The sequence below is a fragment of the Pseudomonas sp. efr-133-TYG-23 genome, from assembly GCF_030209215.1.
Lineage (GTDB): Bacteria > Pseudomonadota > Gammaproteobacteria > Pseudomonadales > Pseudomonadaceae > Aquipseudomonas > Aquipseudomonas rhodesiae.
Window position 1 is genome coordinate 1 of the sequence record NZ_JARVSL010000032.1, and the last position, 56,737, is coordinate 56,737.

The following is a 56,737-nucleotide window of genomic DNA, read 5'->3' on the forward strand; positions in this document are numbered from 1 at the left end:
TGGATAACCTGCAGGTTATCCAATTTGAGTTCAAGTTTGACCTGAGTCAGGAAGCGCGTCTTCTTGCCGTTACTGTCCAGGCAAGTGACTTGAGACTCTGGAAACAGGATGGCCAGAGGGATGCCCGGCATGCCTCCGCCACTGCCCACGTCCAGCCAGCGACCATTTTCGATAAAGGGCATCACGCTCAAGCTGTCGAGCAAATGACGCGACACCATCTCGTCGGGATCGCGCACGGCCGTCAGGTTGTAAGCCTTGTTCCACTTGATCAGCAGGGCCAGATAGCCCAGCAGCAAGTCATGCTGGGCCGGGGTAAGGTCGACGCCCAACTGGCGCGCACCTGTGGATAACTCTTCGGCGTGTTGCGAGGTGACCAACGAACTCAAGCGCTTTGCTCCAACTGACGGCCCGCGCCGCGTTTTTTCAAATGAATCATCAACAGCGAGATCGCTGCCGGGGTAACGCCGGGGATCCGCGAAGCCTGGCCCAGGGTTTCAGGGCGAGTTATCCCCAGCTTGCTTTGGATCTCCTTCGACAGCCCGGAAATGCTGGTGTAGTCGATATCCACAGGTAACTTGGTGTCTTCACTGGCGCGCAAGCGGGCAATTTCATCCTGCTGGCGGTCAATGTAACCGGCGTACTTGGTTTTGATTTCAACCTGTTCGGCGACCTGTGGATCTTCTGCGCCCTGCCCCGTCACTTCGACCAAGCCAGCGTAGTCGATTTCCGGACGGGACAGCAGGTTCAGAAGGTTGTACTCGTGGGTCAGTGGCGTGCCGAACTTTTCGGCAATCGCGTCACCCTGCTCGGTGCCCGGGCGAACCCAAGTACTTTTCAGGCGTTGCTCTTCCAGCGCGATGCTCTCGCGTTTTTTGCAGAAAGCAGCCCAACGCACATCGTCAACCAGGCCCAGTTCGCGGCCTTTTTCGGTCAGGCGCAGATCGGCATTGTCTTCACGCAGGATCAAACGGTATTCCGCCCGCGAGGTAAACATCCGGTACGGTTCCTGGGTGCCCAGGGTAATCAGGTCATCGACCAATACACCGATGTATGCCTCATCGCGACGCGGGCACCAGCTGTCCTTGCCCTGGGCACGCAATGCTGCGTTTGTCCCGGCCAGTAAACCCTGGGCCCCGGCTTCTTCGTAACCGGTGGTGCCGTTGATTTGCCCGGCGAAGAACAAACCGCCGATCACTTTGGTTTCCAGGCTGTATTTCAGATCGCGGGGGTCGAAGTAGTCATATTCGATGGCGTAACCCGGGCGCACGATGTGTGCGTTTTCCATGCCGCGAATCGATTGCACGATCTGGATTTGCACATCGAAGGGCAGCGAAGTGGAAATGCCGTTCGGATACAACTCGTGGGTCGTCAGGCCTTCGGGCTCGATGAAGACCTGATGGCTTTCCTTGTCGGCAAAGCGGTGGATCTTGTCTTCGATCGATGGGCAATAGCGCGGGCCGACGCCTTCGATGACCCCGGAATACATCGGCGAGCGGTCGAGGTTCGCCGCGATGATTTCGTGGGTACGGGCATTGGTGTGGGTGATCCAGCAACTGACCTGTTTAGGGTGTTGCTCTTTGAAGCCCATGAACGACATCACTGGAATCGGCGTATCGCCCGCTTGTTCGGTCATCACCGAAAAGTCCACAGAACGCCCATCGATACGCGGCGGCGTCCCGGTTTTCAAGCGACCGACACGTAGCGGCAATTCACGTAGGCGTTTTGCCAGGGCAATCGACGGCGGGTCGCCGGCGCGACCGCCGGAATAATTCTGCATACCGATGTGGATAAGTCCGCCCAGGAACGTACCTGTGGTCAACACCACGGATTCTGCAAAGAAACGCAGGCCCATTTGGGTGACGACACCGCGCACCTGGTCTTGCTCAACGATCAGGTCATCGGCTGCCTGTTGGAATATCCACAGGTTCGGCTGGTTTTCCAGGGTTTCGCGCACCGCCGCCTTGTACAGGATGCGGTCGGCTTGTGCCCGAGTCGCTCGCACGGCAGGGCCTTTGCGGCTATTGAGTACGCGAAATTGAATACCGCCCTTGTCGGTGGCCATGGCCATCGCGCCGCCGAGGGCGTCGATTTCTTTGACCAGATGGCTTTTACCAATGCCACCGATGGCAGGGTTGCAACTCATCGCACCGAGGGTTTCCACGTTGTGCGTCAGCAGCAGGGTTTTGACGCCCATGCGCGCTGAGGCCAGTGCTGCCTCGGTACCGGCATGACCGCCGCCGATGACGATCACTTCAAAACGGGAAGGGAAATCCACCACGCACCTCGTGCCTGCTTATGTAGGTAATCAGGAATTGTCTGTTGAAAGGGTTTTGGAGCTTTGGCGGCAAGTATAGGGACTTAGCCCTTCCTAAAGAACCCTTTGCACAAAATTTAACCAGCTGTGGATGAATCACAGACAATAGAAATTAAAAGAGAGAAATTTATTAAATCTTTGTTTTTATGTTTATTTCTACTGAGCAAGCTTTCTGTGGATAGATTGCTGTAAGCCTTTATATTCGCTGTGTACAGAGGTTCAAAAGTCTGTGGTCATGTGCCGATAAGCCCGTTGGATAACTGCGTTAAGCCTGTGGATTAAAGTGATGGTTATCCACAGACGGGTTTATCCTTGGTTTTTAAGCCCTGTTATCAACTGGGTACAGTGGCGCTTACCCACAGGGCTTAATCCACAGATTTTCGCCATTCACCCTAGATTCGCCCATGGCGTAGCCACACCTATCTTCCGATTGGAGCCGATGACCTCATTGGGAGACCTATTGTGGGAAAACCACAGCGCAGTTAATAATAGCGATTATCATTAACCTATCTAACGCGCCCTATGCCTCTTCCTTCTCACACGGCAGCCGTCCAGCACATCTACGAGCAACACCACACGTGGCTGCGCGGATGGCTCAAAGGCAAATTAAATAACGCCTGTGATGCGGCCGATGTGGCCCACGATACGTTCGTGCGCATCTTGGGTGGACGACACGCCTCCCAGATTCTGGAACCGCGTGATTATCTGGCAACCATCGCCAGGGGCCTGGTGATTGATCGTTATCGACGAAGTGCCGTTGAACAGGCCTATAAGGAGGCCCTGACTGAACGTCCTGAGATCACCGTCGTTAGTGAGGAGGACAAAGCGCTCATCATCGAAACATTAGTCGCTGTGGATAAAGCCCTGCACGCGCTTGGCGGGCGTGCACGAACAATCTTCATGCTGTCCCAGATCGATGGGCTGACTTATCAACAGATCGCCGATCAACTGCAGGTTTCGCTCACAACTGTGAAAAAACACATGATCCGAGCGTTTACCGAGTGTTCATTGATCATGGCCAACTCCTGATGGCCGCCCCCGACCGCGACACCTTTGAAGCCGCCGCCACTTGGTATGTGCAATTTCAGTCTCAAGCTCCCACACCCGCCGAACACCATGCCTGGCAGCAATGGTTGAGGCGCGACCCTTCCCATCTGGCCGCTTGGAACCAGCTCGAACAGCTGCAACGCAGTCTGGGCGGGTTACCACAGGACGTTACTCGGCGTGCGCTGTCGACGACTCAACAACGCCGGCAAGTACTTAAATGGATGCTGGTGCTTGGCGGTGGGGGCTATCTCGGTTGGAATCTTCAGCAACACAGTGGCGTGGGAACGTTGTTGGCTGACTACCGCACGCCGATTGGCAAACATCAACGTATCCAATTGGCCGACGGCACCCGAATCGAACTCAACACTCGCTCAGCAATCGATGTGATATTCGACGAACGGCAGCGGCTTATTCGTCTGCGCGAGGGTGAGGTACTTATCCACACCGGCAGGTTGGCGGCGCAGCTACCCTTCTATGTTGAAACCCGCCAAGGTCGGGTTCAGGCATTGGGCACCCGCTTTACCGTACGTCAGCTGGCCGATTCCACTCGCGTTGGAGTGTTGGAGGATCGCGTACAGGTGTCACCCGTAGACAATCCTTCCTCTGGCCAACTCCTCAAGGCGGGGCAGAGCGCCGACTTTGATCGGCTTAATGTCGGCGCGATCCTTCCCTTCACCGCAACCCAGACCGCCTGGATCGACGGTCAATTAATCGTGCTGGATGCGCGGCTTGGCGATGTAATCGACGAGTTGTCACGCTATCGTCCCGGAGTCCTGCAATGCGATGCCGTCTCGGCCCGTCTGCGCGTATCCGGTACGTTCCGTCTGGACGCCACCGATGCAGTACTGACCAACCTGCAAGCCACCTTGCCTATCCAAGTGAAATACTTCACCCGCTATTGGGTTTCGATAACGCCAATCGGTTGATCGAAAATAATTCACCAGGAGGGTTACCTTTTTTTCACCTGGCGCGGCCCTACAGGTAATTACGACAATACCTTTAGGGTTTATCCGCCAATGCGCCTCCCCATCCAGCTACGCCAGCGACTTTCCTGCCATGGCATGACCTATGGTCTGCTGATTGCCACTGCCACCGCAGCCAGTACCCTGTCTGCCACCGGCGTCTTGGCCGCCAACATGGTGCAGCATTACGCCGTTGCGGCCGGTTCGCTGGACAGGGCTTTAAGCCAGTTTGCGGCCAGCGCAAATGTGATCTTGTCTTTTTCGCCGGAGCAGACCGCACGGCTGACGACACCTGGGCTCGAGGGCGACTACTCGATTGATCAGGGGTTCGCTTTGCTGCTGCAAAACACTGGGTTGTCGGCGGTCGCCCAAGCTCCTGGCAGCTACGTATTGCAGGTCGCTCCTGCAGACCAACTCACGCTTGCGCCAACGACGGTGAGTACTTATCAACAGGATGGTTTCAACCGGGATATCTCTGGGGATGTGGGCTACAAGGCGCAGAACAGTCGGATCGGTACCAAAACCAGTACGCCCTTGTCGGAAACACCGCGTTCAGTCTCGGTTGTCACCGGTCAGCGCATCAAGGATCAGAAGGCGCAAAGCCTGACGGAAGTGTTGGGGTACGTGCCTGGCATCTTCGCGCCACCCTTTGCCGCCGGCGACAGTCTGGCAGGCGACCTGTTTTTCATCCGCGGTTTCAACGCCACTGACTACGGCTACGGCCTGCTGCGAGATGGCCTACGCGTGCAAGGCAATCGATACGACACCACCAGCGAGCCTTACGGCCTAGAGCGCGTTGAAGTTTTCCGCGGTCCCTCCTCCCTGCTCTATGGCGAAAACGCGCCGGGCGGCCTGGTTAATCTGGTCAGCAAACATCCGACGGCCACGCCCCAAGGTGAGGTGCAACTCGGGTATGGCTCCAATAACCGCCGCCAGTTGGGTGTGGATATCTCAGGCCCGCTCAACGGTGATGACAACGTCCTCGGCAGGCTGGTGATGCTGGGGCGAAAATCCGATACGCAAACCGACCATGTACCGGATGACCGGCTCTATCTTGCGCCGTCCTTGACGCTCAACTTCGACGATTACAACACCCTGACCCTGCTGGCCAATTACCAGAAGGATCACACTAACCTGGAACTCGGCCTCCCGGCTGCGGGAACTCTGCTTACCAACCCTAACGGCAAGTTATCCAAGCACACGATGCTGGGTAATCCGGACTGGAACACCTTCGAACGTGAAGCCTGGAGCACGGGTTACGAATTCAGTCACAGCTTCAACGACGACTGGCAGTTCAGGCAGAACTCCCGTTACATGCAGTCGCGCATCAACCGCCATGAAACCTGGCCCAGCGCCCTGAACAATCGCGGCTTTGGCACGCAACTGAACATGACCGCCTACGATCGCTATAACAAATCAATGGTTTACTCCCTGGATAACCAACTGGAGGGAAAATTCCGACTCGGCGATTTGGAAAATACCGTGCTGTTGGGCGCCAGCTACGACCGTACCTCGTTCAACCAGGATTGGGACGCAGGGTTTGCGGGGACCATTAATGTGTATAACCCCGTGTACCTGCGCGATCCGCTGACCCCCATCGCAGTACAAAACACCCTGCTTGAGCAACAAATGAAAGGGGTTTATGCACAGGTACAGAGCAAATACGAGCACTGGTTGTTCTTACTCGGCGGTCGTCAGGACTGGGTGGACAGCGAATTCCGCGACAAGGTGAACAAGGCCAGCAACACCCAGGCGGAAGACCGCAAATTCACCTATCAGGGCGGAGTCATGTACCAGTTCGACAACGGCCTGACGCCGTATGTCAGCTATTCCACCGCGTTCGTCCCTGTACAGCAGATCTCCAACGCCGGCTCACCGTTAAAACCGATCACCAGCAGCCAATACGAAGTGGGCGTTAAATACGAACCGCTCGGCTGGGACACGGCGATGACGCTGTCGGTGTATGACCTGCGTAAACAGGACGACACCTACCTCGACGCCACCACCAACAGCTATCGGCAGGTAGGTGAAAGTCGCGCCAAGGGTGTGGAAGTGGAGGTCAACAGTAACCTCACGCAGAATCTCAATGTGACGGCAGCCTATACCTACACCGATGCGCGTATTACCAAGGATTCGGCCACGTCGTTGGTCGAAGGGCATCAGATGACGGGCGTCCCGCGCAACCAGGCTTCCGTGTGGAGCAAGTATCGCTTCCTTGACGGTCAGCTTAAGGGGCTCTCCCTAGCTGGGGGTGTTCGCTATTTCGACAGTACTTTTTCCTACACCGCGCCGACGTTGTACGGCAAATTGGACGCAGGAAGCGTCACATTGGTGGATGCCGCGGTTGGTTACCAGATTGATAAGCACTGGTCCGTGGATCTGAATGCGAAAAACCTGTTCGACAAGGAATATGTGTCCGGTTGCAACGACGCGGGGCGTTGCTACTGGGGTGACAGCCGTACCTTGCTCGGTACGGTGTCTTACAACTGGTGACCAGGTTGTGGATAACCGGTTACTTGCCGATGCAGAAGCTGGAAAAGATCCGCCCAAGTAAATCATCGGAGCTGAAGGCGCCGGTGATTTCCCCCAATAGCTGCTGAGCCTGTCTCAAGTCTTCGGCCAGCAGCTCCCCTGCTCCTGCTAAGGTCAATTGTGCGCGTCCGTGCTCCAAGGCCGCGCTGGCCCGACGCAGCGCTTCGAGGTGCCGACGGCGAGCGCTGAAGCTGCTTTCCGAGGTCTGTTCGTAGCCCATGCAGGCTTTGAGGTGATCGCGCAGCAGCTCCAAGCCTTCCCCTGCGGATTTGGCGCTCAGACTGAGGGTGACATGGCCATCTTCGCTGGTTTGCAGAGCGATCGCTTCTCCCGTCAAGTCGGCTTTGTTACGGATCAACGTGACCTTGGCCGGATCCGGCCGCTGCTCCAGAAACTCCGGCCATAGGGCAAAAGGATCCACAGCCTCCGGTGCCGTGGCGTCCACGACCAACAGCACACGATCAGCTTCACCGATGGCCTTGAGTGCTCGCTCAACGCCAATTTTTTCCACCTGGTCATCGGTATCACGCAAACCAGCCGTATCGACGACGTGCAATGGCATGCCATCGATGTGGATATGTTCGCGCAGGATATCTCGGGTCGTGCCGGCGATCTCAGTCACGATGGCCGCTTCCCGACCTGCCAACGCGTTGAGCAGGCTGGATTTACCGGCGTTGGGGCGACCTGCGATCACCACCGTCATGCCGTCACGCAGCAATGCCCCCTGACCGGCCTCACGCAGAACTGTGGATAACTCGTCGCGGACTTTGTCCAGCATCGCCAACACGTGGCCATCGGCAAGAAAGTCGATTTCTTCCTCTGGGAAATCTATCGCCGCCTCAACGTAGATACGCAGACCGATCAACTGTTCCGTAAGGTTATGCACACGCAAAGAAAATGCGCCTTGAAGCGAGCGCAGCGCATTGCGCGCCGCCTGTGCGGAACTGGCCTCAATCAAATCCGCGATAGCTTCGGCCTGGGCCAGGTCCAGCTTGTCATTCAAGAACGCTCGCTCGCTGAATTCCCCTGGCCGAGCCAGACGGCAACCCAATTGCAGACAGCGCTGCAGCAGCATATCCAACACAACCGGGCCGCCGTGTCCCTGCAGTTCCAGAACGTCTTCACCGGTGAACGAATTCGGGCCAGGAAAATACAGCGCCAGTCCTTCATCCAACACCTCGTTCTCGGCATCCAGGAACGGGCCGTAATGCGCGTATCGGGGCTTCAGGTCTCGCCCGCTGATGGCCTTGGCGGCTACGCCAGCAAGCGGCCCGGAAATACGAACGATACCGACGCCGCCACGACCTTGAGCGGTAGCGACAGCAGCGATGGTTTCACGAGGAGCGCTCATCAACAGGTTCCAGAACAAATGTGACGGAAAGCAAAACGCCCCACTAGGGGGCGTCTTGAGTGGTTATCCACAGAGTAATTACGCCGCAGCTTTTTGGGTAGCCGCTTCGATTTTACGTGTGATGTACCACTGTTGAGTAATCGACAACACGTTGTTGACCACCCAGTACAGCACCAGACCCGCCGGGAACCACAGGAAGAAGAAGGTGAAGATGATCGGCATCATTTTCATCACCTTGGCCTGCATCGGATCCGGAGGCGTTGGGTTCAGACGCTGCTGGATAAACATGGTCGCGCCCATGATGATCGGCAGGATAAAGAACGGGTCTTTGATCGACAGGTCAGTTATCCACAGCATGAACGGTGCCTGACGCATTTCCACGCTTTCCAGGAGTACCCAGTACAGCGACAGGAATACCGGCATCTGTACGAGAATCGGCAAGCATCCACCCAGCGGGTTGATCTTCTCTTTCTTGTACAGCTCCATCATGGCCTGCGACATTTTCTGCCGGTCATCACCATGTTGCTCTTTCAATGCAGCCAGTTTCGGCGCCACGGCACGCATGCGCGCCATCGACTTGTAGCTGGCGGCCGACAGAGGGAAGAATATGCCCTTGATCAGCATGGTCAGGAAGATGATCGACCAGCCCCAGTTACCGACGATGCTGTGGATATGTTGCAACAACCAGAAAATCGGTTGAGCAATGAACCACAGAATGCCGTAGTCCACAGTCAATTCCAGACCTGGGGACAACTCTTTGAGCACAGCCTGGCTTTTCGGGCCGGCATACAGAGTCGCGCTGGTTTCGCCGGTGGCACCGGGCGCGACGGTCAACGACGGGCCGGTGTAGCCAATGATGTAGTTACCCTTGGAGTCCTTGCGGGCCAGAACCACGTTATTCTGGCCTGGCTGTGGAATCCACGCGGTCACGAAATAGTGCTGCAACCAGGCAACCCAACCGCCGTTCACGTTGTAGGTGATGGCTGGCTTGGTCTTGTCTTCGCTCACCTTGTCCATGTCTTTCATGGACACTTTTTTGTACGGTTCCGAACTTGTCCACAGGGCGGCGCCCAGGTAAGTCGCGGTGCCCGTAGCTGTACTGGACGAAGGATCGGAGCTGGCGTCGCGCTTGAGTTGCGCGAACATCGCGCCGTTCCAAGGCTGAGCGCTCTGGTTGTCGATCAGGTAGGTGACAACGATGTCATACAGACCACGCTTGAGCGTGAACCGCTTGATGTAGTTGACGCCATCCTTGCTGAACTTCAGGTCTACGACCAATTGGTCCTGACCGTCAGCCAGTTGATAACTTTTCTTCTCCGAAGAGAAAACCGGACGACCGGCTTGGCTTGCATCGGGACCGTTGGTACCGATCAGACCGCTTTGAGCCTGGTAAATACGCTCGCCACCGTTATCGAACAGCTGGAAAGGGATTTCCGGATGGTCTTGGCGGCGTGGGTACAGCGGCAGGGTCAGCTTGGCTACGTCACCACCTTGTGGGTCGACTGCCAGGTCCAACACATCCGTTTTGATCTGGATGAGGTCGGTGCTTGCTGCAACTGGAACTTCGGCGGGCGCCTTGGCTTCGCCTGCTGCGCGTGGAATGTCATCACTGGCGGCAGCGTTAGTGCCACTTGCCGTGTCGGGAAGTCCCGCAGGTGCAGTGTTGACGGCAACATTCTGAGTCGGCAGGGCAGCTTGGCCATAGTCTTGGTTCCACTTAAGAACCATAACGTAGGACACGATTGCCAGGGCGACGATCAGGATCGTGCGTTTAATATCCATGATTACTCGGCCATCGAAGAAGAACGGGAGGTGGGGACAGGTGGAACCGGGTCATAACCACCGGGATTCCACGGATGACAGCGACCTAAACGACGAAAGGTCAGCCAGCCACCGCGCAGAAGACCATGATTTTCTATGGCCTCTAACGCGTAGCAGGAACAACTGGGGTAGAAACGACAGTGGTTGGCCATCAGAGGACTAATGGCGTAGCGGTAAAACTGGATCGGAACGAGGGCCAGTTTACGCATCGTTGCTGTCTACCCCTACAGTTTCGGGGCTGGCTGGAGGTGCTGGCTTGTGGGTACGCGCCAAACGTTTCCAGAGCTTGCCGAAATGCTGAATCAATTCGGGGTTTTCTACATCCCCCAAGCCTTTACGCGCGACGATAACAATATCCCAACCAACCAGTGTGTCCTGGTGGAGGCGAAACGATTCGCGCATCAGACGCTTGAGGCGATTGCGCTCAACGGAGAGCTTTACGCTCTTTTTGCCGATCACCAACCCGAGACGGGGGTGATCCAGATCGTTGTTACGCGCAAGGAGCAGGAGATTTTTCCCCGGAACCTTGCCGGTGGGGGAGTCAAAGACTGCCTTGAAATGCCGGGGAGTTAGCAGACGCTTTTCCCGACTGAAGTCCTGACTCACCACCAGTGCCGGATTATCAAACTGCCAGACGCGCACGACCTTTGGCGCGGCGACGCGACAGGACGGCACGACCGTTCTTGGTAGCCATGCGGGCACGGAAGCCGTGGGTACGGGCGCGTTTGATGGTGCTGGGTTGGAAAGTACGTTTCATGGCGTTGTTACCTGGTTCGTCACAACGGGCCGGAATGGCCCCCGTTTTAAGAGACCGGCGATTCTAGAGAAAGCAAGCCTCTAGGTCAATTTCCAACCAGCTATTCCTTTAATTAGATCTGAATACGGCAGCGTCGCTGTTTTCACCGTTCAGACACTCATCAACACGAACCTAGATATAGAAATAAAGAAGGAAGTTATTTAAAGCTTTTCTGTAAAGCTTATAAAAGCTATGCAGTCCATCCTCTGTGGATAACTGCCTCAAGCCCTTATTCCACTTGATGTACAGAGAATGACAACACAGGGGAGAAACGGTGTTCTGCCTGTGCTGCGCTGTCGGATAAGCTGTGGGTGGAATGGCCTTTTATCCACAGGCCAGTTACCCACAGACTTTCGGACCTACTTGTGCAACGAGCTCAGGTACGCTTATCCACAGAGCTTATGCACAGACCATCGGTCGGCTTTTTCAAGGTTGAGGCATTGATTTTGGCTGGGGTGTCAGCAAGCTACATGTGGATAAGTGGACAGCTGATCGCTACAATGGCGGCTGTTTTTGCCTCACCGGCTTTCAACTTAGGGGATATCCGTGTCAGTGGAACTTTGGCAGCAGTGCGTGGAGCTTTTGCGCGATGAGCTGCCTGCCCAGCAATTCAACACCTGGATCCGTCCGCTACAGGTGGAAGCCGAAGGCGACGAGTTGCGTGTCTACGCGCCCAATCGGTTTGTGCTCGACTGGGTCAACGAGAAGTATCTGAGCCGTGTTCTCGAATTGCTCGACGAACATGGCAATGGTCTCGCCCCAGTGCTCTCCTTATTAATAGGTAGCAAACGCAGCTCCGCGCCTCGCGCTGCACCTAATGCACCGCTGGCGGCTGCGGCGTCTCAAGCCCAGGTGGCGACCGCACCGGCTGCCCCGACGCCTTCCGCTGCGCCGACGCCCTCCAAATCGTCGACGCAAAAAAATGCGCCGGAGCATGAAGAGCCGTCCCGCGATAGCTTCGACCCGATGGCAGGAGCCAGTTCCCAACAGGCCCCTGTTCGTGCCGAGCAGCGCACTGTGCAGGTCGAAGGTGCGCTCAAGCACACCAGTTACCTGAACCGCACATTCACCTTTGAAAACTTCGTCGAGGGTAAATCCAACCAGCTGGCGCGCGCCGCTGCCTGGCAGGTCGCCGACAACCCCAAGCATGGTTACAACCCGCTCTTCCTTTATGGTGGCGTCGGCTTGGGTAAGACCCACTTGATGCACGCTGTGGGTAACCATCTATTAAAGAAGAATCCGAATGCCAAGGTCGTATACCTGCACTCGGAGCGCTTCGTGGCTGATATGGTCAAGGCCTTGCAGCTCAACGCTATCAACGAATTCAAGCGTTTCTATCGCTCTGTTGATGCCTTGCTGATCGATGACATTCAATTCTTCGCCCGCAAGGAACGTTCCCAGGAAGAGTTTTTCCACACGTTCAACGCTCTGCTCGAAGGCGGCCAGCAGGTTATTCTGACCAGCGACCGTTACCCGAAGGAAATCGAAGGTCTGGAAGAACGCTTGAAGTCCCGCTTCGGCTGGGGCTTGACGGTTGCCGTAGAGCCGCCGGAGCTTGAAACCCGCGTCGCGATCCTGATGAAAAAGGCCGACCAGGCCAAGGTTGAGCTTCCCCACGATGCGGCGTTCTTTATCGCCCAACGCATTCGCTCCAACGTGCGGGAGCTGGAAGGTGCGCTCAAGCGGGTAATTGCCCACTCGCATTTTATGGGCCGCGATATCACGATTGAGCTGATTCGCGAATCTCTGAAAGACCTGCTGGCTCTGCAAGACAAGCTGGTGAGTGTGGATAACATCCAGCGCACTGTGGCCGAGTACTACAAGATCAAGATTTCCGACCTGCTGTCCAAGCGTCGTTCGCGCTCGGTAGCACGTCCGCGTCAGGTGGCCATGGCCCTCTCCAAGGAGTTGACCAACCATAGCCTGCCGGAAATCGGTGATGTATTTGGTGGTCGCGACCACACCACGGTCTTGCACGCGTGCCGCAAGATCAACGAACTTAAGGAATCCGACGCGGATATTCGCGAGGACTACAAGAACCTGCTGCGTACACTGACTACGTGATGACACCAGCGCAGCTTATTAAGGCAAGGGACTAGACCATGCATTTCACCATTCAACGCGAAGCCCTGTTGAAACCCCTGCAACTGGTCGCAGGCGTCGTCGAGCGCCGTCAGACCTTGCCGGTACTCTCTAACGTATTGCTGGTGGTCGAAGGCCAGCAATTGTCCTTGACCGGTACCGACCTGGAAGTCGAGTTGGTGGGTCGTGTGCAGTTGGAAGAGCCTGCTGAACCGGGCGAGATCACCGTACCGGCGCGCAAGTTGATGGATATTTGCAAAAGCCTGCCGAACGATGCGCTGATCGACATCAAGGTTGATGAACAGAAGCTGGTGGTAAAAGCTGGCCGTAGCCGTTTCACTCTGTCCACGCTGCCGGCCAATGATTTCCCGACCGTCGAAGAGGGTCCTGGCTCGCTGACGTGCAGCCTGGAACAGAGCAAACTGCGTCGTTTGATTGAGCGCACCAGCTTCGCCATGGCCCAGCAGGATGTGCGGTATTACCTGAACGGCATGTTGCTTGAAGTATCCGAAGGCGTCATCCGCGCGGTCGCTACCGACGGTCACCGCTTGGCGATGTGCTCAATGCGCGCCGATATCGGTCAGCCCGATCGTCATCAAGTCATCGTGCCACGCAAAGGTATTCTTGAACTGGCACGCCTGCTCACTGAGCCGGACGGCAATGTGAGCATCGTGTTGGGGCAGCATCACATCCGCGCCACTACGGGCGAATTCACGTTCACCTCCAAGCTGGTAGATGGCAAGTTCCCGGATTACGAGCGTGTATTGCCTAAAGGTGGCGACAAGCTGGTGATCGGCGATCGCCAGGCGCTGCGCGAAGCGTTCAGTCGTACTGCCATTCTGTCCAACGAAAAGTACCGTGGTATCCGCCTGCAACTGGCCAATGGTCAGCTGAAGATCCAAGCTAACAACCCAGAACAGGAAGAAGCGGAAGAAGAAGTGGGCGTCGACTACAACGGCGGCTCGCTGGAAATCGGCTTCAACGTGAGCTACCTCTTGGACGTGCTGGGTGTGATGACCACCGAACAGGTTCGCCTGATTCTGTCGGACTCCAACAGCAGCGCGCTGGTGCAGGAATCCGATAACGACGACTCGGCTTACGTTGTCATGCCGATGCGCCTGTAACCATGCTCAGCAGAAGCTAGATGTCCCTCAGTCGCGTCTCGGTCACCGCGGTGCGCAATCTGCACCCGGTGACCTTCTCCCCCTCCCCCCGCATTAACATCCTCCACGGCGCCAATGGCAGTGGCAAAACCAGTGTGCTGGAAGCCATTCATTTGTTGGGGCTCGCGCGTTCCTTTCGTAGCGCTCGTCTTTTGCCGGTTATTCAATACGAACAGTTGGCTTGCACCGTGTTTGGCCAGGTCGAACTGGCTGAGGGTGGGCACAGCAGTTTGGGAATATCCCGTGATCGCGGGGGCGAGTTTCAGATCCGCATAGATGGGCAAAATGCACGCAGCGCGGCTCAGTTGGCCGAAATTCTGCCGCTGCAGCTGATCAATCCGGATAGCTTCCGGCTACTGGAAGGTGCGCCAAAAATACGTAGGCAATTCCTCGATTGGGGAGTGTTCCACGTGGAACCGCGATTTATGGCCACATGGCAGCGCCTGCAGAAGGCCCTGCGGCAGCGGAACTCGTGGCTGCGGCATGGTACACTTGACGCCGCTTCGCAAGCGGCCTGGGACCGTGAACTGTGCCTGGCCAGCGACGAAATAGATGAATACCGCCGTGCCTACATCAAAGCCTTGAAACCAGTCTTTGAACAGACCTTGAAAGAGTTACTGGATCTCGAAGGGCTGACGTTGAGCTACTACCGTGGTTGGGACAAAGAGCGTGAACTCAGTGCAGTTCTTGCCACTTCCTTGCAGCGGGATCAGCAGATTGGCCACACCCAGGCCGGCCCTCAACGGGCTGATTTGCGTCTTAGGTTAGGCGCTCATAATGCCGCGGACATCTTGTCCCGCGGTCAGCAAAAGTTGGTGGTGTGCGCTCTGCGTATCGCCCAGGGCCACTTGGTGAGCCAGGCCCGGCGCGGTCAATGTATTTATCTGGTGGATGACTTGCCGTCCGAACTCGACGAGCAACATCGCCGTTCGTTATGCCGCTTGTTGGAAGACTTACGCTGCCAAGTGTTTATCACTTGTGTAGACCACGAATTATTGAGGGAAGGCTGGCAGACGGAAACGCCAGTCGCTTTGTTCCACGTGGAACAAGGCCGTATCACCCAGACCCACGACCATCGGGAGTGAAGGCATGAGCGAAGAAAACACGTACGACTCGACCAGCATTAAAGTGCTGAAAGGTTTGGATGCCGTACGCAAACGTCCCGGTATGTACATTGGCGACACTGATGACGGTAGCGGTCTGCACCACATGGTGTTCGAGGTGGTCGACAACTCCATCGACGAAGCTCTGGCCGGTCACTGCGACGACATCAGCATCATCATCCATCCGGATGAGTCCATCACCGTGCGCGACAACGGTCGTGGTATCCCGGTGGATGTGCATAAAGAAGAAGGCGTATCTGCAGCAGAGGTCATCATGACCGTGCTCCACGCTGGCGGTAAATTCGACGACAACTCCTATAAAGTTTCCGGCGGATTGCACGGTGTAGGTGTTTCGGTGGTGAACGCTTTGTCTGAAGAGCTGATCTTGACCGTACGTCGTAGCGGCAAGATCTGGGAGCAGACCTATGTGCACGGTGTGCCTCAAGCGCCTATGGCCATCGTGGGAGACAGCGAAACCACGGGCACCCAGATTCACTTCAAGGCTTCCAGCGAGACCTTCAAGAATATTCATTTCAGCTGGGACATTCTGGCCAAACGCATCCGTGAACTGTCTTTCCTTAACTCCGGTGTAGGTATCGTCCTCAAAGACGAGCGCAGCGGTAAGGAAGAACTGTTCAAGTACGAAGGCGGTTTGCGTGCGTTCGTTGAGTACCTGAACACCAACAAGACTCCGGTCAACCAGGTGTTCCACTTCAACATCCAGCGTGAAGACGGCATCGGCGTGGAAATCGCCCTGCAATGGAACGACAGCTTCAACGAGAACCTGTTGTGCTTCACCAACAATATTCCGCAGCGCGACGGGGGGACTCACCTTGTGGGTTTCCGTTCGGCGCTGACGCGTAATCTCAATACCTACATCGAAGCCGAAGGCCTGGCCAAGAAGCATAAAGTCGCCACTACGGGTGACGATGCACGCGAAGGCCTGACGGCGATCATCTCGGTGAAAGTGCCGGACCCTAAGTTCAGCTCCCAGACCAAAGACAAGCTGGTGTCTTCCGAAGTGAAGACCGCCGTGGAACAGGAGATGGGTAAATACTTCTCCGACTTCCTGCTGGAGAACCCGAACGAGGCCAAGCTGGTTGTCGGCAAGATGATCGATGCCGCTCGCGCGCGTGAAGCGGCGCGTAAGGCTCGTGAGATGACCCGTCGTAAAGGCGCGCTGGATATCGCTGGCCTGCCGGGCAAATTGGCGGACTGCCAAGAGAAAGACCCTGCCCTCTCCGAACTGTACCTGGTGGAAGGTGACTCTGCTGGCGGTTCCGCCAAGCAGGGTCGTAACCGCCGTACCCAAGCCATCCTGCCGTTGAAAGGTAAGATCCTCAACGTTGAGAAGGCGCGCTTCGACAAGATGATTTCCTCTCAGGAAGTCGGCACCTTGATCACGGCGTTGGGCTGCGGTATTGGCCGCGAAGAGTACAACATCGACAAATTGCGTTATCACAACATCATCATCATGACCGATGCTGACGTCGACGGTTCGCACATTCGTACCCTGCTGCTGACGTTCTTCTTCCGTCAACTGCCAGAGCTGATCGAGCGCGGCTACATCTACATCGCTCAGCCACCGTTGTACAAAGTGAAAAAAGGCAAGCAAGAGCAATACATCAAAGACGACGACGCCATGGAAGAGTACATGACGCAGTCGGCCCTGGAAGATGCCAGCCTGCACTTGAATGACGAAGCGCCAGGCATTTCCGGTGAAGCGTTGGAGCGCCTGGTTAACGACTTCCGAATGGTGATGAAGACCCTCAAGCGCCTGTCGCGCCTGTACCCGCAGGAGTTGACCGAGCACTTCATCTACCTGCCGGCCGTTAGCCTGGAACAGCTGAGCGACCACGCAGCAATGCAAGATTGGCTGGCTCAGTATGAAGTGCGTCTGCGCACCGTTGAGAAATCCGGTCTGGTCTACAAGGCCAGCCTGCGTGAAGACCGTGAGCGTAATGTCTGGCTGCCTGAGGTCGAGCTGATTTCCCACGGCCTGTCGAACTACATTACCTTCAACCGCGACTTCTTCGGCAGCAACGATTACAAGACCGTGGTGACACTGGGCGCACAACTAAGCACCCTGCTCGACGACGGTGCTTACATCCAGCGTGGCGAGCGTAAGAAGCAGGTTAAGGAATTCAAAGAAGCTCTTGACTGGCTGATGGCAGAAAGCACCAAGCGTCACACCATCCAGCGGTACAAAGGTCTGGGCGAAATGAACCCCGATCAATTGTGGGAAACCACCATGGACCCAAGCCAGCGTCGTATGCTGCGCGTGACCATCGAAGATGCGATTGGCGCGGACCAGATCTTCAACACCCTCATGGGTGATGCGGTCGAACCTCGTCGTGACTTCATCGAAAGCAACGCCTTGGCAGTTTCTAACTTGGATTTCTAAGTTCGATTAACGCGCCATAAACAAGAAAGGCCAACGCTCTGCGTTGGCCTTTTTTATTATTTGGATGACCGCATTTTTGCAAATGCTCCACGTGGAACATCGGTCTACTCAACCCGCCGAGCTGGTAGGAACACTTTCCAAGCGATAGCCATATCCATAAATGGTTAACAGCTGCCATCCCCTATCGGCAGTCAGTCCCAGCTTATTACGCAGTCGATAGATATGGGTATCTAACGGCCGAGACGAGACCATTTCTTCGTGCGTCCAGAATCGCTCATAGAGGTATTCACGAGACAGCGGACGCGCCAGATTGGCGAACAGGCAGCTGGCCAATCGGTACTCGCGCTCGGTGAGGTTGATCGGTTTTCCTGCGCGAGTGACTGTCAGTTCAGCATCGTCAAAAGTCAGGTCGTTGAAACTTTGCACTTCATGGGTCGTGGATTTTTGCAGGCCATGGCGGCGAAGAACCGCGCTGACACGCGCCTTCAATTCATTCGGGCGAAAAGGTTTGCTGACATAGTCATCGGCACCGCTGTTCAACGCCGTGACAATATCGCTTTCAGCGTCACGGCTGGTCAGCATGATGACCGCAGGGGGCGCATCCATGTGTTCGCGTGTCCAGCGCAGCAGTGCGATACCCGTGATGTCTGGCAATTGCCAGTCGAGTATCAGCAGATCAAAGGTTTCTCGACGTAACTGGCGTAGCAGGTCTTCACCCCGCTCGAAACAATGCAGGGTCCAAGGCTGTTCAGTGGTACCAGGAATTTGTCGCAGTGTCTGTTCCACCCGGCGCAATTCCGCGGGTTCGTCATCCAGTATTGCGACACGCATGGGTGGGTCCTTTCATTGAAGAGTACGGCAGCCGTCAGCCTGTTCAAGGCACGTACTGCGCAGATGCCGGCCGTTGAATCTGAAGAATTGTGCTCAGAAACGGCGCTCCCTGGATCTCTCGGTAGGCTGAAGTCCATGAGCGGTTAACCCATTGGAAATTCTCGCTACCTAGGAAGGGAAGATACCGACTCCCGATAGTAAGGAAAAGGCTCAGCCGACGCATGTGCTGTCGTAGACTCCTGTCCTCAAAAACGAGTTACCGCCCCATAATCCCATCGTGCTCAATTCGCCATGGCCAATGCCTTCATGAACATCAAGCAGCAAACATCGTCCCGCGGGTCGAAAATGAGCTTCACTGGGTTCAAGGCGTGTGTGCCTATCCAGCCACTGCTTAGATACGGTGACCTATGATGCTTTGGGGCAAGGCCGAAAAACGCCAACCCACCCACGCCCAGCGCTTGTTTCACGGCTTGGTGCGCGAATGGGTGTGGATCGGCTTGCTGCTGCTGCCTATGACGGCCTACCTGTCGGTGAGTTCGGGGTTGGCGCTGAATAACTCCTTCTATGACACTTTTCGCCGCCTCACTCCTCTACCGGTGGACCCGCGCGTGTTGCTGGTGACCATCGACGAACCGAGCCTCAAGAAACTGGGGCCGTGGCCATGGCCGCGCAGCTTGCACGCCGATTTGATTGACCGCCTCAATGCCGCACAACCGGCAGGGATCCTTTTCGATGTCATCTTCAGCGAACCAGAGGAACCTGCGAGCGACAAGCGCCTGTCTGACGCCGTATGTAACGCCGGCAATGTAGTGCTGCCGTTGGTTCGCGAAGGCTCTTCTCGCTATAGCCAGGCCGACGCGCAAATGTTGCCCCTGCTTAAATGTGCCAGAGGGCTGGGTCATATCAACGTAGAAGCCGACAACGACGGTGTGGTGCGACGCCTGTACCTGCGTGAGGGACCTGTCGGTGCCACGGTCCCGCAGTTGGCCTGGTTGGCTTATGAAATGAGCGATGAAACGAAGCCGATGCCAGGCAACCCGCAGGCGTCGATATTGCAACATTGGCAGCGCGAACATGGGGTTCGCGTCCCTGTTATTGCGCCTGGTGCCCGATTTCCCAGTGTGTCCTATGTCAGCGTATTGCATGGCGAAGTACCACCTGAAATGCTGCATGGTCGCTTGATTCTAGTGGGGGGGATGGACTCAGGCTTGGGCGATTATTTTTTCAGCCCGCTCTCTTCCACTGTCGGCGCCACGGCCGGGTTGGACATCCAGGCCAACGTTCTCAATGCCTTGCTCCAGGGACGCAGCGTCGTGGATCTGCCTGGATGGCTGGCGGCACTGATAGCGACGAGTCTTGTGGCGGTGCTGCTGGGCCTGCTGCTTCATCGTCCCCGCTATGCCTTGTGGATGACCGTGGGCTGCATGCTTGCGGCGTTGCTTATCGCTTTGGGGTTACTGCGGTTGGGCCACTGGTGGTCACCCGCCGCGTGTTTGATCGGTTTGCTGCTCAGCTACCTGGTCTGGAATTGGCGTCGCCTGAGTGTGATCCTGGCCTATTTCGGTTGGGAGCTGGCGCGTCTGGATAACGAACCCAAGGTGCTTCCCGAACGGCGCCGCGCACCCGCCAGCCGCGGTGATGTGTTGCAAGCGCGCATTTTTGCCTTGGAACAGGCTGTCAGCCGCACGCGGGATACTCGCCGTTTTATGGCCGATGGGTTGGAATGCCTGCCGGTGGCCACGCTGATTACCGACCCCCGCGGCAATATTCTTTTGGCTAACCGCATTGCCCGTGAGGTGTTCGGTAATGACCTGGTCGCCGAAAACCTGCTGGAGCAACTTGCCGATCTGGGCTACCCACCGCTGCACAACGGCGTGCGCCCTGCCCTGTCGGCGTTGGAATTGGTGGAGTTTCGCGATATCCATCAACGTAGTCTGCGCATGGAGCTTGCCCCGTTGCTACCGGCCGAAGGGGACGTCGCCCTCGGCTGGCTGCTGAGCCTCACCGACCTGAGCAAAGAGCGCGAGGCCCAGCAGCATCGAGAAACCATGCTGCGGTTCCTGTCCCATGACCTGCGCGCGCCCCACTCGGCCATCCTCGCGTTACTGGATGTGCACAGCGGTGAGTCGCCGGTGTTTGCCCAGGTCGAACAACAAGTTCGACGTGCGCTGAGCCTAACGGAGTCATTTGTGCAGTTGGCGAAAGCTGAGGCTGACGGTTATCAATTCCAGCCGACCTTATTCGCCATGTTGGTGATGGATGCCTTCGACCAAGTGGCAGTGATCGCCCAGCTCAAAGGCATACATCTGGTTCATGACCTGGATGAGACTGACGAAGGCATGGTGTCAGCCGACCAATCGCTGCTGACGCGTGCGTTGTTTAACGTGCTTGAGAATGCCGTCAAATACTCACCTTCCGGGACTACCGTCAGGTTGAGTCACGCCAGTGAGCAGGGCTGGTTGGAATGCCGGATCAGCGACCAGGGCCCAGGTATAGCACCAGAGGATTTGCCGGAGCTGTTCAGCCAGTACCGGCGCTTTGATTCTGCACAGGGCAGCGAAGGGCTTGGGTTGGGGCTAACAATGGTTAAAGCCGTTGTTGAGCGCCATAGAGGCCGGATCGACTGCGAAAGTACACTGGGCAAAGGCACCGCTTTCAGCCTACGTTTGCCTCTTTTAGATGAATGAGTAAGGCTTTTTCACAAGGCACAAAAAAACCGGTCATCAGGACCGGTTTTTTTATAGCTGGAAAAACTTATGCACGGTTTTTGTGATTTTATTCTTTTTTTGAATATTCAATAAAATCAGCAAGTTATGTTTAAAAAAGAGCCATTTGCCAACAATCCGTGCACAGGTTATCCACAGAACTTCAAACGACGGGCGTGTCCACCACCACGGGCTCCGGAGGCAGCGAACCCATGGCACGTTGCTGCGCTTCATTCCACGCCTGAGCACGGTCGTTCAGCGCTGCAATAGCCCTTGGGCCCTCTCCTTCGGCGTACATCGGCTCGCCAATCACCACGGTGATCGTGCCTTCGCGTTTGGCCCAGCCAGTTTTTGGCCAAAATTTGCCGGCGTTATGGGCAATCGGCAATACCGGCAGATTGGCGTTGACCGCCAAAGCAGTCCCGCCACGGGAGAACTTGCCCACAGTGCCGTAGGGTACTCGTGTGCCTTCGGGGAAGATCAGTACCCACACACCATCTTTGAGTAGCTCATCGCCCTTCTTGGCAACGTGCTTGAGCGCGGCCTTGGGGTTGTCTCGATCAATCGCGATCGGCCGCAACATCGCCATGGCCCAACCGAAGAACGGGACATACAGCAGTTCGCGCTTGAGCACCTGGCTCAAGGGCGAAAAGTATGCCGAGAGAAAGAACGTTTCCCAGGTGCTCTGATGGTTCGACAGAATCACGCAAGGCTGCTGCGGGACGTTTTCCGCGCCCTTGACCTCGAAACGGATATTCAGGAATACCTTGGCCAACCACAAAGCGCAGCGGCACCAGTAGACGTTGATAAAGCGATAGCGCGCCTTGAACGGCAGGAACGGCGCAATAAAAAAGCTCAGGGTGCACCAAAGAAACGAACTGGTGCCCAGCAGCAGGTAAAAGAAAAAGGTTCTGATGGCCTGCAAGATCGACATGGCGGCATTTACCGTTGCGGGACACGGCCCGCCTGTTGAACAGCGCACTCCCGAACAATCCTTGGTCAGGAAGTCGAGGGCGGCTAGTTGTTGATAAGTTCTGCGGCAACTGCCGCCAGATCGTCAAAAATCAAAGTGCCTACCGGCAGGTTTTTCGCCTGGGTCTTTTCGCCTTTCCCGGTCTTTACCAAAACTGGCTGAGAGTCGACGGCCTTGGCCGCCTCCAGGTCACCGAGGCTGTCCCCGACGAACCATATCCCAGCCAATGGCACGTTGTAATGTTTTGCAATGGTTTTCAACATGCCCGGCTTAGGTTTGCGGCAATCGCAGCCTTCGTCCGGTCCATGGGGGCAGTACACCACCAACCCCACCTCACCGCCCTGCTCGGCCACCAACGTGCGCAAGCGCGCGTGCATGGCGTCCAGGGTGGCGAGGTCATAGTAGCCACGGGCAATGCCGGACTGGTTGGTGGCGACGGCCACCGTCCAGCCGGCTTTGCTCAACTGCGCAATGGCCTCGATCGAGCCGGGCAGTGGAATCCACTCCTCCACCGACTTGATGTAAGCGTCGGAGTCGTAATTGATCACCCCGTCCCGATCGAGAATCAGCAGTTTCAGCATGGTCAGCTCAGGGTCGAAATATCGGCGATATTGACGAACAAGCCGCGCAGACGCGCGAGCATGGCGTAGCGATTTTTCCGCACACCAGCATCTTCGGCATTGATCATCACCGCTTCGAAGAACGCATCCACCGGCTCACGCAAGGTAGCCAGGCGCGCCAGTGCTTCGGCGTAATTGCGTTCTGCAATCAGCGGTTTCACCGCATTCTCGGCCTTGGCGATGGCCGAGTTCAGCGAGAACTCCTTGGCATCGGCAAACAGGCCAGGGTCGACGTCGGCATTGCCCAGGCCTTCGGCCTTGCTCAGCAGGTTCGACACACGCTTGTTCACGGCCGCCAGCGCATCGGCTTCCGGCAACTTACGGAACGCCTGCACGGCTTGTACGCGCTGGTCGAAGTCCAGTGCCGAACCCGGTTGCAGAGCGCGAACCGACAGGTATACCGACACGTCCACGCCCTCGTCTTCATAACGCGCACGCAGACGGTCGAACACGAATTCCAGCACTTGCTCAGCCAGGCCGGCCTGCTTGACCTTGCCGCCGAACTGACCGACCGCGAACACCACGGCCTGGGTCAGGTCGAGGTCGAGCTTTTTGTCGATCAGAATGCGCAGCACGCCCAAGGCCGCGCGGCGCAGGGCATAGGGGTCTTTGCTCCCGGTCGGCAGCATGCCGATACCGAAGATGCCGACCAGGGTGTCCAGCTTATCGGCGATGGCCACGGCCGCGCCGGTCAGGGTGGACGGCAACTCGGCGCCGGCACCGCGCGGCATGTACTGCTCGTTCAGCGCCAGAGCCACGTCGTTCGGCTCGCCGTCGTTGAGGGCGTAGTAGTAACCGGCGACGCCTTGCATCTCGGGGAACTCACCGACCATCTCGGTGGCCAGGTCGCACTTGGACAGCAAGCCCGCACGCGCGGCCCAGGCGGCATCACCGCCAATGCGCGGTGCAATGTAAGCGGCCAGTTTCGAAACCCGTACGGCCTTGTCATAGACACTGCCGAGTTTTTCCTGGAACACCACGTTCTGCAGGCGCAGGTTGAAGTCTTCCAGCTTCTGCTTCTTGTCTTGCTTGAAGAAGAACTCGGCGTCGGTCAGGCGCGGGCGAACGACTTTCTCGTTACCGGCGATGATCTGCTGCGGGTCCTTGCTTTCGATGTTGGCCACGGTGATAAAGCGCGGCAGCAACTTGCCGTCCATGTCCAGCAGGCAGAAATACTTCTGGTTGTCCTGCATGGTGGTGATCAGGGCTTCCTGCGGCACGTCGAGGAAGCGCTCTTCGAACGAGCACACCAAAGGCACCGGCCATTCAACCAGCGCGGTCACTTCGTCGAGCAGGTTCGGCGGTACGATGGCGGTGCCTTCCTGCAGGCGGGCCAACTCTTCGGTGCGCTTGCTGATCAGTTCACGACGTTCATTGGCATCGGCCAATACGTAAGCGCCGCGCAGGTCATTGAGGTAATTGGCCGGCGAGGTGATGCGCACGCTTTGCGGATGATGGAAACGGTGACCGCGGGAGTCGCGGCCGGCTTTCTGGGCGAGGATGGTGCAGTCGATGACCTGATCACCGAGCAGCATCACCAACCACTGGGTCGGACGCACGAACTCTTCCTTGCGCGCGCCCCAGCGCATGCGCTTGGGAATCGGCAGGTCGTTCAGAGAGTCTTCGACAATGGTCGGCAACAGGCTGGCGGTCGGCTTGCCGGTAATCACCTGGCTAAAGCGCAGTTTCGGACCGCTTTGATCGATGTCGCTCAGCTCGACACCACATTTTTTGGCAAAGCCAAGGGCGGCTTGGGTCGGGTTACCTTCGGCGTCGAACGCGGCCTGGCGCGGCGGGCCGTCGAGGTTGATGCTGCGGTCCGGCTGTTGGGTTTCCAGCGCGGTCAGCAACACGGCCAGGCGGCGCGGCGCGGCGTAGACTTTTTTCGCCTCAAACTTCAAACCTGCGGTCTGCAGGCCTTTTTCGATCCCGGCCAGGAACGCATCGGCCAGGGTATTGAGTGCCTTGGGTGGCAGCTCTTCGGTGCCCAGTTCAACCAGGAAATCTTGAGCACTCATTGTGCAGCCTCCAGCTTAGCCAACACTTCATCACGCAGGTCTGGGGTTGCCATCGGGAAGCCCAGCTTGGCGCGTGCCAGCAGGTAGGCTTGGGCGACGGAACGCGCCAGGGTGCGTACACGCAGGATGTATTGCTGACGCGCGGTCACCGAGATGGCGCGGCGGGCGTCCAGCAGGTTGAAGGTATGGGAAGCCTTCAACACCATTTCATAGCTCGGCAACGGCAGCGGCTGATCCAACTCGATCAGGCGCTTGGCTTCGCTTTCATAGAAATCGAACAGTTCGAACAGCTTGTCGACATTGGCGTGTTCGAAGTTATAGGTCGACTGCTCCACTTCGTTCTGGTGGAACACGTCGCCATAGGTGACTTTGCCGAACGGGCCGTCAGCCCATACCAGGTCGTAGACCGAGTCCACACCTTGCAGGTACATCGCCAGGCGTTCCAGGCCGTAGGTGATTTCGCCGGTCACCGGGTAGCACTCGATGCCGCCGGCCTGCTGGAAGTACGTGAATTGCGTCACTTCCATACCGTTGAGCCAGACTTCCCACCCCAGACCCCAGGCGCCCAGGGTCGGCGATTCCCAGTTGTCTTCGACGAAACGGATGTCGTGTACCAGAGGGTCCAGGCCCACATGCTTGAGCGAGCCCAGGTACAGTTCCTGGAAATTGTCCGGGTTGGGCTTCAATACCACCTGGAACTGGTAGTAGTGCTGCAGACGGTTCGGGTTTTCGCCGTAGCGGCCGTCAGTCGGGCGGCGACTGGGCTGCACATAAGCGGCGTTCCAGGTTTCCGGGCCGATGGCCCGCAGGAATGTTGCGGTGTGGAAAGTGCCGGCGCCTACTTCCATATCGTAGGGCTGAAGTACCACACAACCTTGCTCGGCCCAGTATTGCTGGAGGGCGAGGATCAAGTCTTGGAAGGTACGCACGGCTGGCGTAGGCTGGCTCACGAAATTCACCTGTTACTTGGGCTGCGATTTAAAGAGCGGGAGTATACCCGATTCGGCCGCGCCACCATCCCCTGGAGCCTTATGCCACGCTGCTTTTGGTGTTCTGAAGATCCGCTGTACATGGCTTATCACGATCAAGAGTGGGGAACGCCGCTGCGCGATGCGCAGGGTTTGTTCGAGTTGTTATTGCTCGAAGGGTTCCAGGCGGGCCTGTCCTGGATCACCGTTTTACGCAAACGCGAGCATTATCGAAAGGTGTTGTTCGGCTTCGACGCCCAGCGCCTGGCGCGCTTGAGCGATGATGAAATCGAAGCGTTGATGCAGGACCCAGGCATCGTGCGCAATCGCTTGAAGCTCAACGCCACCCGCCGCAATGCGGCCGCCTGGCTGACGCTGGAAGACCCGGTGGGCTTGCTATGGTCTTTCGTCGGTGGCGTGCCCAAGATCAATCACTTCAAGGATCGCAGTGAAGTTCCGGCGATCACGCCAGAGGCCGAGGCGATGAGCAAAGCCTTGAAAAAAGCCGGTTTCACCTTTGTCGGTCCGACCATTTGCTACGCCTTTATGCAGGCCTCGGGCATGGTCATGGATCACACTCAGGATTGCGACCGTTACGCGCAGTTGGTCAACGCCGGTTAGAATGCGCGCTTTGCGCACCGCACACGATCAGGAGTGACCTGTGGAAAAGTTTAAAGGCGCCTTGCTGGTAGGCGCTCTCCGGTTGTTCGCCCTACTGCCCTGGCGCGCTGTCCAGGCCGTCGGTACCGCGATTGGCTGGGTCATGTGGAAAACCCCCAACCGCTCTCGCGACACGGTGCGGATCAACCTCTCCAAATGCTTTCCGGACATGGACCCCGCCGAGCGCGAGCGCCTGGTCGGCCGCAGCCTGATGGACATCGGCAAGTCCCTGACCGAAAGCGCCTGCGCCTGGATCTGGCCGGCCCAGCGCTCCATCGACCTGGTGCGTGAAGTCGAAGGACTGGAAGTCCTGCACGAGGCTCTGGCGTCGGGTAAAGGCGTGGTGGGCATCACCAGTCATCTGGGCAACTGGGAAGTGTTGAACCACTTCTATTGCAGCCAGTGCAAACCGATCATTTTCTACCGCCCGCCCAAGCTCAAGGCGGTGGACGAATTGCTGCGCAAGCAGCGGGTGCAACTGGGCAACCGCGTAGCTGCCTCCACCAAGGAAGGCATCCTGAGTGTGATCAAGGAAGTGCGCAAAGGTGGCCAGGTGGGTATTCCCGCCGACCCGGAACCGGCGGAGTCCGCGGGAATCTTCGTACCGTTCTTCGCCACCCAAGCCCTCACCAGCAAATTCGTGCCCAACATGCTCGCCGGCCACAAGGCTGTGGGCGTGTTCCTGCATGCCCTGCGCCTGCCGGACGGTTCGGGCTACAAAGTGATCCTGGAAGCGGCGCCGGAAGACATGTACAGCACCGACACCGCCACGTCCTGCGCGGCGATGAGCAAGGTGGTGGAACGTTATGTCGGCGCCTACCCGAGCCAGTACATGTGGAGCATGAAGCGCTTCAAGAAACGTCCGCCGGGTGAAGCACGGTGGTACTGACCCACTGCTGACCGAAAAACAACGGCAAACCAAATGTGGGAGGGGGCAAGTCGAATCGTCGCACCGCCCCTCCTACATTTTCGATCTGCTCGGGTTTAGCGGTCGAGTTTCTTCAGGAACACCATCATCTCTTTCTCGGCCTGCTTGTCGCCGTGGGCCTGGGCCGCTTCGATGCCCTTCTCCCACGCCTGCCGCGCTGCGGCATTATCGCCCAAGCCCAACTGTGCCTTGCCTAACAACTTCCACGCCGCCGAATATTTCGGATCAAAGCCGACGCACCGCTGCAAATGCTCGGCTGCCTTGGCGTTGTCCTTCAAATCCAAATAACCCTTGCCCAGACCAAAGCGCAACAGCGAGTTATCCACACCCTTGGCGAGCATTTTCTCCAGGGATTCAAGCATGCCGGCGTACTCCTAAATCAGAAAAAGCTCAGCCCCACGTGGAACAGTTTCTCCACGTCACGGATATGTTTCTTATCCACAAGGAAAAGGATGACGTGGTCACCAGTGGCGATCACCGTGTCGTCGTGGGCAATGAGCACCTCTTCATCGCGAATGATCGCGCCAATGGTGGTGCCCGGCGGCAGGCCGATGTCGCGAATGGCCTTGCCGATGACCTTGCTCGACTTCGAATCGCCGTGGGCAATCGCCTCAATCGCTTCCGCCGCGCCCCGACGCAGGGAGTGCACGCTGACGATATCGCCACGGCGCACATGGGCGAGCAAAGTGCCGATGGTCGCCAGTTGCGGGCTGATGGCGATGTCGATATCGCCACCCTGGATCAGGTCCACATAGGCCGGATTGTTGATGATGGTCATCACCTTTTTTGCCCCCAGGCGCTTGGCCAGCAGGGAGGACATGATGTTGGCCTCGTCATCGTTGGTCAGCGCCAGGAAAATATCGGCGTCGGCGATGTTCTCTTCCACCAGCAGGTCGCGGTCTGAAGCGCTGCCTTGGAGTACGACCGTACTGTCCAAGGTGTCGGATAAATGCCGGCAGCGTGCAGGGCTCATCTCGATGATCTTGACCTGGTAGCGGCTTTCGATGGCCTCTGCCAAACGCTCACCGATTTGCCCGCCGCCGGCGATGACGATGCGCTTGTAGGTTTCGTCCAGTCGGCGCATTTCGCTCATGACTGCGCGAATATTCGCTTTGGCGGCGATGAAAAACACTTCGTCGTCGGCTTCGATCACCGTGTCGCCCTGGGGCAGGATCGGTCGATCACGACGGAAAATCGCCGCCACGCGGGTTTCGACGTTCGGCATATGTTCGCGCAATTGGCGCAACTGCTGGCCCACCAAAGGCCCGCCGTAATAGGCCTTCACCGCTACCAGCTGCGCTTTGCCTTCGGCGAAGTCGATCACCTGCAAGGCGCCGGGGATCTCGATCAGGCGCTTGATATAGTGGGTAACCACCTGCTCCGGGCTGATCAAGACATCCACCGGGATCGCATCGTTATCGAACAGCCCGGCGCGGGTCAGGTAGGCCGCCTCACGCACCCGGGCGATCTTGGTCGGCGTGTGAAACAGTGTGTGAGCGACCTGGCAGGCGACCATGTTGGTTTCGTCGCTATTGGTCACGGCGACCAGCATGTCGGCGTCGTCGGCACCGGCTTGGCGCAGTACGGTAGGAAACGAGGCGCGGCCTTGTACGGTTCGGATATCCAGGCGGTCACCCAAATCCCGCAGACGCTCGGCGTCGGTGTCCACCACGGTGATGTCATTGGCTTCGCTGGCCAAATGTTCAGCCAACGTGCCACCGACCTGCCCTGCGCCTAGGATGATGATTTTCATCCGGTCACTCCCTCAAAGCCTTTAGCCGCGCGCGGCGGCGATCTTGATCAGTTTGGCGTAGTAGAAGCCATCGTGCCCGCCTTCCTGCGCGAGTAGTTGCCGACCGTGGCGCTGCTTGATACCGGCCGCGGTGGCGAGGTCCAGCTCCCGCGCGCCGCTGGTGCGCGCGAGAAAGGCTTCAATAACCTCGGTGTTCTCGGTGGGTAAAGTGGAGCAGGTGGCGTAGAGCAGAATGCCGCCGACTTCCAGGGTTGGCCACAGGGCATCGAGCAACTCGCCTTGCAGCGCGGCGAGTGCGGCGATGTCATCGGCTTGGCGGGTGAGTTTGATGTCCGGGTGGCGGCGGATCACGCCGGTGGCGGAGCATGGCGCATCGAGCAGAATGCGCTGGAAAGCTTTGCCGTCCCACCAAGTGGCGGTGTCGCGTCCGTCGGCGGCAATCAGTTCGGCGCTCAGGCCCAGGCGCGCAAGGTTTTCCCGTACACGCACCAGGCGCTTGGCTTCCAAATCGACGGCTACCACCTGCGCCAGGTCTTTTTCCACTTCCAGAATGTGACACGTCTTACCGCCCGGCGCGCAGCAGGCATCCAGCACACGTTGGCCTGGCGCCAGATCGAGCAGGTCGGCGGCCAGCTGTGCGGCTTCGTCCTGCACGCTGATCCAACCCTCGGCAAACCCCGGCAGGCCGCGCACATCGGTGGCGGTTTCGAGCACGATGCCGTCGACGCTGTAGGCGCATGGCGTGGCGCTGAGGCCGGCATCGCTGAGCAGTTTCAGGTAGGCGTCGCGCTGATGATGGCGGCGATTGACTCGCAGGATCATCGGCGGGTGCGCATTGTTGGCTGCGCAGATGGCTTCCCACTGCTGCGGCCAAAAAGCTTTCAGGGATTTCTGTAGCCAACGTGGGTGCGCGGTACGCACCACCGGGTCATGTTCAAGCTCGGCCAGCAGCGCTTCGCTTTCACGCTGGGCGCGGCGCAGCACGGCGTTGAGCAGGGCCTTGGCCCAGGGCTTTTTCAGTTTGTCGGCACAGCCGACGGTTTCTCCGATGGCGGCGTGGGCCGGCACCCGGGTGTAGAGCAGTTGATAGAGGCCCACCAACAGCAGCGCTTCGACATCCGCATCCGCCGCCTTGAACGGCTTTTGCAACAGCTTGGCTGCCAACGCCGACAAACGTGGTTGCCAGCGGGCTGTGCCGAAGGCCAGGTCCTGAGTGAAACCGCGATCGCGATCTTCAACCTTATCCAACTGTGTGGGCAGCGAACTGTTGAGCGATGCCTTGCCGTTGAGAACGGCGGCGAGTGCCTTGGCGGCAGCCAGACGCGGGTTCATTGGACGGCCGCCCCGAGGACGGTACCCAGGGAAAACTTCTCACGTCGGCTGTTGAACAAATCGCTGAAATTCAGCGCTTTGCCACCGGGCAATTGCAGACGAGTCAGGCATAGCGCCTGTTCGCCGCAGGCCACCAGCAGGCCGTCCTTGCTGGCGCCGATGATCTCACCGGGCGCGCCGTTGCCGTCGGCCAAGGTAGCGGCCAGCACTTTCAGGGCTTCGCCATTGAGGGTGCTGTGGCAGATCGGCCACGGGTTGAAGGCACGCACGAGGCGCTCCAGCTCCACGGCCGGGCGGCGCCAGTCGATGCGTGCTTCGTCTTTGTTCAATTTGTGTGCGTAAGTGGCCAGGCTGTCGTCCTGCACGTCGCCTTGCAGGGTTCCGGCGGCCAGGCCGGCGATGGCCTGGATCACAGCCGGTGGGCCCAGCTCGGCGAGGCGGTCGTGCAGGCTGCCGCCGGTGTCTTCGGCGGTGATTGGGGTGGTGACTTTCAACAGCATCGGACCGGTGTCCAGGCCTGCTTCCATGCGCATCACGGTCACGCCGCTTTCGCTGTCGCCGGCCTCGACGGCACGCTGGATCGGCGCCGCACCGCGCCAGCGCGGCAATAGCGAGGCGTGGCTGTTGATGCAGCCAAGGCGTGGGATATCCAGGACGGCCTGAGGCAGGATCAGACCATAGGCCACGACCACCAGCAGGTCCGGTTGTAACGCGGCCAATTCGGCCTGAGCCTCGGCGTTGCGCAGGGTCGGCGGCTGCAGCACGGGGATGTTGTGTTCCAGCGCCAGTTGCTTGACCGGGCTCGGCATCAGTTTTTGCCCACGCCCGGCCGGGCGATCCGGCTGGGTGTACACCGCGACCACCTCATAGGGGCTGGCGAGCAGCGCCTTGAGGTGTTCGGCGGCAAATTCGGGTGTACCGGCAAAAACAATGCGCAGTGGCTCGGTCATGGGCGTTCTCGGTTAAAAACAGTCACAAAAGAAAAAGGCTTGCCGCAGCAAGCCTTTGGAAGAGGGGCATCAAGCTTGCTGGCGATGCTTTTTTTCCAGCTTCTTCTTGATCCGGTCACGCTTAAGCGTGGACAGGTAATCGACAAACAGTTTGCCGTTGAGGTGGTCGCACTCGTGCTGGATACATACCGCCAGCAGGCCGTCGGCGATCAGTTCATAGGGCTTGCCATCACGGTCCAGAGCCTTGATCTTCACGCGCAACGGGCGCTCGACGTTCTCGTAGAACTCCGGCACCGACAGGCAGCCTTCCTGGTATTCGCCCATCTCGTCGGTCAGCGGTTCGAATTCGGGGTTGATGAACACCCGTGGTTCGCTGCGATCTTCCGACAGGTCCATGACCACGACGCGCTGATGCACGTTGACCTGGGTCGCGGCGAGGCCGATGCCCGGGGCTTCATACATTGTTTCAAACATGTCATCGACCAACTGACGAACCTTGTCGTCCACTACGGCCACCGGTTTGGCGATCGTGCGCAGGCGCGAGTCGGGAAATTCGAGGATGTTCAAAATAGCCATAAGCGTAATTGCTGCACATGTGAGGTAAAGGCAAATCGGCGGTGGGATGGACCCATACGGCCGGTGTGAAACGCTCGAAAGCCGCGAAGGCCAAGGCATTTCACGCGAACGCACATAATAAAGGAGATTGACCCCATGAGGAAATCGCTACTCGTCTTGCTGCTGTGGGCGCCGTTTGCCATGGCGTTATTGCCGCGGCCAGACCAGCCTCTCGATCCATCGACGCAACAGGCCATCCAACGCTTTCTGCTGCACAACCGCATTCTGGATAAACCCGAGGATCTGGACACAGCGCCTTACATTATCGCGGCCGACAACGGTCGGGTCATGGGCGCCAACGGTGAGCGTGTGCATGCCCGTGGCGTTTTGGATCCCGCCCAGCCCGCCTACGCCGTGGTGCGGCGCGGCAAGCTTTACACTGACCCTGCCACCCAAGAATTGCTGGGCGTCAATGCCGACGATATTGGCACTGCTCGATTTATCTACGCTGGTGATCTGAGCACCCTGGCGCTGCAACGGGTGACCCAAGAGGTACGCCCCGGTGATCGCTTGCTGCGTGCCGAGCCTGCGGTGGACCTGGCAAGGCTCAAAGTACCGCTGAATGCGGCGTTTATCGAAGGGCGCATCATCGATGTCCCCCGAGGCGTCACCCAGATTGGGGTACTCGACGCCGTCACTCTGGACAAAGGTCGTCGCGATGGCTTGGTCGAAGGCCAGTTGCTGACCGTCATCAAAGCCGGTGCCACCGTCAGGGACCCCCTGAGTGACTCCCCGGTAACGCTTCCCGATGAACCCGCCGGCACCCTGCTGGTGTTTCGCACCTATGAAAAGCTCAGCTTTGGCCTGGTGCTTAGCGCTTCACACTCATTGGCGGTGATGGACCGTTTCGAGACTGCCCGTCAAAGCCAATAAGTAGCCTGCTAAATAAGTTACCAACAGACTTATCCACAGCTTGTTCCGATCAAGGATGATCAGATGAATCCGATTAATAGCCACGAAATTTCCCCATCAGAACTGGAGGCTCGCCTACGGCTGCACAGGCTGCCGGAGCTGGGTCCGAAGCGTTTCCGTTTGTTGATTGAGGCGTTCGGTTGCGCCTCCAAGGCCATCAGCGCCCCTGCCAGTGCCTGGCGATCTCTGGGCTTGCCGGCCATCAGCGCCGAGGCACGGCGAAGCCAGGACATCCGCGACGGTGCCAGCGCGGCATTGGCGTGGCTAGAGCATCCGGCCCAGCATTTGTTGATGTGGGATCAGCCTGAATACCCGGCACTGCTGGCCCAGATCGATGATGCGCCGCCGTTGTTATTCATCGCCGGCGACCCTGGCATTCTGGAAAAACCGCAGTTGGCGGTGGTCGGCAGTCGTCGCGCGTCCCGCCCAGGCATGGATACCGCCGCTGCGTTTTCCCGCAGCCTGGCGGGCGCCGGGTTTGTCATCACCAGTGGCTTGGCCTTGGGTATCGACGGCGCGGCGCATCAGGCTGCGCTGGAGGTGGGCGGTCAGACAATCGGCGTGCTGGGCACGGGACTGGAAAATTTTTATCCACAACGTCATCGGCGCCTTGCCGCGGCGATGATTGCTCAAGGCAGCGCGGTGGTTTCTGAGTTTCCGCTGGATGCCGCACCCCAGGCTGCCAACTTTCCACGGCGTAACCGGATCATCAGTGGCCTGTCCTTGGGCGTACTGGTGGTGGAAGCCAGCATGGCCAGCGGTTCGCTGATTACGGCCAAATTGGCGGCCGAGCAGGGCCGTGAGGTGTACGCAATCCCCGGCTCCATCCATCATCCTGGCGCCAAGGGCTGCCATCAGTTGATCCGCGAGGGTGCGGTGCTGGTGGAAACCATCGAGCATATTCTGGAAGGCTTGCGTGGCTGGCAGGCGTTATCACAGCCGGCGCCGACCCCGGTTACTCATCCGCTGGTCGCACTGCTGCACGCTGCGCCCCAGACCAGCGAGGGGTTGGCCATTGCCAGCGGGCGCACATTATCCCAAGTGCTGGCGACGCTGACCGAGCTGGAGCTGGAAGGCCAGGTCATCTGCGAGGGCGGGCGCTGGCTGGCGCGTGGCTAGGTTTTTGTGCTGCTAGGTTTTGCAAAGAAGATGGGTAAACTGCGCACAGCTTTAGTCCGGAGAGTTAAACCATGGTCAACAGGTGGCGTGTGCTGAAAGCCGCACAAGAGGTTCGCGCAGGCGCGGTGATTGCCTATCCGACCGAGGCGGTCTGGGGCCTGGGCTGCGACCCTTGGAACGAAGAGGCGGTGGATCGGCTGCTGGCGATCAAGAATCGCTCGGTGGACAAAGGCCTGATCCTGGTGGCGGACAACATCCGCCAGTTCGATTTTCTGTTCGAAGACTTCCCGCAGGCCTGGATCGAGCGCATGGCCAGTACCTGGCCCGGGCCCAATACCTGGCTGGTGCCGCATCAGGATCTGTTGCCGGAATGGGTCACCGGCGTGCACGACACGGTGGCGTTGCGGGTAAGCGATCATCCGCTGGTACGGGACTTGTGCGCACTGGTGGGGCCGCTGATTTCCACCTCCGCCAACCCCCAGGGCCGCCCGGCGGCACGAACGCGGATCCGCGTGGAGCAGTACTTCCGTGGCCAGCTAGACCTGGTGTTGGGTGGTGCCCTGGGCGGGCGCAAGAACCCGAGCCTGATTCGCGACCTGGCGACGGGCAAGGTGGTCCGCCCGTCTTGATCCTCGCACCTACCCTGGGGCGACGGCGCTGGTTCCGGTTGGCCTGTTAAGCAGGCCAACCAGCCCAGGCACCTCAGCCCGTCAAGGCAACAGGATGGTCGACCCCGTTGTACGCCGCCCCGACAGCTCGGTCTGCGCCTTGGCCGCCTCGGCCAGGGCATACCGCTGGTTGATATCGATGCGTACCTTGCCGCTTTGGATCATCGAGAACAGATCGTCAGCCATTGCCTGCAAGTTTTGTGGATTGTTGGCGTAGGTCGCCAGGGTTGGCCGGGTGACATACAGCGAACCTTTCGCCGCCAGAATCCCCAGATTTACCCCATCCACCGCGCCCGATGCGTTGCCGAAGCTCACCACCAGCCCGCGTGGTGCGGCGCTGTCCAGCGAGGTCAGCCAGGTGTCCTTGCCGACGCCGTCATACACCACCGGGACTTTTTTGCCGTCGGTCAATTCCAGCACGCGCTGTGCGACATCTTCCTTGCTGTAGTCGATGGTTTCCCACGCGCCGAGGGATTTGGCCAATGCGGCTTTCTCCGGCGAACTTACGGTACCGATCAACTTAACGCCCAAGGCCTTGGCCCATTGGCAGGCCAGCGAGCCCACGCCACCGGCGGCGGCATGGAACAGGATGGTTTCGCCACCCTTCAATTCATAGGTTTGGCGCAGCAGGTACTGCACCGTCAGACCCTTGAGCATGGCCCCGGCGGCTTGTTCGAAGCTGATGTCGTCGGGCAAGTGCACCAAGTTGGCGGCAGGCAGCACATGCAACTGGCTATAGGCGCCCAACGGGCCGCTGCCGTAGGCGACGCGATCGCCGACCTTGAATTGCGTGACCTCGCTGCCCACTGCATCCACCACGCCGGCCCCTTCTGCGCCCAGCCCCGATGGCAGGGATGGCGGTGCGTAGAGGCCGCTGCGGAAATAGGTGTCGATGAAGTTCAGGCCTATCGCCTCATTACGTACGCGAACCTGCTGTGGGCCCGGTTCCGCCGGCGTGTAGTCCACATATTCAAGTACTTCGGGGCCGCCATGGGCACTGAACTGGATACGCTTGGCCATCTGCACTTCTCCTTGGGTCGTTTTCACGAAGGCCCCTATCGGACTCCTATGCTTGATCTTCGTCAACTGCGGCGCACCTAAGTGCAGTGCTCATTAAGCGCGGTGGTATCCTGTGCGCCCATTTGCCGCCGACGCCTGATGGCCTCGCGTAGCTTTGCCCGATTCAAGGTGATGCCATGACTACCCGCACCGAGGCTGTAAAGGCCTACCTGCTTGACCTGCAAGACCGCATTTGCAGCGCCCTGGAAACCTTCGAGACGGACACTCGCTTTATCGAAGACGCCTGGACCCGGCCTGCCGGCGGCGGCGGTCGCACCCGTGTGATCGCGAACGGGGCGGTGATCGAAAAAGGCGGCGTTAACTTTTCCCACGTGTTCGGCAGCGGCCTCCCACCGTCCGCCAGCGCCCATCGCCCAGAGTTGGCCGGTCGCGGGTTTGAAGCGCTGGGCGTGTCACTGGTGATTCACCCGCACAACCCCTATGTGCCGACGTCCCACGCCAACGTGCGTTTTTTCATTGCTGAAAAAGAAGGCGAAGAAGCGGTGTGGTGGTTTGGCGGTGGCTTCGACCTCACCCCTTATTACGCCAACGAAGAAGACTGCATCCACTGGCACCGTGTGGCCGAGCAGGCGTGTGCGCCGTTCGGCCCCGACGTCTACGCGCGTTACAAAGCCTGGTGCGACACCTACTTCCACATCAAGCACCGCAACGAACCGCGTGGCATCGGCGGCCTGTTCTTCGATGACTTGAACGAGTGGGGCTTCGACACCTGTTTCGCCTTTATTCGCGCCATCGGCGACGCCTATATCGATGCCTACCTGCCGATCGTGCAGCGCCGCAAGGCCATGGCTTATACCGAGCAACAACGCGAGTTCCAGGAGTTCCGTCGTGGCCGCTACGTCGAGTTCAACCTGGTCTACGACCGTGGCACCTTGTTTGGCCTGCAATCGGGTGGCCGTACTGAGTCGATCCTGATGTCGCTGCCGCCGCAAGTGCGCTGGAGCTATGACTGGAAAGCCGAGGCCGGCAGCGAAGAAGCGCGTCTGACCGATTACTTCCTGCAGGACCGCGACTGGCTCGGCATCGCGGCCCCCAAGGCGGCGAACTGATGGATCGCTACGTCGTCTTCGGCAACCCCATCGGCCACAGCAAATCCCCGCTGATTCACCGGATGTTCGCCGAGCAGACCGGCGAACAGTTGGACTACAGCACGTTGCTTGCACCGCTGGAGGACTTTACCGGCTGTGCCCGTGAGTTTTTTCAACAGGGCCGTGGCGCCAATGTCACCGTGCCGTTCAAGGAAGACGCTTATCGCCTGGCCGACACCCTCACCGAACGCGCCAAGCGCGCCGGTGCGGTGAACACCTTGAGCAAACTCGCCGATGGCACCCTGCTGGGCGATAACACCGACGGCGCCGGGCTGGTGCGTGACCTGACGGTCAATGCCGGGTTGAGCCTCAACGGTAAACGCATCCTGCTCCTGGGCGCCGGCGGCGCGGTGCGTGGGGCGCTGGAACCGTTGCTGGCCGAACACCCGGCTTCGCTGATCATTGCCAACCGCACGGTGGAAAAAGCCGAACGGCTCGCCGAGTTGTTCGATGACCTGGGCCCAGTGTCGGCCAGTGGTTTTGATTGGCTGCGTGAGCCAGTGGACGTCATTATCAACGCCACCTCCGCCAGTTTGTCAGGCGATGTACCGCCGATTGCCAGCAGCCTGATCGAACCGGGTAGGACTTTTTGCTACGACATGATGTACGCCAAGGACCCTACCCCCTTCTGCCGCTGGGCCACGCAGCACGGCGCCGCCGTCTCGATGGATGGCTTGGGCATGCTGGTGGAACAGGCGGCTGAAGCGTTCTTCCTGTGGCGTGACGTGCGCCCGGCATCGGCCCCGGTGCTGGCTGAGTTGCGTCGACAGTTGGCCTGACGCCCCTCTGGTCAGTCTTCGAAATGGATGGGGCAGTGGTCGGCCCCTTCCAGCTTCTTCAGTTCCTCGACCACCTGCGGCCTGGCCCGACGCAACGTCAGGCTGCGCCCCAACTTGCGTAAACGCCGCGCTTCCTGGTGCAGCATCTCCACCCCGGAATAGTCGATAAAGTTGATCTGCTGCGCGTCGATGACCACGCGTTCGCCCTGTAAGCGTTGCAAGCGCGCTTGCAGGTAGTGGCTGGCGCCGAAAAAGATCGAGCCGCCGACGCGCAGCACATCCTCGTCACCGTCGCGCCAATGGTGGACGCGCGGCTGCGAGGTGCGCTTGAGGTAGAAAAACAGCGAGGCCAGCACGCCGGCATAAATCGCCGTTTGCAGCTCCAGCAGCAAGGTGGCCACGCAGGTCAGGCCCATCACCGCAAATTCGGCGCGGCTGACTCGGAACAATGCGCGAATACCGCGATGATCCACCAGGCCCCAACTGATCAGGAGGATGCTGGCGGCCATGCTCGGGATCGGGATTTGTGAGATCAATGCCGCGCCAAACAGCGCGAACAGTGCCACCCACAATGCGGAAAACACCCCAGCCAGCGGTGAGCAGGCGCCGGCTTCATAACTGAGCCCGGAACGGGTAAAGGACCCGGCTGACAGGTATCCGGAGAAAAATCCGCCGATGATGTTGGAGAGTCCCTGCGCGCGAATTTCCTGATTCGCATCGAGCAACTGTTGCGAGCGGGCCGACAGCGAGCGCGCAATCGACAGGCTGGTCACCAGCCCCAGCATGCCCACGGCCACGGCGCTGGGGAGCAGGCGCAGAATCGTGTCCAGGTCCATCGGCAACGGGCTGAACGGCGGCAATTTGCCCACGAATGAACTGACCCGCGCCACCTGCCCGAACATGGCCGGCCACAGCCAGGCCACCAGGCTACTGAGGGCCAGGGCTATCAACAGCGTCGGCCAGCGCGGTTTCCAGTATTTGAGCAGCGCCCCTGCCAGCAATGTGCCGAGGCCCAGAGCGAGCGAGGCGTGGTCCCATTCGCCGCGGTGCTCAATCAGCGCCAGCAGGCTGTTGATCGCCGTGGCCTGGCTGGGCAAATCCAGCCCCAGCAGATTGGGCAGTTGCCCCAGCGCGATCACCACCGCGGCGCCCAGGGTGAACCCCAGCACCACCGAATGGGAGACGAAATTGACCAGCGCGCCGAAGCGCAGCATGCCCAGCAACCACTGGAAAACGCCGGCTATGAAGGTGAGCAACAGGATCAAGGTGATGTAGTCCTGCGATCCGGGCACGGCCAGAGGGCTGACACTGGCGTAGAGCACGATGGAAATCGCGGCGGTCGGGCCGCAGATCAAGTGCCACGACGAACCCCACAGGCAGGCGATCAGCACCGGGATGATCGCGGCGTACAGCCCGTATTCCGGTGGGAGGCCGGCGATCAGCGCGTAGGCAATCGACTGCGGCAACGCCAACACCGCGCCGCTGAGGCCGACTATTGCATCGCGGCCCACGCTGGCGCGGGTCTGGCGCGGCAGCCAACTGAGGAAAGGCAAGAGAGTGTGGCGGTTGAGCCGGGGCATTTATAACTCGGTTGAAAAGGTTTGAATCAGGGTATCAGTACACACCGAAGTTTGTGGGAGGGGGCCCTCCCACAATGTCAGCCTTTAGAGTTTGGCTTTTACCGCCGGCAATGCCTCCTGACCATCCAGGGTTTTTACGCCGTCGAGCCACTTGTCCAGTACCGCTGGGTTCGCCTTGATCCACGCCTTCGCCGCGTCGGCATTGCTGACTTTGTTGTTGGCGACCTCGGCCATAATGCTGTTCTCCATCTCTTGGGTAAAACTCAAGTTGGTCAGCAGTTTTCCTACGTTCGGGCAGGCCTGTGCATAACCTTTGCGTGTCAGGGTGTAGACGCTGCCGGTGTCACCGAAGTACTTCTCGCCGCCCTTGAGGTAGTGCATTTTCAGTTGCACGTTCATCGGGTGCGGGGTCCAGCCCAGGAAGGTGACGAAACGCTGTTTTTTCACCGCTCGCGACACTTCGGCCAACATCGCCTGTTCGCTGGATTCGATCAGCTTCCACTGGCCCAGGTCGAAGTCATTCTTCTTGATGATCTCTTGCAGCGAGATATTGGCCGGTGCGCCGGAGCCGATGCCGTAGATCTTCTTGTCGAACTTGTCGGCAAATTTGTTCAGGTCAGCAAAGCTATGCACGCCGGCATCCCATACGTAGTCCGGCACGGCGAGGGTGAACTCGGTGCCGTCGAGATTTTTCGCCAGTTGCACCACGTCGCCATTGGCCACGAATTTGTCGTAGAAGCCTTGTTGTGCCGGCATCCAGTTGCCCATAAACACATCCACTTGGCCGTCCTTGAGCCCGCCGAATGTGATCGGCACGGCCAGGGTATCGACCTTGGGTTTGTAGCCCATGCCCGTGAGCAGAAAACCGGTGATGGCATTGGTCGCGGCGATGTCGCTCCAGCCTGGGTCGGCCATCTTCACCGTCTCGCAACTGGTGTCTGCGTACACGTTGGCGCTGGTCAGCGCCAGGATGCTCAGTACTACCGTTAACTTTTGCATGGCCTTCCCTCAGTTTTATTAGTGTTGGCAGGGTTGTGGATAACGTGCCTTGCGCTCCAGGTCGTCGAGGTCGATATGGTTGCGCATGTACTGCTGACTGGCGTCGACCAGTGGCTGGTGATCCCAGCTCTTCAGCTTGCCGTGGGTCAGCGCCTCGAACACCAGGCGACGACGGCGTTGGCTGGCGAGCACCTGCTGGTGGATCGCCGGGATGTCCCATTTAGCCCGCGCTTCCTGCAAAAACGCCTCGAACAGTGGCCGGTGTTCCGGTGACTGGCTGAGGTCTTCCCGCTCGTGCGGGTCGTTGTGTACATCGAACAGCAGGCAAGGGTCGTCCTCGCTGTAGATGAATTTGTAGGCGCCCCGGCGGATCATCATCAGCGGGCTGATGGTGCCTTCGGCCATGTACTCGCCGAATACCTCGTCATGGCCGCCCTGCCCTTGCAGATGCGGAACCAGCGAGCGGCCGTCCAGCGGCAGGCGTGGGTCCAGTTCGCCACCGGCCAGTTCCACCAGGGTCGGCAGCAGGTCGGCGGTGGACACCGCAGCGCTCACCCGGCCCGCCGCGAATTGCCCCGGCGCGTATACCAGCAGCGGCACGCGGGCGGCCATCTCGAACCAGTGCATTTTGTACCAGAGGCCGCGCTCCCCGAGCATGTCGCCGTGGTCGCCGGAGAACACGATCAGGGTGTCGTCGGCCAAGCCGGTGTCTTCCAGGGTTTGCAGAAGTTTGCCGACATTGCTGTCGATGTAACTGCACGCACCGAAGTAGGCGCGGCGGGCGTCGCGGATCTTATCCACAGGCAGCGGCTTGTCCCACAGGTCATAGACCTTGAGCAAGCGTTGGGAATGGGGATCGAGGTCGCCTTGGGCCGGTGTGGCGGGCAAGGGGATATCGCTGTCGTCGTACAAATCCCAGAACGCCTTGGGAATGGTGTACGGGTCGTGGGGATGGGTCATCGACACGGTAAGGCAGAACGGTTGGTCGCCGTCTTCGCGGATATGGTCGAACAGGTATTGCTGGGCTTTGAACACTACTTCTTCGTCAAAATCCAACTGGTTGGTACGCACGCACGGGCCGGCTTGCAGCACCGAGGACATGTTGTGATACCAGCTGGGGCGCACGTCCGGCTCGTCCCAGTTCACCGCCCAGCCATAGTCGGCGGGGTAGATGTCGCTGGTCAGGCGTTCTTCGTAGCCGTGCAATTGGTCGGGGCCGCAGAAGTGCATCTTGCCCGACAGCGCAGTGCGGTAGCCGAGGCGGCGTAGGTAGTGGGCATAGGTCGGTACATCGGCGGGGAAATCCGCCGCGTTGTCGTAGGCGCCGATCTTGCTTGGCAACTGGCCGCTGACCAAGGTGAAACGCGAGGGCGCACACAGCGGGCTGTTGCAATAAGCGGCGTCGAACACCACGCCCTGGGCGGCGAGACGGCTGAGGTTGGGCAACTTGATTGGCGAGGCACCGTAGAACGGCAGCAGCGGCGCGGCCATTTGATCGGCCATGATGAAAAGAATGTTCTTGCGCTTCATGGGTTATCGGCATTCCATAGGCGGTGTTTATGCCAGTGAGCATGCAGCCCATGAAAAATGGGGTAAAGCCCATGAAAAGCAATGTCTAGGATAAGCACAGCTTATGTATGAAGCCCTGGGAGATCTGTCACTGGACCTGCTGCGCGCATTTGAAGCCGCCGCGCGCCACCGTAGTTTTACCGCCGCCGCCAGGGAGCTGGGCACCACCCAGCCGGCCATCAGCCAGCAGATCAAGCGCCTGGAAGAACAATTGGCGATTCGCCTGTTCGACCGCATCTACCGTGGCATTGAACTGACCGACGCTGGCGCGCTGCTGTTCGAACACGTCCAAGGCGGCCTGCAGGCCATCAACCAAGGCCTGAGTACGATCACCCAGCACAGCCAGCACGAAGTGCTGCAAGTGGCCACCGACTTTGCTTTCGCCGCTTACTGGCTGATGCCGCGCCTGCATCGATTCCACCAGGCCAACCCGCAGGTGGATGTAAGCCTGGTGACCAGCGAACGCAACCACGCCACCTTGCGCAGCGATATCGACGTGGCGGTGTTGTTCGGCGATGGCCGGTTCAAGCAGGGCGACAGTCTGTGGTTGTTCAACGAGGAGGTTTTCCCGGTGTGCAGCCCGCAGTGGCTCAAGGGCCAGGACAAACCCTTGGCCGTGCAGGACTTGCCCGACTGCCCCCTGCTGCACCTGCGCCAGGAAAACAACAGCCAGTGGTTCGATTGGAGCGGCGTGTTCCGCGAATTGGGCCTCAGCGCCGCACCGACCCCCGGCCAATTGCGCTTCGACAATTACACCTTACTGATCCAGGCGGCGATTGCCGGCCAAGGCGTGGCCATTGGCTGGCGTCATCTGGTGGATAACCTGCTGGAACAGAACTGGCTGTGCCGTCCGTTCAGCGACACGGTGATCTCCCGTTTCGGCTATTACGTGGTGCAACCGCAGCGCAAACGGCGTGGGCAACTGGTGGAGCGCTTCGTCGATTGGCTGGTGGCCGAACAAGCCAGCAGCGCGCAATCGCTGACCGGACTGGCCCTGCCCTCGATTGCGGTCTAGCATCTGGCGCACATCCCCATCGGAGCCGGTCATGCACCGTATCAAGGGTTATCACGCTCATATCTACTTTGATGCCAGCACGCTCGAACAAGCGCGCGCCTTGTGCGAGGACGCGGCCAAGCTGTTCCCGATACGCATGGGCCGTGTGCATGAGCGCCCCGTAGGCCCGCACCCGGACTGGAGCTGCCAACTGGCCTTCGACGCTGAGTACATCGGCGTAATGCTGCCGTGGCTGGCGCTGCATCGAAACGGACTGGTGGTGTTTCTGCACCCCGATACCGGCGATGAGTTGAAGGACCACACCGACTACGCGATCTGGATGGGTGCAATGCGCGAGCTGGATCTGTCGGTTTTTTAACCTCTTCTTGCAAGACGCAAGTCCGCACATTCCCGATGACACGTAGGACTTTGCTTGCCTATCTCCCACTATGTGGGATAGCCATTTATATATTGAGATATTTCACAGCATAGGTTTATAGTCGCCCATCTGCTTATTTCAGCACCCACACATTTCAGGTGAAGCGATGCAGGCGCAATTGATCGCGCTCGACTGGGGGACCAGCTCCCTTCGTGCTTACAAACTCGGCCCCGCAGGCGTGGTGCTGGAACAACGCTCGCTGGCGTCGGGCATCATGCATCTGCCCAGCGAACCCCGCGACATTGCCGGCGTGCGCTGCAGCGATGGTTTTGAGTTGGCGTTCGACGCAGCGTGTGGAGATTGGCTCGACGCCGAGCCACACCTGCCGGTGATCGCCTGCGGCATGGTGGGCAGCGCTCAGGGCTGGAGCGAAGCGGCATACCGCAATACGCCGGTGGACGTCGCCAGTCTCGGCAAAGCCTTGCACACCGTACGCAGCCTGCGTGGCGTGGCGGTACATATCGTGCCCGGCGTGATCGAGCAAGGCCGCTTGCCCAACGTAATGCGCGGCGAAGAAACCCAGGTGCTCGGCGTGCTGCACAACCGGGCGGCCGGCGGTGAAGTCTTGATCGGCCTGCCGGGCAGCCACTCCAAGTGGGTCGAGGTGGTCGGTGGCTGCATCACCCATTTCGACACCTTTATGACCGGTGAAGTGTTCGCGATCCTCAGCAAGCACAGCATTCTGGGGCGTACGCAACAGCCTTGCGAACATTTCCAGGCCGAAGCCTTTGATCGCGGCGTGCAAGTGGCGCGCTCTCAGGATGGCCAGCGCGGCGTGCTGTCGACGCTGTTCAGCGCCCGCACTCTGGGCCTGACCGCCGAACTCGCGCCCGACCAGCAAGCGGACTACCTGTCCGGTCTGATGATCGGTCATGAGCTGGCCGGTCTGCCTGAGCGCGCTCGGCACACCCCGATCATCCTGGTCGGCGCCGGCCCTTTATGCGCGCGCTACCAACGCGCCCTCGCCCTCTGCGGCTTTGCCCATGTCAGCCTGGCCGAAGAAGCCACCGAGCGCGGCCTGTGGCAATTGGCGCTGGCGGCCGGGCTCACTCAACCTGCAACGGAGGCCTGACATGCTCAAGCAAGCACTCGCTCAAAACGGTTTGATCGCCATCCTGCGTGGCCTGCGCACGGAGGAAGCCCAGGCGGTCGGCCAGGTGCTGTACCAGGCCGGCTTTCGCGTGATCGAAGTACCCCTTAATTCACCGGACCCTTACACCAGCATCCGCATCCTGCGTGACAGCTTGCCAGCCGATTGCCTGATCGGTGCCGGCACGGTGTTGACGCCCGAGCAGGTCGAGCAGGTGAAAGCCGCCGGTGGCCAAGTGATCGTCATGCCCCACAGTGACGCCAAGGTATTGCACGCTGCCAAAGCGGCGGGCCTGTACCTGTCGCCGGGTGTGGCTACGCCCACCGAGGCCTTTGCCGCACTGGCCGAAGGCGCCGACGTGTTGAAGCTGTTCCCGGCCGAGCAAATGGGCCCGGCGGTGATCAAGGCGTGGTTGGCGGTATTGCCGGCGGGCACGTTGTTGCTGCCGGTGGGCGGCATTACCCCGGACAACATGCAGGTGTTTACCGACGCCGGCGCCAAGGGGTTCGGGCTGGGTTCCGGGTTGTTCAAACCGGGTATGACAGTGGATCAGGTAGCGAGCCGCGCCCAGGCTTATGTCGCCGCCTGGAAAGCCCTGAGCTGAATTCAAGTTCTGCGCCCCTGGCGCTGCATCTACAAGAGAGATAACAGATGAAAATCACCAAACTGACGACCTTTATCGTCCCGCCGCGCTGGTGCTTCCTGAAGGTCGAAACCGACCAGGGCGTGACCGGCTGGGGTGAGCCTGTGGTCGAAGGCCGCGCCCACACCGTGGCTGCTGCCGTTGAAGAACTGTCCGACTACCTGATCGGTAAAGACCCACGCAACATCGAAGACATCTGGACCGTGCTCTACCGCGGCGGTTTCTACCGTGGCGGCGCGGTGCACATGAGCGCCCTCGCCGGTATCGACCAGGCGCTATGGGACATCAAGGGCAAGGCCCTCGGCGTTTCCGTCAGCGATCTGCTGGGCGGCCAGGTGCGCGACAAAATCCGCGTGTATTCATGGATCGGCGGCGACCGCCCCGCTGATACTGCCCGCGCGGCTAAAGACGCCGTGGCGCGTGGTTTCACTGCGGTGAAAATGAACGGCACCGAAGAGCTGCAATTCCTCGACAGCTTCGAAAAAGTCGACCTGGCCCTGGCCAACGTCGCCGCCGTGCGTGATGCGGTCGGCCCCAACGTCGGCATCGGCGTCGACTTCCACGGCCGCGTGCACAAGCCGATGGCCAAAGTGCTGATGAAAGAGCTGGACCCGTACAAGCTGATGTTTATCGAAGAGCCCGTACTCAGCGAAAACTACGAAGCGCTCAAGGAACTGGCGCCGTTGACCAGCACCCCGATCGCCCTGGGCGAGCGCCTGTTCTCGCGTTGGGATTTCAAGCGCGTGCTCAGCGAAGGTTATGTCGACATCATCCAGCCGGACGCCTCCCACGCCGGCGGCATCACCGAAACCCGCAAGATCGCTAACATGGCCGAAGCCTACGACGTAGCGCTGGCCCTGCACTGCCCGCTGGGCCCGATTGCGCTGGCGGCGTGCCTGCAACTGGATGCGGCCTGCTACAACGCGTTTATCCAGGAGCAAAGCCTGGGGATCCACTACAACGAGAGCAACGACTTGCTCGACTACGTGCGTGACCCCGGCGTGTTCGATTATGAGCAGGGCTTCGTCAAGATCCCTAACGGCCCGGGCCTGGGCATCGAGATCAACGAGGAATACGTGATCGAGCGCGCTGCCATCGGCCACCGCTGGCGCAACCCGATCTGGCGCCACGCCGACGGCAGCTTCGCCGAGTGGTGATGCTCACCTGAAGATACCTGGTAAAAAATGTGGAAGGGGGCTTGCCCCCGATTGCGATGGCCCTGCCACTGACGCTGTCGACTGACACTCAGCTATCGGCGGCAACCTCCCCTCCCACATTCAATCCGGTTTCTTCAGTAAGACTTGTCCTCAATAAACATAAGAAGAGACTCCCCCCATGCAACCTGAATCCTTGACCGGGCAGGCTCCTTTAGTCACGCCTAGCCGAAAGCGTTTCTTCATCATGGTGCTGCTGTTTATCACCGTGGTGATCAACTACCTGGACCGCAGCAATCTGTCGATTGCAGCGCCGGCCCTGACCAGTGACCTGGGTATCGACCCGGTGCACGTCGGCCTGATTTTCTCGGCCTTCGGCTGGACCTACGCGGCCATGCAAATCCCCGGCGGCTGGCTGGTGGACCGGGTGCCGCCGCGCATTCTCTACACCGCTGCCCTGCTGCTGTGGTCCATCGCCACGGTGATGCTCGGGTTTGCCGCCAGCTTTATTGCGCTGTTTGTGCTGCGCATGGCGGTCGGTGCGTTGGAAGCGCCGGCCTATCCGATCAACAGCCGCGTGGTCACCAGTTGGTTTCCCGAGCGTGAACGCGCCACGGCGATTGGCTTTTACACCTCCGGGCAGTTCGTCGGGCTGGCGTTCCTGACACCGGTCTTGGCTTGGCTGCAGCATCACTATGGCTGGCACATGGTGTTTGTGGTGACCGGTGGCGTCGGCATTCTGTGGGCGGCGATCTGGTACGCGGTGTACCGCGAGCCGCGTGACTTCAAAGGTATCAACCAGGCCGAAATCGACCTGATCCGCGACGGTGGTGGGCTGGTGGACCTCAGCACCCAAGCGGCCAAGACCAAGACGCCGTTCAGCTGGGTCGACCTGGGTATTGTCCTGAGCAAGCGCAAACTGTGGGGGATCTACCTCGGGCAGTTCTGCCTGAACTCCACGCTGTGGTTCTTCCTGACGTGGTTCCCGACGTATCTGGTGAAGTACCGCGGCATGGACTTCATCAAGTCCGGCATGCTCGCGTCGCTGCCATTCCTTGCGGCATTCGTTGGGGTGCTGTGTTCCGGGCTGTTTTCCGACTGGCTGATCCGGCGCGGCGCGAGCGTGGGGTTTGCGCGCAAGTTGCCGATCATCAGCGGCCTGCTGATCTCCACGGCGATCATCGGCGCCAACTTCGTCGAATCGACTCCGTTGGTCATCGCCTTCCTGGCCGTGGCGTTCTTCGGCAACGGGCTGGCTTCGATCACTTGGTCGCTGGTCTCGACCCTCGCCCCGGCGCGCTTGTTGGGCCTGACCGGCGGGGTGTTCAACTTCATCGGCAACCTGGCGGCGATTACCACGCCAATCGTCATCGGTTTCCTGGCCAGCGGCGATTCGTTTGCGCCGGCGATCACCTACATCGCGCTGCTGGCGTTGCTGGGGGCGTTGTCCTACGTGCTGCTGGTAGGCAAGGTCGAGCGCATCGAGCTGTAAACCAGCCACCCGCTGGCGAGGGCGCAATGCCCTCGCCAGCGGGGTTGTAGCCTCAGAGGCGCCGGTCGTTACGGGAGTGGCACCGACATTTCGTTGCGGAACACATTCAATGGGTCCCAGCGTTGCTTGGTTCTACGCAGACGGCTCTCGATGAGGGGGTTGGGGAAGAAAATTCCATACCACGACGGGTTCTTGGCATTGGCCGGGTCGCCGCCGATGTAGGTCATATCCAAGTCCGGGTAGTTGATGTAGCAGCCCTCGAATTGCGCATCGTCCGGCACGCCGGTGCTGAACGCCGCTTTAAAAAGTCCGCGAATCCAGTTGGCATGGGCCTGGTCCACTGCATCGTCCGCCGAATGCCAATAGCACTGCGGTTGCCATTTGAGGTACGAGGAACGCTGGGCGGCGGAGGTCTGCGCCAGGATCGGAGCCTCCATTTCGTTGATGCGCCCGCCAAACGATTGGATCTGGATCAGGCTCTGGGTCAGGTATTGCGCTGGGTCGGGCCATTTCAAAGTGTTCCAGATCGCGTCCTTGACCTGTAGCGTGAACGCGCCTTTCTGATACGCCGATTTATAGCGACCGCGCTGATTGTCGCCGGACCCGTTGAGCGATTGCGTGGCGTACAGCCAGTCCAGGCGCCTGGCGGCGTCATGGGCGGTGCGCAGGGAGGTGATGTGGCGGCCCTTATTCATGCCGCTGGGCTGGTGCACCACATGAAACGGCAACAATGATTCCCGTGCACTCCCGCCGACCGCAGCGAGCATGCTGCTGACAAAGTCGTCGAAGGGCGCGAGGTCATCAAGTTGGCCATCCTTGTCGACGTAATGAATGCCTAGAGTGACATTGCCGGTATTGGCGTGACGCATCTCCAGCTTGGTGGCCAGGCCCCAGGTGCTTGGGTCTGCCTGATGGCTTGCAAACCAGAGCTGATAAGCGTCCAGCAGCCCGCCGAGCTTGGTGCGGTCCAGTTCGTTCAAATCCCATTCCAACGGCAGCCAAAGCACTTCCTTCGGTGCCGGCGGCAGCGCCTTGAAGTAGTAACTGGTGATGATGCCGAACTGGCCGCCACCGGCACCGCAGCAGGCCGCGAACAAATCCAGCTCGTCGCTATCGGTGCTGTCGCGGGACACATGCACCGGTTCAAGGCCTGTGCCGGTGGCATCGGCCACCAGGATATCCACACCGTCCAGCCAGTCGCAGACCAGCCCGTATTTGCGCGATAGCAACCCGTAACCGCCGCCGCAGATATGCCCGCCGAGCCCCACCGAATAACAGGAACCGCTCGGCAAGGCTTTGCCCGCCAGCTTGTACAGCGCGACGCTGGTGTCCCAATTCTGGCAACCGGGTTCCAGGCGCACGCTGTAGCGGTAGGTCGAGTCGGGCATCAGCACTGAGCCAATCTGCCCGCTGGGGTCGTAGGCCACTTGGTTCATCTGGCCTACATCCAAAATCGATAATGCCTCGCCAGGCGCATTGGGCATCACGTTGGAGACGAAGCCCTCGTAACAGTGGCCGCCGCTGCGCACGGTGATGCGGCCCATGGGCATCGCCAATGCCTGGGCGGCGGCGTCGATGATGTCCTGGGGGGTGTGACACAGGTATATCAGGTTGGCGCCGTCGGGCGACGACTCGCCCTGAACGTTGCCTTTTGGCCAGCGCAGGTTGAAGCCTTTTTGCAAGGTGGAGTGACGCGAGTCTGAAGGTGGGACGAGATCAAATGCCATGATGTACTCCAGGGAGACAATGATGACTTCTGATGCAACTAACTTAACGACCGACGGAGCAAGAACGGTGGGGCTTGCAGAGGTGGTTAGACAGCAATAGGCAAGAAGTGCGTTGAAGGTGGGGCGCAATGCCCACCTTCAGCCTAGCCTAGATCAGTCGGGAGCCTGAGGCCTTTACTTACGAGCGTTGCGTACACCTTCCGACAATGCTGCGCAGTGGCTGAGCACGCCGTCGATAGCCTGCTGGTCACTGCTGGCATTGGCGATGTGATCGATCAACGCCGAGCCCACCACCACACCGTCCGCCAGCCGTGCAATTGCGGCGGCCTGTTCCGGCGTACGAATACCGAAACCGATGCTGATCGGCAGATCGGTGTGCCGACGCAGACGCGTGACGGCTTCTTCGACGTGTTCCAAGGTGGCGGCGCCGGCGCCAGTCACACCGGCCACCGACACGTAATACACAAACCCGGAACTGCCGTTGAGTACGGTCGGCAGGCGCGCGTCATCAGTGGTCGGCGTGGTCAGGCGGATAAAATCCATGCCTGCGGCCTGGGCCGGGTCGCACAGCTCGCCGTTATGCTCAGGTGGCATGTCGACCACGATCAAACCGTCCACACCGGCGGCTTTGGCATCGTCGATAAAAGCGGGCACGCCGTATTTGTGGATCGGGTTGAAGTAGCCCATCAACACCAGCGGTGTTTCGTTGTTGTCCTTGCGGAACTCGCGAACCATCTGCAGGGTTTTCGCCAGGTTCTGCTTGGCGGCCAGCGCGCGGATGTTGGCCAGTTGAATGGCCGGGCCGTCGGCCATTGGGTCGGTGAAGGGCATGCCCAGCTCGATCACATCGGCACCGGCAGCCGGCAGACCTTTGAGGATCGCCAGGGAAGCATCATAGCCAGGGTCGCCGGCGGTGACGAAGGTCACCAGGGCGGCACGGTTTTGTTCCTTGAGTTGCGCAAAGCGGGTTTGCAGGCGGCTCATTTAGTGTTTCTCCTGCTGAGACTGTTCCATGTGGTGCATCACGGTCTGCATGTCTTTGTCGCCACGGCCGGACAGGTTGACCACCATCAGGTGATCCTTCGGCAGCGTCGGTGCGCGCTTGAAGACCTCGGCCAGGGCATGGGCGCTCTCAAGTGCAGGAATAATCCCTTCCAGACGGCAGCATTTGTGGAAAGCATCGAGGGCTTCGTGGTCGGTCACCGAGGTGTACTGGACGCGGCCGATATCATGCAACCACGCGTGTTCCGGGCCGATGCCTGGGTAGTCCAGGCCGGCGGAAATCGAGTGGGCGTCGATGATCTGGCCGTCGTCGTCCTGCAACAGGAAGGTGCGGTTGCCGTGCAGTACGCCCGGTACGCCGCCGTTGAGGCTGGCGGCGTGCTTGCCGGTCTCAATGCCGTGGCCGGCCGCTTCGACGCCGATGATTTCCACGCTCTTGTCGTCCAGGAATGGGTGGAACAGGCCCATGGCATTGGAACCACCGCCGATGCACGCCACCAGGCTGTCCGGCAGGCGGCCTTCCTGGGCTTGCAGCTGGGTGCGGGTTTCCTTGCCGATCACGGCCTGGAAGTCGCGCACCATCGCCGGGTACGGATGCGGGCCGGCCACGGTGCCGATCAGGTAGAAGGTGCTGTCGACGTTGGTGACCCAGTCGCGCAGGGCTTCGTTCATCGCATCTTTCAGGGTGCCGGTGCCGGCGACCACTGGGATCACTTCAGCGCCCAGTAGCTTCATGCGGAACACGTTGGCCTGCTGGCGCTCGATGTCGGTGGTGCCCATGTAGATCACGCATTGCAGGCCGAAACGCGCAGCCACGGTGGCAGTGGCCACGCCGTGCATGCCAGCGCCGGTCTCGGCGATGATGCGTTTTTTGCCCATGCGTCGCGCCAGCAGGATCTGACCGATGCAGTTGTTGATCTTATGCGCGCCGGTGTGGTTCAGCTCTTCGCGCTTGAGGTAGATCTTGGCGCCGCCGCAGTATTCGGTCAGGCGTTCGGCGAAATACAGCGGGCTTGGGCGACCGACGTAGTCGCGCTGGAAGTAAGCCAATTCCTCGTTGAATGCCGGATCGATCTTGGCCGCTTCGTATTCGCGGGCCAGGTCGAGGATCAACGGCATCAGGGTTTCAGCGACGTAGCGGCCGCCGAAGGTGCCAAACAGGCCGCTGGCGTCTGGGCCGTTGCGTAGATCGGTCTGGGACTGAGTCATGGGACGCTCCAGGAAAGAATTCGTGTGGGAAGCAATGAGGGCCACTCTACCCCTCACATTCGATGCTGAAAACCGATAAGATCGCCGCAACCTGTCAGGAAAACTCACAGATGAGCCGAGACCTCCCGCCCCTCAATGCCTTGCGCGCATTTGAAGCCACCGCGCGCCTTAACAGCGTCAGCCAGGCCGCTGAGCAACTGCATGTGACCCACGGCGCAGTGAGTCGCCAGTTGAAGGTGCTCGAAGAACACCTGGGCGTCAGCCTGTTCGTCAAAGAAGGTCGTGGCCTTAAACTCACAGATGCCGGGGTAAGGCTGCGGGACGCCAGCGGCGAGGCGTTCGAGCGCTTGAGGGATGTGTGTGCCGAACTTACTCAGAGCAGCGTGGATGCCCCGTTTGTGCTCGGTTGCTCAGGCAGCTTGCTCGCGCGCTGGTTGATCCCGCGGCTGGGCCGGCTGAATGCCGATCTGCCGGACCTGCGTCTGCATCTTTCGGCGGGCGATGGCGATCTGGACCCGCGTCGGCCTGGGCTGGATGCCTTGCTGGTGTTCGCCGAACCGCCATGGCCGGCGGATATGCAGGTGTACGAGTTGGCCAGTGAACGTATCGGGCCGGTAATGAGCCCGCGCTTCAGCGGCTACGAGCGTTTGCGCCAGGCGCCCGCCTCGGCGTTGTGTGGCGAGGCGCTGTTGCACACCACTTCACGACCCCAGGCTTGGCCCAGCTGGGCGCAGCAATACGGCATCGCATCGGCGGCGTTAAAGCACGGGCAAGGCTTTGAGCACCTGTATTATTTGCTGGAGGCGGCAGTGGCCGGCTTGGGCGTGGCGATCGCGCCGGAGCCGTTAGTGGCAGAGGATCTGCGGGCCGGTCGCCTGGTGGCGCCGTGGGGTTTTAGCGAAACCCCGGCGCACCTGGCGTTGTGGCTACCCAAGCGCGCCGCGGATGGGCGCGCTCGGCAATTGGCGCAATGGCTCAAGGCTGAGCTGTCGCGCCAACCGGTTTAGTCACCGCGCTTGCACAGCAGGTAAGCCGCCAGCAGGCCCAGTGCGCCAACGGCGACGCCGGCGGTGGTCCATGGGTGCTCTTGTGCGTAATCGCGAGTCGCTACGCCGGTTTCGCGCAGTTTGACTTTGCTTTCTTCGTAGGCGTCGGTGATCAGATGACGGGAATGCTTGAGTGCGTTCTCGGCATTGCTTTTCAGGGCCTTCAAGGTTTTGCGCGACTCATCGGACGCATCGTCCTTGAGACTTTCAAGGGACTTGAGCAGGCTCGAAATCTCGGCTTCCATGCTTTCCAGCGACGCTTTGCGTAAAGAAGTGTTGGCCATGTGGACTCTCCTGAAGTGATTGAGTGGCGTGTGTAGATACCGACTGCGGGGTTTGCAGAAAGTGCAGTAAATCTGAACTTTCGGGTAGGAACGGCCGCCAGAAGCAGTACGAAGATTGACTGCTAGGCTGCATAAACCACCCTTAGGAGAAACACCATGAGCGATCATCACACGTACAAGAAAGTCGAATTGGTGGGTTCGTCCACCACCAGCATTGAAGACGCAATCAACAATGCCATCGCCGAAGCGAACAAGAGCCTCAAGCATCTGGAGTGGTTCGAAGTCACCGAAACCCGTGGCCATATCGAAAACGGCAAGGTGGCGCATTACCAGGTGACGTTGAAAGTGGGATTCCGAATTGCCAGCAGTTGATCCCGTGAGTTGAACTTGCTGACTGGCCGATTGCCATAACCTGCGCTACACCGTTCGGGTGCCGATGCCGTTGCATCGGCACGTCCATTTCGATCAGCGCAAGGAAGTAACGGATGAAGAAGCTCCTGTTAGCAGTAGGTTTGTTGAGCATTGCAGGCTCCGCACTGGCCGCGGGTAAGCCGTGTGAAGAGCTCAAAAGCGAAATTGCCGCGAAAATCGACGCCAAAGGTGCTTCGGGCTATTCGCTGGAGATCGTCGACAAAGGCGCTTCGACCGACGCCCAAGTGGTCGGTAGTTGCGAAGGCGGTACCAAGGAAATCGTCTACAAACGCGGCTAACCCCGTGTTGCAGACATAAAAAACCGACGCGGGTGCGTCGGTTTTTTTTCGCCTGAGGTTGGGTCAGCCCTTCATCAGCTGCGCCAGCAACTCGTAGGAATGAATCCGGTCGGCGTGTTCGTAAAGGTCGCAGGTGAAGATCAACTCGTCCGCGCCGGTCTGTTCGATCAGCACCTCAAGTTTGGCGCGGATCTTCGCCGGGCTGCCCACCATGGCCAGGCCGAGGAAACTGCCGACTGCGTCCTTTTCATGGGGCAACCACAGGCCGTCCATGGTTTTCACTGGTGGGCGCTGCACCAGGCTCTGGCCGCGCATCAAGGCGAGGATGCGCTGGTAGACAGACGTCGCCAGGTAATCGGCCTGCTCGTCGGTATCGGCCGCCACCAGCGGAATGCCCAACATCACGTAGGGTTTGTCCAACACGGCTGAAGGCTTGAAGTGGTTGCGGTACACGCGAATGGCTTCGTGCATAAGGCGCGGTGCGAAATGGGAGGCGAAGGCGTAAGGCAAACCGCGCTCGCCGGCCAGTTGCGCACTGAACAGGCTCGAACCCAGCAGCCACACCGGTACGTTGGTGCCGGTGCCGGGAACAGCGATGACCCTTTGATCTGGCGTGCGCGGGCCCAGGTAAGCCATCAGTTCGGCCACGTCTTCGGGGAAGTCATCGGCGCTCCCCGAGCGCTCACGGCGCAGGGCGCGGGCGGTCATCTGGTCGGAGCCAGGCGCGCGGCCCAGGCCCAGGTCAATGCGCCCGGGATACAGGCTTTCGAGGGTGCCAAACTGCTCGGCGATCACCAGCGGCGCGTGGTTGGGCAGCATCACGCCGCCGGAGCCGACGCGAATCGTCGAGGTGCCGCCGGCCAGATAGCCGAGCAATACTGAAGTGGCCGAGCTGGCGATGCCATCCATGTTGTGGTGTTCAGCCACCCAGAAGCGGTTGTAGCCGAATTTTTCCAGGTGCTGAGCCAGGTCCAGGGAATTGCGCAAGGACTGCGCCGGGCTGCCATTGGCCCGCACGGGCACCAGGTCGAGGGCGGAAAACTTAATGTCGGACAGCGATTTCATAAGCCTGCTTCTCCAGTAGGGGCGCAGGCTTCTTAAGACGAACCAAAACCTGCCGCTTCATGTGCATGTTCTATGCAATGAGGGCATATACCCGAGATTCAATAGCGCGCGTAAAAAATCCTACGTAATTGCTGGGTTTTTCCTATGACTGAACTTTGCCAGAGCTTCTATCCTCAGAACCTTACTGAAGCAAAACCACCGTTCGAGGAGAAAGCTATGAGTATCGTTAAAAAGGCATCCGCGCATTGGGAAGGTGATCTGAAGACAGGTGTGGGCTCCATTTCCACCGAAACCGGCGTACTGCGTGACGCGCCTTACGGCTTCAAGGCCCGTTTTGAAGGCGGCAAGGGCACCAACCCCGAAGAGTTGATCGGAGCGGCCCACGCCGGCTGTTTCTCCATGGCGTTTTCCATGATTCTGGGCGATGCCGGCCTCAAGGCTGACAGCATCGACACCCAGGCAGACGTGACCTTGGACCAAGTCGACGGTGGCTTTGCGATCACCGCCGTGCACCTGACGCTCAAGGCCAAGATCCCAGGCGCCAGCCAGGCCCAGTTCGATGAACTGAGCAAAAAGGCCAAGGAAGGTTGCCCGGTATCCAAGGTGTTGAATGCAACCATCACCCTGGATGGCACGCTCGTAAACTGACACAAGGTCCATCGTGGGAGGGCGTAAGCTGCCTCCCACGATGTTCTGCGTTAAATCAGAACTCCCGTTTCACACCTGTGGTCCTATACCCTATGCAGCCTAGTCGCACACTCGTGCGCAATGCATTCAGGGAGCTTCAACATGAAACGTTTTGCCTTGGCGATCATCTGCGGTGTGTTGGCCACATCGGCCGTGGCCGCTCCAAAAGATTGTGAAGAACTCAGGAAAGAGATCGAAGTGAAGATCCAGGCCAAGGCGATTCCGTCCTACACCCTGGAGATCATCACCGCCGAAGAAGCCAAGAACCACGACAGCGCCATGATCGTCGGTAGCTGCGAAAACGGCACCAAACGCATCATCTACCAGAAAAACAACGACTGATTAGAGGCAGTTCACACTGCGCTCCTCTGCCAGCAACTGACGGGCCGAGTCGTAGAGCCGGATGTTGGGCGTGAAGGCCAGCGAGCGACCTTCGAGCAGGTAGCGCTGGCCGGCCTGGAAGTGGTCGTACTGCAACGTCATAAAGCAGGTTCGGTACATCATCTGGCTGAGTCCACCCAGGCCGCCACCCGCTGGCACCTCAAAATCAAAACGCACCATCAGCTCATGGGCGCCGGGCGGCATTTGGAAGTAGCGCCCGTCGTCGAGATTCTTGCCGTCCAGACGCTGTGCCATCACCAGCTTCGCTCCCGGAGTGGGCGTGATGAAATCGACCCATGCCTGTTTTGGATCGGCCGACGGCACCGGCGTTGTGGTGCAGGCACTCAGAAGTAAGGCAGCGGCGGCAAACAGCAATGGGCGCATGGCACAGTCTCTATGCAGGATGAGGTTTGAGTATAAACACCTCAGGCCGTGGAAAAATTCCCGGCAGGCACGCTAGTCTGGCGCGCACATTACCCAGGAGCAGTCGGAATATGGTCAGGCGTTTTGTTGTTGCGGCGTTGACTGTGCTGCTGAGCGGTTGTTCCAGTGTCACTTACTACAGCCAGTTGGCGAGCGGTCAATGGCAGTTATTGCGAGCCCGCGAGCCCGTGGCCCAAGTCATTGCCGACCCGACGCGCCCCCAAGTGCTGCGCGAACACCTGGCACAAGCGCAGAAGGCACGCACCTTCGCCAGCGACCATCTGCACTTGCCCGACAACCTGAGTTACAGGCTGTACGCGGACATCGGTCGTCCCTATGTGGTCTGGAATGTCTTCGCCACGCAGGAGTTTTCTCTGACGCCTCAGACCCATTGCTTTCCCATTGCCGGCTGCGTGGCCTATCGCGGTTATTACAACCAGGGCGCCGCACGCGGCGAGGCGGCAGTGTTGAAACTGCAAGGCATGGATGTGGCGATCGGCGGCGTGGAGGCTTATTCCACCCTGGGGTGGTTCGACGACCCGATCATGAACTCGATGATGAACTGGGGCGATGAGCGGCTGGCCACGTTGATCTTCCATGAATTGGCTCACCAGCGTTTCTATGTAAAGGACGACACGGAGTTCAACGAGTCGTTTGCCAGTTTCGTCG

General features: G+C 59.3%; 54 protein-coding genes (1 of these 54 cut by a window edge). 27 read left to right on the plus strand and 27 right to left on the minus strand.

Annotated features, from left to right (window positions below; translation table 11 throughout):
- Positions 1-386: 16S rRNA (guanine(527)-N(7))-methyltransferase RsmG (gene rsmG / locus QRN41_RS21310; protein WP_285422110.1), on the minus strand; the 386-nt coding region annotated here is incomplete at its 3' end.
- Positions 383-2,275 carry a tRNA uridine-5-carboxymethylaminomethyl(34) synthesis enzyme MnmG gene (mnmG, locus tag QRN41_RS21315; RefSeq protein WP_285422111.1) on the minus strand — a complete coding sequence of 631 codons (1,893 nt, stop codon included), beginning with the start codon at positions 2,273-2,275 and terminating at the stop codon, positions 383-385. The genes mnmG and rsmG, both read right to left, overlap by 4 nt.
- A gap of 561 nt (positions 2,276-2,836) precedes the next feature.
- On the opposite strand from mnmG, the gene QRN41_RS21320 reads away from it, so the two are divergent.
- From QRN41_RS21320 to QRN41_RS21330, 3 genes are all read left to right on the plus strand, one after another.
- The gene (locus QRN41_RS21320) at positions 2,837-3,343 is read left to right on the plus strand and encodes a sigma-70 family RNA polymerase sigma factor (protein ID WP_285422112.1); all 507 of its coding nucleotides are present in this window, start codon (positions 2,837-2,839) and stop codon (positions 3,341-3,343) included.
- Positions 3,343-4,287: a FecR domain-containing protein gene (locus QRN41_RS21325; protein WP_285422127.1), complete on the plus strand. Its 945-nt coding sequence runs from the start codon at positions 3,343-3,345 to the stop codon at positions 4,285-4,287. The genes QRN41_RS21320 and QRN41_RS21325 overlap by 1 nt, the downstream gene beginning before the upstream one ends.
- Before the next feature lie 90 nt (positions 4,288-4,377).
- Positions 4,378-6,816 (plus strand): TonB-dependent siderophore receptor, encoded by a 2,439-nt coding sequence (locus tag QRN41_RS21330; RefSeq protein WP_285422113.1) that lies wholly within the window; start codon positions 4,378-4,380, stop codon positions 6,814-6,816.
- Positions 6,817-6,835: 19 nt separating this feature from the next.
- Here the strand turns inward: QRN41_RS21330 and mnmE are convergent, their stop codons facing one another.
- The 5 genes from mnmE to rpmH form a co-directional block, all read right to left on the minus strand.
- Positions 6,836-8,206 carry a tRNA uridine-5-carboxymethylaminomethyl(34) synthesis GTPase MnmE gene (mnmE, locus tag QRN41_RS21335; RefSeq protein ID WP_034139936.1) on the minus strand — a complete coding sequence of 457 codons (1,371 nt, stop codon included), beginning with the start codon at positions 8,204-8,206 and terminating at the stop codon, positions 6,836-6,838.
- 78 nt (positions 8,207-8,284) lie between these two features.
- The gene (gene yidC / locus QRN41_RS21340; protein WP_034115592.1) at positions 8,285-9,988 is read right to left on the minus strand and encodes a membrane protein insertase YidC; all 1,704 of its coding nucleotides are present in this window, start codon (positions 9,986-9,988) and stop codon (positions 8,285-8,287) included.
- 2 nt (positions 9,989-9,990) lie between these two features.
- Positions 9,991-10,236 (minus strand): membrane protein insertion efficiency factor YidD, encoded by a 246-nt coding sequence (gene yidD / locus QRN41_RS21345; RefSeq protein WP_080758814.1) that lies wholly within the window; start codon positions 10,234-10,236, stop codon positions 9,991-9,993.
- Complete coding sequence (gene rnpA, locus QRN41_RS21350; protein ID WP_198712244.1) at positions 10,229-10,633, minus strand: ribonuclease P protein component; 405 nt, start codon at positions 10,631-10,633, stop codon at positions 10,229-10,231. The genes yidD and rnpA overlap by 8 nt, the downstream gene beginning before the upstream one ends.
- Positions 10,634-10,649: 16 nt before the next feature.
- Positions 10,650-10,784, minus strand: coding sequence for a 50S ribosomal protein L34 (gene rpmH, locus QRN41_RS21355; RefSeq protein WP_003213577.1), 135 nt, complete (start codon positions 10,782-10,784; stop codon positions 10,650-10,652).
- A gap of 585 nt (positions 10,785-11,369) precedes the next feature.
- On the opposite strand from rpmH, the gene dnaA reads away from it, so the two are divergent.
- From dnaA to gyrB, 4 genes are read left to right on the plus strand one after another with little or no spacing between them, the layout of a single operon-like run.
- Positions 11,370-12,887 (plus strand): chromosomal replication initiator protein DnaA, encoded by a 1,518-nt coding sequence (dnaA, locus tag QRN41_RS21360; protein ID WP_123479145.1) that lies wholly within the window; start codon positions 11,370-11,372, stop codon positions 12,885-12,887.
- Between the two features lie 38 nt (positions 12,888-12,925).
- Positions 12,926-14,029, plus strand: coding sequence for a DNA polymerase III subunit beta (dnaN, locus tag QRN41_RS21365; RefSeq protein ID WP_034139939.1), 1,104 nt, complete (start codon positions 12,926-12,928; stop codon positions 14,027-14,029).
- A 20-nt stretch (positions 14,030-14,049) separates the two neighbouring features.
- Positions 14,050-15,153: a DNA replication/repair protein RecF gene (recF, locus tag QRN41_RS21370; RefSeq protein ID WP_034139940.1), complete on the plus strand. Its 1,104-nt coding sequence runs from the start codon at positions 14,050-14,052 to the stop codon at positions 15,151-15,153.
- 4 nt (positions 15,154-15,157) lie between these two features.
- Complete coding sequence (gyrB, locus tag QRN41_RS21375; RefSeq protein WP_034139941.1) at positions 15,158-17,575, plus strand: DNA topoisomerase (ATP-hydrolyzing) subunit B; 2,418 nt, start codon at positions 15,158-15,160, stop codon at positions 17,573-17,575.
- A gap of 108 nt (positions 17,576-17,683) precedes the next feature.
- On the opposite strand, the gene QRN41_RS21380 is transcribed toward gyrB, so the two are convergent.
- Positions 17,684-18,406, minus strand: coding sequence for a response regulator transcription factor (locus QRN41_RS21380; RefSeq protein ID WP_034136312.1), 723 nt, complete (start codon positions 18,404-18,406; stop codon positions 17,684-17,686).
- Between the two features lie 407 nt (positions 18,407-18,813).
- On the opposite strand from QRN41_RS21380, the gene QRN41_RS21385 reads away from it, so the two are divergent.
- The gene (locus tag QRN41_RS21385; RefSeq protein ID WP_285422114.1) at positions 18,814-21,093 is read left to right on the plus strand and encodes a CHASE2 domain-containing protein; all 2,280 of its coding nucleotides are present in this window, start codon (positions 18,814-18,816) and stop codon (positions 21,091-21,093) included.
- Positions 21,094-21,274: 181 nt separating this feature from the next.
- Here QRN41_RS21385 and QRN41_RS21390 read toward each other — a convergent pair whose 3' ends face one another.
- The 4 genes from QRN41_RS21390 to glyQ all read right to left on the minus strand — a co-directional run bounded on the left by QRN41_RS21390 (position 21,275) and on the right by glyQ (position 25,672).
- Positions 21,275-22,045 (minus strand): lysophospholipid acyltransferase family protein, encoded by a 771-nt coding sequence (locus tag QRN41_RS21390; protein ID WP_034101628.1) that lies wholly within the window; start codon positions 22,043-22,045, stop codon positions 21,275-21,277.
- An 83-nt stretch (positions 22,046-22,128) separates the two neighbouring features.
- Positions 22,129-22,665: a D-glycero-beta-D-manno-heptose 1,7-bisphosphate 7-phosphatase gene (gene gmhB / locus QRN41_RS21395; protein WP_162276705.1), complete on the minus strand. Its 537-nt coding sequence runs from the start codon at positions 22,663-22,665 to the stop codon at positions 22,129-22,131.
- A gap of 2 nt (positions 22,666-22,667) precedes the next feature.
- A complete protein-coding gene (glyS, locus tag QRN41_RS21400) occupies positions 22,668-24,722 on the minus strand; it encodes a glycine--tRNA ligase subunit beta (RefSeq protein WP_034136314.1) in 2,055 nt (684 codons plus the stop codon).
- Positions 24,719-25,672 carry a glycine--tRNA ligase subunit alpha gene (glyQ, locus tag QRN41_RS21405; protein WP_003187265.1) on the minus strand — a complete coding sequence of 318 codons (954 nt, stop codon included), beginning with the start codon at positions 25,670-25,672 and terminating at the stop codon, positions 24,719-24,721. The genes glyS and glyQ overlap by 4 nt, the downstream gene beginning before the upstream one ends.
- A gap of 81 nt (positions 25,673-25,753) precedes the next feature.
- On the opposite strand from glyQ, the gene QRN41_RS21410 reads away from it, so the two are divergent.
- On the plus strand, positions 25,754-26,311 hold the full coding sequence (locus tag QRN41_RS21410; RefSeq protein WP_034101630.1) for a DNA-3-methyladenine glycosylase I: 558 nt from the start codon (positions 25,754-25,756) through the stop codon (positions 26,309-26,311).
- Positions 26,312-26,351: 40 nt separating this feature from the next.
- A complete protein-coding gene (locus QRN41_RS21415) occupies positions 26,352-27,239 on the plus strand; it encodes a lysophospholipid acyltransferase (RefSeq protein WP_034101631.1) in 888 nt (295 codons plus the stop codon).
- Positions 27,240-27,334: 95 nt separating this feature from the next.
- Here the strand turns inward: QRN41_RS21415 and QRN41_RS21420 are convergent, their stop codons facing one another.
- From QRN41_RS21420 to def, 5 genes are all read right to left on the minus strand, one after another.
- Positions 27,335-27,640, minus strand: a complete 306-nt coding sequence (locus tag QRN41_RS21420) for a tetratricopeptide repeat protein (protein WP_034136316.1) — start codon at positions 27,638-27,640, stop codon at positions 27,335-27,337.
- Between the two features lie 17 nt (positions 27,641-27,657).
- On the minus strand, positions 27,658-29,031 hold the full coding sequence (gene trkA, locus QRN41_RS21425) for a Trk system potassium transporter TrkA (RefSeq protein WP_123479141.1): 1,374 nt from the start codon (positions 29,029-29,031) through the stop codon (positions 27,658-27,660).
- A 21-nt stretch (positions 29,032-29,052) separates the two neighbouring features.
- Positions 29,053-30,363, minus strand: coding sequence for a 16S rRNA (cytosine(967)-C(5))-methyltransferase RsmB (gene rsmB / locus QRN41_RS21430; protein WP_285422115.1), 1,311 nt, complete (start codon positions 30,361-30,363; stop codon positions 29,053-29,055).
- A complete protein-coding gene (fmt, locus tag QRN41_RS21435) occupies positions 30,360-31,313 on the minus strand; it encodes a methionyl-tRNA formyltransferase (protein ID WP_285422116.1) in 954 nt (317 codons plus the stop codon). Before fmt ends, rsmB begins: the two co-directional genes overlap by 4 nt.
- A 69-nt stretch (positions 31,314-31,382) precedes the next feature.
- Positions 31,383-31,889 (minus strand): peptide deformylase, encoded by a 507-nt coding sequence (gene def / locus QRN41_RS21440; RefSeq protein ID WP_034101640.1) that lies wholly within the window; start codon positions 31,887-31,889, stop codon positions 31,383-31,385.
- A gap of 135 nt (positions 31,890-32,024) precedes the next feature.
- Here def and QRN41_RS21445 point away from each other — a divergent pair, with 135 nt between their 5' ends.
- From QRN41_RS21445 to tsaC, 3 genes are all read left to right on the plus strand, one after another.
- Positions 32,025-32,801: a peptidoglycan-binding protein gene (locus QRN41_RS21445; RefSeq protein WP_285422117.1), complete on the plus strand. Its 777-nt coding sequence runs from the start codon at positions 32,025-32,027 to the stop codon at positions 32,799-32,801.
- A 63-nt stretch (positions 32,802-32,864) separates the two neighbouring features.
- Positions 32,865-33,959, plus strand: a complete 1,095-nt coding sequence (dprA, locus tag QRN41_RS21450; protein ID WP_285422118.1) for a DNA-processing protein DprA — start codon at positions 32,865-32,867, stop codon at positions 33,957-33,959.
- 71 nt (positions 33,960-34,030) lie between these two features.
- Positions 34,031-34,588 (plus strand): L-threonylcarbamoyladenylate synthase type 1 TsaC, encoded by a 558-nt coding sequence (tsaC, locus tag QRN41_RS21455; protein WP_034136321.1) that lies wholly within the window; start codon positions 34,031-34,033, stop codon positions 34,586-34,588.
- Between the two features lie 81 nt (positions 34,589-34,669).
- On the opposite strand, the gene QRN41_RS21460 is transcribed toward tsaC, so the two are convergent.
- Positions 34,670-35,647 (minus strand): quinone oxidoreductase family protein, encoded by a 978-nt coding sequence (locus QRN41_RS21460; RefSeq protein WP_034101646.1) that lies wholly within the window; start codon positions 35,645-35,647, stop codon positions 34,670-34,672.
- 176 nt (positions 35,648-35,823) lie between these two features.
- Between QRN41_RS21460 and hemF the strand changes: the two genes are divergently transcribed.
- Entirely contained in the window at positions 35,824-36,756 is a 933-nt protein-coding gene (hemF, locus tag QRN41_RS21465; RefSeq protein WP_285422119.1) for an oxygen-dependent coproporphyrinogen oxidase, read from the plus strand.
- Entirely contained in the window at positions 36,756-37,574 is an 819-nt protein-coding gene (gene aroE, locus QRN41_RS21470) for a shikimate dehydrogenase (protein WP_285422120.1), read from the plus strand. Before hemF ends, aroE begins: the two co-directional genes overlap by 1 nt.
- An 11-nt stretch (positions 37,575-37,585) precedes the next feature.
- On the opposite strand, the gene QRN41_RS21475 is transcribed toward aroE, so the two are convergent.
- From QRN41_RS21475 to betC, 3 genes are all read right to left on the minus strand, one after another.
- Positions 37,586-39,154 (minus strand): SulP family inorganic anion transporter, encoded by a 1,569-nt coding sequence (locus QRN41_RS21475; protein ID WP_285422121.1) that lies wholly within the window; start codon positions 39,152-39,154, stop codon positions 37,586-37,588.
- An 84-nt stretch (positions 39,155-39,238) separates the two neighbouring features.
- Positions 39,239-40,153, minus strand: coding sequence for a choline ABC transporter substrate-binding protein (gene choX, locus QRN41_RS21480; protein WP_123479135.1), 915 nt, complete (start codon positions 40,151-40,153; stop codon positions 39,239-39,241).
- An 18-nt stretch (positions 40,154-40,171) separates the two neighbouring features.
- On the minus strand, positions 40,172-41,683 hold the full coding sequence (betC, locus tag QRN41_RS21485; protein WP_173603346.1) for a choline-sulfatase: 1,512 nt from the start codon (positions 41,681-41,683) through the stop codon (positions 40,172-40,174).
- A gap of 103 nt (positions 41,684-41,786) precedes the next feature.
- Between betC and QRN41_RS21490 the strand changes: the two genes are divergently transcribed.
- From QRN41_RS21490 to QRN41_RS21515, 6 genes are all read left to right on the plus strand, one after another.
- Positions 41,787-42,737 carry a choline sulfate utilization transcriptional regulator gene (locus QRN41_RS21490; RefSeq protein WP_167417370.1) on the plus strand — a complete coding sequence of 317 codons (951 nt, stop codon included), beginning with the start codon at positions 41,787-41,789 and terminating at the stop codon, positions 42,735-42,737.
- A 31-nt stretch (positions 42,738-42,768) separates the two neighbouring features.
- Complete coding sequence (locus tag QRN41_RS21495; RefSeq protein WP_034111099.1) at positions 42,769-43,095, plus strand: DOPA 4,5-dioxygenase family protein; 327 nt, start codon at positions 42,769-42,771, stop codon at positions 43,093-43,095.
- 166 nt (positions 43,096-43,261) lie between these two features.
- On the plus strand, positions 43,262-44,227 hold the full coding sequence (locus QRN41_RS21500; protein WP_167417371.1) for a 2-dehydro-3-deoxygalactonokinase: 966 nt from the start codon (positions 43,262-43,264) through the stop codon (positions 44,225-44,227).
- Between the two features lies 1 nt (position 44,228).
- Positions 44,229-44,849, plus strand: a complete 621-nt coding sequence (locus QRN41_RS21505; RefSeq protein WP_167417372.1) for a 2-dehydro-3-deoxy-6-phosphogalactonate aldolase — start codon at positions 44,229-44,231, stop codon at positions 44,847-44,849.
- 47 nt (positions 44,850-44,896) lie between these two features.
- Complete coding sequence (dgoD, locus tag QRN41_RS21510; RefSeq protein WP_034111103.1) at positions 44,897-46,045, plus strand: galactonate dehydratase; 1,149 nt, start codon at positions 44,897-44,899, stop codon at positions 46,043-46,045.
- Between the two features lie 178 nt (positions 46,046-46,223).
- Positions 46,224-47,534, plus strand: coding sequence for an MFS transporter (locus tag QRN41_RS21515; protein WP_034136328.1), 1,311 nt, complete (start codon positions 46,224-46,226; stop codon positions 47,532-47,534).
- A gap of 68 nt (positions 47,535-47,602) precedes the next feature.
- Here QRN41_RS21515 and QRN41_RS21520 read toward each other — a convergent pair whose 3' ends face one another.
- The 3 genes from QRN41_RS21520 to trpB form a co-directional block, all read right to left on the minus strand.
- Positions 47,603-49,261, minus strand: coding sequence for an FAD-binding oxidoreductase (locus QRN41_RS21520; RefSeq protein ID WP_167417373.1), 1,659 nt, complete (start codon positions 49,259-49,261; stop codon positions 47,603-47,605).
- A 174-nt stretch (positions 49,262-49,435) separates the two neighbouring features.
- Positions 49,436-50,245, minus strand: coding sequence for a tryptophan synthase subunit alpha (gene trpA / locus QRN41_RS21525; RefSeq protein WP_034101661.1), 810 nt, complete (start codon positions 50,243-50,245; stop codon positions 49,436-49,438).
- Positions 50,246-51,472 carry a tryptophan synthase subunit beta gene (gene trpB, locus QRN41_RS21530; protein WP_167417374.1) on the minus strand — a complete coding sequence of 409 codons (1,227 nt, stop codon included), beginning with the start codon at positions 51,470-51,472 and terminating at the stop codon, positions 50,246-50,248.
- Between the two features lie 110 nt (positions 51,473-51,582).
- Between trpB and QRN41_RS21535 the strand changes: the two genes are divergently transcribed.
- Positions 51,583-52,479 carry a LysR family transcriptional regulator gene (locus QRN41_RS21535; protein ID WP_034136378.1) on the plus strand — a complete coding sequence of 299 codons (897 nt, stop codon included), beginning with the start codon at positions 51,583-51,585 and terminating at the stop codon, positions 52,477-52,479.
- On the opposite strand, the gene QRN41_RS21540 is transcribed toward QRN41_RS21535, so the two are convergent.
- Entirely contained in the window at positions 52,476-52,802 is a 327-nt protein-coding gene (locus tag QRN41_RS21540) for an ElaB/YgaM/YqjD family protein (RefSeq protein ID WP_034101663.1), read from the minus strand. The genes QRN41_RS21535 and QRN41_RS21540 overlap by 4 nt on opposite strands.
- 156 nt (positions 52,803-52,958) lie before the next feature.
- Here QRN41_RS21540 and QRN41_RS21545 point away from each other — a divergent pair, with 156 nt between their 5' ends.
- Together QRN41_RS21545 and QRN41_RS21550 are read left to right on the plus strand one after the other, a co-directional pair.
- Positions 52,959-53,174 carry a dodecin gene (locus tag QRN41_RS21545; protein WP_003170747.1) on the plus strand — a complete coding sequence of 72 codons (216 nt, stop codon included), beginning with the start codon at positions 52,959-52,961 and terminating at the stop codon, positions 53,172-53,174.
- A gap of 113 nt (positions 53,175-53,287) precedes the next feature.
- Complete coding sequence (locus tag QRN41_RS21550; protein ID WP_034136332.1) at positions 53,288-53,512, plus strand: DUF1161 domain-containing protein; 225 nt, start codon at positions 53,288-53,290, stop codon at positions 53,510-53,512.
- Between the two features lie 63 nt (positions 53,513-53,575).
- On the opposite strand, the gene QRN41_RS21555 is transcribed toward QRN41_RS21550, so the two are convergent.
- Positions 53,576-54,577: an LLM class flavin-dependent oxidoreductase gene (locus QRN41_RS21555; RefSeq protein ID WP_034111111.1), complete on the minus strand. Its 1,002-nt coding sequence runs from the start codon at positions 54,575-54,577 to the stop codon at positions 53,576-53,578.
- 216 nt (positions 54,578-54,793) lie between these two features.
- On the opposite strand from QRN41_RS21555, the gene QRN41_RS21560 reads away from it, so the two are divergent.
- On the plus strand, positions 54,794-55,225 hold the full coding sequence (locus QRN41_RS21560) for an OsmC family protein (RefSeq protein WP_123479126.1): 432 nt from the start codon (positions 54,794-54,796) through the stop codon (positions 55,223-55,225).
- Between the two features lie 141 nt (positions 55,226-55,366).
- Entirely contained in the window at positions 55,367-55,606 is a 240-nt protein-coding gene (locus QRN41_RS21565) for a DUF1161 domain-containing protein (protein WP_016969660.1), read from the plus strand.
- Here QRN41_RS21565 and QRN41_RS21570 read toward each other — a convergent pair whose 3' ends face one another.
- Positions 55,607-56,029, minus strand: a complete 423-nt coding sequence (locus QRN41_RS21570) for a PA0061/PA0062 family lipoprotein (protein ID WP_034136334.1) — start codon at positions 56,027-56,029, stop codon at positions 55,607-55,609.
- A gap of 110 nt (positions 56,030-56,139) precedes the next feature.
- On the opposite strand from QRN41_RS21570, the gene QRN41_RS21575 reads away from it, so the two are divergent.
- On the plus strand, positions 56,140-56,737 hold the 5' portion of the coding sequence (locus QRN41_RS21575) for an aminopeptidase (protein WP_167417375.1). The gene runs 506 nt beyond the window's last position; only the first 598 of its 1,104 coding nucleotides appear in the window; the start codon lies at positions 56,140-56,142; its stop codon lies beyond the right edge, outside the window.

Coding starts and splice junctions, on each gene's coding strand:
- QRN41_RS21320 (WP_285422112.1), top strand. CDS start 2,837: ATGCCTCTTCCTTCTCACACGGCAGCCGTCCAGCACATCTACGAGCAA.
- QRN41_RS21325 (WP_285422127.1), top strand. CDS start 3,343: ATGGCCGCCCCCGACCGCGACACCTTTGAAGCCGCCGCCACTTGGTAT.
- QRN41_RS21330 (WP_285422113.1), top strand. CDS start 4,378: ATGCGCCTCCCCATCCAGCTACGCCAGCGACTTTCCTGCCATGGCATG.
- mnmE (WP_034139936.1), bottom strand. CDS start 8,206: ATGAGCGCTCCTCGTGAAACCATCGCTGCTGTCGCTACCGCTCAAGGT.
- yidC (WP_034115592.1), bottom strand. CDS start 9,988: ATGGATATTAAACGCACGATCCTGATCGTCGCCCTGGCAATCGTGTCC.
- yidD (WP_080758814.1), bottom strand. CDS start 10,236: ATGCGTAAACTGGCCCTCGTTCCGATCCAGTTTTACCGCTACGCCATT.
- rpmH (WP_003213577.1), bottom strand. CDS start 10,784: ATGAAACGTACTTTCCAACCCAGCACCATCAAACGCGCCCGTACCCAC.
- dnaN (WP_034139939.1), top strand. CDS start 12,926: ATGCATTTCACCATTCAACGCGAAGCCCTGTTGAAACCCCTGCAACTG.
- recF (WP_034139940.1), top strand. CDS start 14,050: ATGTCCCTCAGTCGCGTCTCGGTCACCGCGGTGCGCAATCTGCACCCG.
- gyrB (WP_034139941.1), top strand. CDS start 15,158: ATGAGCGAAGAAAACACGTACGACTCGACCAGCATTAAAGTGCTGAAA.
- QRN41_RS21380 (WP_034136312.1), bottom strand. CDS start 18,406: ATGCGTGTCGCAATACTGGATGACGAACCCGCGGAATTGCGCCGGGTG.
- QRN41_RS21385 (WP_285422114.1), top strand. CDS start 18,814: ATGATGCTTTGGGGCAAGGCCGAAAAACGCCAACCCACCCACGCCCAG.
- QRN41_RS21390 (WP_034101628.1), bottom strand. CDS start 22,045: ATGTCGATCTTGCAGGCCATCAGAACCTTTTTCTTTTACCTGCTGCTG.
- gmhB (WP_162276705.1), bottom strand. CDS start 22,665: ATGCTGAAACTGCTGATTCTCGATCGGGACGGGGTGATCAATTACGAC.
- glyS (WP_034136314.1), bottom strand. CDS start 24,722: ATGAGTGCTCAAGATTTCCTGGTTGAACTGGGCACCGAAGAGCTGCCA.
- QRN41_RS21410 (WP_034101630.1), top strand. CDS start 25,754: ATGCCACGCTGCTTTTGGTGTTCTGAAGATCCGCTGTACATGGCTTAT.
- QRN41_RS21420 (WP_034136316.1), bottom strand. CDS start 27,640: ATGCTTGAATCCCTGGAGAAAATGCTCGCCAAGGGTGTGGATAACTCG.
- trkA (WP_123479141.1), bottom strand. CDS start 29,031: ATGAAAATCATCATCCTAGGCGCAGGGCAGGTCGGTGGCACGTTGGCT.
- rsmB (WP_285422115.1), bottom strand. CDS start 30,363: ATGAACCCGCGTCTGGCTGCCGCCAAGGCACTCGCCGCCGTTCTCAAC.
- fmt (WP_285422116.1), bottom strand. CDS start 31,313: ATGACCGAGCCACTGCGCATTGTTTTTGCCGGTACACCCGAATTTGCC.
- def (WP_034101640.1), bottom strand. CDS start 31,889: ATGGCTATTTTGAACATCCTCGAATTTCCCGACTCGCGCCTGCGCACG.
- QRN41_RS21445 (WP_285422117.1), top strand. CDS start 32,025: ATGAGGAAATCGCTACTCGTCTTGCTGCTGTGGGCGCCGTTTGCCATG.
- dprA (WP_285422118.1), top strand. CDS start 32,865: ATGAATCCGATTAATAGCCACGAAATTTCCCCATCAGAACTGGAGGCT.
- tsaC (WP_034136321.1), top strand. CDS start 34,031: ATGGTCAACAGGTGGCGTGTGCTGAAAGCCGCACAAGAGGTTCGCGCA.
- QRN41_RS21460 (WP_034101646.1), bottom strand. CDS start 35,647: ATGGCCAAGCGTATCCAGTTCAGTGCCCATGGCGGCCCCGAAGTACTT.
- hemF (WP_285422119.1), top strand. CDS start 35,824: ATGACTACCCGCACCGAGGCTGTAAAGGCCTACCTGCTTGACCTGCAA.
- aroE (WP_285422120.1), top strand. CDS start 36,756: ATGGATCGCTACGTCGTCTTCGGCAACCCCATCGGCCACAGCAAATCC.
- QRN41_RS21475 (WP_285422121.1), bottom strand. CDS start 39,154: ATGCCCCGGCTCAACCGCCACACTCTCTTGCCTTTCCTCAGTTGGCTG.
- choX (WP_123479135.1), bottom strand. CDS start 40,153: ATGCAAAAGTTAACGGTAGTACTGAGCATCCTGGCGCTGACCAGCGCC.
- betC (WP_173603346.1), bottom strand. CDS start 41,683: ATGAAGCGCAAGAACATTCTTTTCATCATGGCCGATCAAATGGCCGCG.
- QRN41_RS21490 (WP_167417370.1), top strand. CDS start 41,787: ATGTATGAAGCCCTGGGAGATCTGTCACTGGACCTGCTGCGCGCATTT.
- QRN41_RS21495 (WP_034111099.1), top strand. CDS start 42,769: ATGCACCGTATCAAGGGTTATCACGCTCATATCTACTTTGATGCCAGC.
- QRN41_RS21500 (WP_167417371.1), top strand. CDS start 43,262: ATGCAGGCGCAATTGATCGCGCTCGACTGGGGGACCAGCTCCCTTCGT.
- QRN41_RS21505 (WP_167417372.1), top strand. CDS start 44,229: ATGCTCAAGCAAGCACTCGCTCAAAACGGTTTGATCGCCATCCTGCGT.
- dgoD (WP_034111103.1), top strand. CDS start 44,897: ATGAAAATCACCAAACTGACGACCTTTATCGTCCCGCCGCGCTGGTGC.
- QRN41_RS21515 (WP_034136328.1), top strand. CDS start 46,224: ATGCAACCTGAATCCTTGACCGGGCAGGCTCCTTTAGTCACGCCTAGC.
- QRN41_RS21520 (WP_167417373.1), bottom strand. CDS start 49,261: ATGGCATTTGATCTCGTCCCACCTTCAGACTCGCGTCACTCCACCTTG.
- trpA (WP_034101661.1), bottom strand. CDS start 50,245: ATGAGCCGCCTGCAAACCCGCTTTGCGCAACTCAAGGAACAAAACCGT.
- trpB (WP_167417374.1), bottom strand. CDS start 51,472: ATGACTCAGTCCCAGACCGATCTACGCAACGGCCCAGACGCCAGCGGC.
- QRN41_RS21535 (WP_034136378.1), top strand. CDS start 51,583: ATGAGCCGAGACCTCCCGCCCCTCAATGCCTTGCGCGCATTTGAAGCC.
- QRN41_RS21540 (WP_034101663.1), bottom strand. CDS start 52,802: ATGGCCAACACTTCTTTACGCAAAGCGTCGCTGGAAAGCATGGAAGCC.
- QRN41_RS21545 (WP_003170747.1), top strand. CDS start 52,959: ATGAGCGATCATCACACGTACAAGAAAGTCGAATTGGTGGGTTCGTCC.
- QRN41_RS21550 (WP_034136332.1), top strand. CDS start 53,288: ATGAAGAAGCTCCTGTTAGCAGTAGGTTTGTTGAGCATTGCAGGCTCC.
- QRN41_RS21555 (WP_034111111.1), bottom strand. CDS start 54,577: ATGAAATCGCTGTCCGACATTAAGTTTTCCGCCCTCGACCTGGTGCCC.
- QRN41_RS21560 (WP_123479126.1), top strand. CDS start 54,794: ATGAGTATCGTTAAAAAGGCATCCGCGCATTGGGAAGGTGATCTGAAG.
- QRN41_RS21565 (WP_016969660.1), top strand. CDS start 55,367: ATGAAACGTTTTGCCTTGGCGATCATCTGCGGTGTGTTGGCCACATCG.
- QRN41_RS21570 (WP_034136334.1), bottom strand. CDS start 56,029: ATGCGCCCATTGCTGTTTGCCGCCGCTGCCTTACTTCTGAGTGCCTGC.